At 70.7% G+C, this 56195-nt stretch carries 53 protein-coding genes, 5 tRNA genes and 1 pseudogene (2 of these 59 running past the window's edge); 19 read left to right on the top strand and 40 right to left on the bottom strand.

The window, feature by feature from the left end; all coding sequences use genetic code 11:
- The 8 genes from rnc to OG490_RS26540 all read right to left on the bottom strand — a co-directional run.
- Window positions 1-190 carry the 5' end (the start) of a ribonuclease III gene (gene rnc / locus OG490_RS26575; protein WP_330298779.1) on the bottom strand. The gene continues 653 nt to the left of window position 1, outside the view, so the window shows 190 of its 843 coding nt (coding positions 1-190); its start codon is at window positions 188-190; the stop codon falls past the left edge of the window.
- A gap of 19 nt (window positions 191-209) precedes the next feature.
- Window positions 210-383, bottom strand: a complete 174-nt coding sequence (gene rpmF / locus OG490_RS26570; protein WP_003965982.1) for a 50S ribosomal protein L32 — start codon at window positions 381-383, stop codon at window positions 210-212.
- A 2-nt stretch (window positions 384-385) separates the two neighbouring features.
- Complete coding sequence (locus tag OG490_RS26565) at window positions 386-1033, bottom strand: YceD family protein (protein WP_330301079.1); 648 nt, start codon at window positions 1031-1033, stop codon at window positions 386-388.
- 152 nt (window positions 1034-1185) lie between these two features.
- On the bottom strand, window positions 1186-2226 hold the full coding sequence (locus OG490_RS26560; protein ID WP_330298778.1) for a cell division initiation protein: 1041 nt from the start codon (window positions 2224-2226) through the stop codon (window positions 1186-1188).
- Between the two features lie 118 nt (window positions 2227-2344).
- Complete coding sequence (gene coaD, locus OG490_RS26555; RefSeq protein ID WP_330301078.1) at window positions 2345-2824, bottom strand: pantetheine-phosphate adenylyltransferase; 480 nt, start codon at window positions 2822-2824, stop codon at window positions 2345-2347.
- A 29-nt stretch (window positions 2825-2853) separates the two neighbouring features.
- Entirely contained in the window at window positions 2854-3432 is a 579-nt protein-coding gene (gene rsmD / locus OG490_RS26550) for a 16S rRNA (guanine(966)-N(2))-methyltransferase RsmD (RefSeq protein WP_330298777.1), read from the bottom strand.
- A 62-nt stretch (window positions 3433-3494) separates the two neighbouring features.
- Window positions 3495-5711, bottom strand: a complete 2217-nt coding sequence (gene recG / locus OG490_RS26545) for an ATP-dependent DNA helicase RecG (RefSeq protein ID WP_330298776.1) — start codon at window positions 5709-5711, stop codon at window positions 3495-3497.
- Between the two features lie 26 nt (window positions 5712-5737).
- Entirely contained in the window at window positions 5738-7417 is a 1680-nt protein-coding gene (locus OG490_RS26540; RefSeq protein ID WP_443065880.1) for a DAK2 domain-containing protein, read from the bottom strand.
- A 243-nt stretch (window positions 7418-7660) separates the two neighbouring features.
- Here OG490_RS26540 and rpmB point away from each other — a divergent pair, with 243 nt between their 5' ends.
- On the top strand, window positions 7661-7846 hold the full coding sequence (gene rpmB, locus OG490_RS26535; RefSeq protein WP_073911113.1) for a 50S ribosomal protein L28: 186 nt from the start codon (window positions 7661-7663) through the stop codon (window positions 7844-7846).
- A 133-nt stretch (window positions 7847-7979) separates the two neighbouring features.
- Here the strand turns inward: rpmB and thiD are convergent, their stop codons facing one another.
- Together thiD and OG490_RS26525 are read right to left on the bottom strand one after the other, a co-directional pair.
- Window positions 7980-8780 carry a bifunctional hydroxymethylpyrimidine kinase/phosphomethylpyrimidine kinase gene (gene thiD / locus OG490_RS26530; RefSeq protein WP_330298775.1) on the bottom strand — a complete coding sequence of 267 codons (801 nt, stop codon included), beginning with the start codon at window positions 8778-8780 and terminating at the stop codon, window positions 7980-7982.
- Window positions 8777-9760 (bottom strand): thiamine-phosphate kinase, encoded by a 984-nt coding sequence (locus tag OG490_RS26525; RefSeq protein ID WP_330298774.1) that lies wholly within the window; start codon window positions 9758-9760, stop codon window positions 8777-8779. Before OG490_RS26525 ends, thiD begins: the two co-directional genes overlap by 4 nt.
- Before the next feature lie 245 nt (window positions 9761-10005).
- Between OG490_RS26525 and OG490_RS26520 the strand changes: the two genes are divergently transcribed.
- Window positions 10006-10239: an Lrp/AsnC ligand binding domain-containing protein gene (locus tag OG490_RS26520; RefSeq protein WP_112450218.1), complete on the top strand. Its 234-nt coding sequence runs from the start codon at window positions 10006-10008 to the stop codon at window positions 10237-10239.
- A gap of 20 nt (window positions 10240-10259) precedes the next feature.
- Window positions 10260-10763: a DUF3515 family protein gene (locus tag OG490_RS26515; RefSeq protein ID WP_330298773.1), complete on the top strand. Its 504-nt coding sequence runs from the start codon at window positions 10260-10262 to the stop codon at window positions 10761-10763.
- A gap of 130 nt (window positions 10764-10893) precedes the next feature.
- Here the strand turns inward: OG490_RS26515 and OG490_RS26510 are convergent, their stop codons facing one another.
- Genes OG490_RS26510 through OG490_RS26500 form a run of 3 tightly spaced genes read right to left on the bottom strand, consistent with a single transcriptional unit; the run spans window position 10894 to window position 13850 of the window.
- On the bottom strand, window positions 10894-12051 hold the full coding sequence (locus OG490_RS26510; RefSeq protein ID WP_330298772.1) for a D-alanine--D-alanine ligase family protein: 1158 nt from the start codon (window positions 12049-12051) through the stop codon (window positions 10894-10896).
- Window positions 12052-12090: 39 nt separating this feature from the next.
- Entirely contained in the window at window positions 12091-13101 is a 1011-nt protein-coding gene (locus tag OG490_RS26505; RefSeq protein ID WP_330298771.1) for an NAD(P)H-dependent glycerol-3-phosphate dehydrogenase, read from the bottom strand.
- On the bottom strand, window positions 13098-13850 hold the full coding sequence (locus OG490_RS26500) for a lysophospholipid acyltransferase family protein (RefSeq protein WP_330298770.1): 753 nt from the start codon (window positions 13848-13850) through the stop codon (window positions 13098-13100). Before OG490_RS26500 ends, OG490_RS26505 begins: the two co-directional genes overlap by 4 nt.
- Before the next feature lie 176 nt (window positions 13851-14026).
- Between OG490_RS26500 and cofC the strand changes: the two are divergent.
- Window positions 14027-14689, top strand: a pseudogene (gene cofC, locus OG490_RS26495) (2-phospho-L-lactate guanylyltransferase); the annotation flags it as partial.
- Window positions 14690-15007: 318 nt separating this feature from the next.
- Here the strand turns inward: cofC and OG490_RS26490 are convergent.
- From OG490_RS26490 to leuC, 4 genes are all read right to left on the bottom strand, one after another.
- Window positions 15008-15688, bottom strand: coding sequence for an HU family DNA-binding protein (locus OG490_RS26490; RefSeq protein WP_330298769.1), 681 nt, complete (start codon window positions 15686-15688; stop codon window positions 15008-15010).
- Between the two features lie 145 nt (window positions 15689-15833).
- Complete coding sequence (locus OG490_RS26485) at window positions 15834-16061, bottom strand: hypothetical protein (protein ID WP_330298768.1); 228 nt, start codon at window positions 16059-16061, stop codon at window positions 15834-15836.
- Between the two features lie 137 nt (window positions 16062-16198).
- Entirely contained in the window at window positions 16199-16792 is a 594-nt protein-coding gene (gene leuD, locus OG490_RS26480; RefSeq protein WP_330298767.1) for a 3-isopropylmalate dehydratase small subunit, read from the bottom strand.
- Between the two features lie 5 nt (window positions 16793-16797).
- Window positions 16798-18222, bottom strand: coding sequence for a 3-isopropylmalate dehydratase large subunit (gene leuC, locus OG490_RS26475; RefSeq protein WP_330298766.1), 1425 nt, complete (start codon window positions 18220-18222; stop codon window positions 16798-16800).
- Window positions 18223-18406: 184 nt separating this feature from the next.
- Here leuC and ndgR point away from each other — a divergent pair, with 184 nt between their 5' ends.
- Window positions 18407-19123, top strand: coding sequence for an IclR family transcriptional regulator NdgR (gene ndgR / locus OG490_RS26470; protein ID WP_112450208.1), 717 nt, complete (start codon window positions 18407-18409; stop codon window positions 19121-19123).
- Between the two features lie 172 nt (window positions 19124-19295).
- Here ndgR and OG490_RS26465 read toward each other — a convergent pair.
- From OG490_RS26465 to OG490_RS26425, 9 genes are all read right to left on the bottom strand, one after another.
- A tRNA-Glu gene (locus OG490_RS26465) sits at window positions 19296-19368 on the bottom strand.
- A gap of 22 nt (window positions 19369-19390) precedes the next feature.
- Window positions 19391-19462 (bottom strand) — tRNA-Gln (locus OG490_RS26460).
- Between the two features lie 24 nt (window positions 19463-19486).
- Window positions 19487-19559 (bottom strand) — tRNA-Glu (locus OG490_RS26455).
- 61 nt (window positions 19560-19620) lie between these two features.
- Window positions 19621-19693: transfer RNA gene (locus tag OG490_RS26450), tRNA-Glu, on the bottom strand.
- Window positions 19694-19719: 26 nt separating this feature from the next.
- A tRNA-Gln gene (locus OG490_RS26445) sits at window positions 19720-19791 on the bottom strand.
- Window positions 19792-19877: 86 nt separating this feature from the next.
- Window positions 19878-20606 carry an HAD family hydrolase gene (locus OG490_RS26440; protein WP_330298765.1) on the bottom strand — a complete coding sequence of 243 codons (729 nt, stop codon included), beginning with the start codon at window positions 20604-20606 and terminating at the stop codon, window positions 19878-19880.
- 76 nt (window positions 20607-20682) lie between these two features.
- Complete coding sequence (gene gltX, locus OG490_RS26435; RefSeq protein ID WP_330298764.1) at window positions 20683-22158, bottom strand: glutamate--tRNA ligase; 1476 nt, start codon at window positions 22156-22158, stop codon at window positions 20683-20685.
- Window positions 22151-22957 (bottom strand): fumarylacetoacetate hydrolase family protein, encoded by an 807-nt coding sequence (locus OG490_RS26430; RefSeq protein WP_330298763.1) that lies wholly within the window; start codon window positions 22955-22957, stop codon window positions 22151-22153. The genes gltX and OG490_RS26430 overlap by 8 nt, the downstream gene beginning before the upstream one ends.
- Before the next feature lie 98 nt (window positions 22958-23055).
- Window positions 23056-23241 (bottom strand): hypothetical protein, encoded by a 186-nt coding sequence (locus OG490_RS26425; RefSeq protein WP_330298762.1) that lies wholly within the window; start codon window positions 23239-23241, stop codon window positions 23056-23058.
- A gap of 606 nt (window positions 23242-23847) precedes the next feature.
- On the opposite strand from OG490_RS26425, the gene OG490_RS26420 reads away from it, so the two are divergent.
- The 8 genes from OG490_RS26420 to OG490_RS26385 all read left to right on the top strand — a co-directional run bounded on the left by OG490_RS26420 (window position 23848) and on the right by OG490_RS26385 (window position 34478).
- Complete coding sequence (locus tag OG490_RS26420; protein ID WP_330298761.1) at window positions 23848-27753, top strand: sensor histidine kinase; 3906 nt, start codon at window positions 23848-23850, stop codon at window positions 27751-27753.
- 9 nt (window positions 27754-27762) lie between these two features.
- Window positions 27763-28176 (top strand): roadblock/LC7 domain-containing protein, encoded by a 414-nt coding sequence (locus tag OG490_RS26415; RefSeq protein ID WP_069922098.1) that lies wholly within the window; start codon window positions 27763-27765, stop codon window positions 28174-28176.
- Window positions 28177-28327: 151 nt separating this feature from the next.
- A complete protein-coding gene (locus OG490_RS26410) occupies window positions 28328-28723 on the top strand; it encodes a DUF742 domain-containing protein (protein ID WP_330298760.1) in 396 nt (131 codons plus the stop codon).
- Window positions 28704-29288 carry a GTP-binding protein gene (locus OG490_RS26405; RefSeq protein ID WP_073776607.1) on the top strand — a complete coding sequence of 195 codons (585 nt, stop codon included), beginning with the start codon at window positions 28704-28706 and terminating at the stop codon, window positions 29286-29288. The genes OG490_RS26410 and OG490_RS26405 overlap by 20 nt, the downstream gene beginning before the upstream one ends.
- A 307-nt stretch (window positions 29289-29595) precedes the next feature.
- Window positions 29596-32808: a nitrate- and nitrite sensing domain-containing protein gene (locus OG490_RS26400; RefSeq protein WP_330298759.1), complete on the top strand. Its 3213-nt coding sequence runs from the start codon at window positions 29596-29598 to the stop codon at window positions 32806-32808.
- A gap of 10 nt (window positions 32809-32818) precedes the next feature.
- Entirely contained in the window at window positions 32819-33232 is a 414-nt protein-coding gene (locus OG490_RS26395; protein WP_030037347.1) for a roadblock/LC7 domain-containing protein, read from the top strand.
- 93 nt (window positions 33233-33325) lie between these two features.
- On the top strand, window positions 33326-33913 hold the full coding sequence (locus OG490_RS26390) for a DUF742 domain-containing protein (RefSeq protein WP_330298758.1): 588 nt from the start codon (window positions 33326-33328) through the stop codon (window positions 33911-33913).
- Window positions 33894-34478 carry a GTP-binding protein gene (locus tag OG490_RS26385; protein ID WP_136214583.1) on the top strand — a complete coding sequence of 195 codons (585 nt, stop codon included), beginning with the start codon at window positions 33894-33896 and terminating at the stop codon, window positions 34476-34478. The genes OG490_RS26390 and OG490_RS26385 overlap by 20 nt, the downstream gene beginning before the upstream one ends.
- Window positions 34479-34569: 91 nt before the next feature.
- Here OG490_RS26385 and OG490_RS26380 read toward each other — a convergent pair whose 3' ends face one another.
- Window positions 34570-34767, bottom strand: a complete 198-nt coding sequence (locus OG490_RS26380) for an acyl-CoA carboxylase subunit epsilon (protein ID WP_330298757.1) — start codon at window positions 34765-34767, stop codon at window positions 34570-34572.
- A gap of 16 nt (window positions 34768-34783) precedes the next feature.
- Entirely contained in the window at window positions 34784-36367 is a 1584-nt protein-coding gene (locus OG490_RS26375) for an acyl-CoA carboxylase subunit beta (protein ID WP_330298756.1), read from the bottom strand.
- A gap of 270 nt (window positions 36368-36637) precedes the next feature.
- Between OG490_RS26375 and OG490_RS26370 the strand changes: the two genes are divergently transcribed.
- On the top strand, window positions 36638-37243 hold the full coding sequence (locus OG490_RS26370; protein WP_330298755.1) for a YceI family protein: 606 nt from the start codon (window positions 36638-36640) through the stop codon (window positions 37241-37243).
- Between the two features lie 33 nt (window positions 37244-37276).
- On the opposite strand, the gene OG490_RS26365 is transcribed toward OG490_RS26370, so the two are convergent.
- The 6 genes from OG490_RS26365 to ureA all read right to left on the bottom strand — a co-directional run bounded on the left by OG490_RS26365 (window position 37277) and on the right by ureA (window position 44875).
- On the bottom strand, window positions 37277-38629 hold the full coding sequence (locus OG490_RS26365) for a hypothetical protein (protein WP_330298754.1): 1353 nt from the start codon (window positions 38627-38629) through the stop codon (window positions 37277-37279).
- A 103-nt stretch (window positions 38630-38732) separates the two neighbouring features.
- Window positions 38733-40370, bottom strand: coding sequence for a citramalate synthase (cimA, locus tag OG490_RS26360; RefSeq protein ID WP_330298753.1), 1638 nt, complete (start codon window positions 40368-40370; stop codon window positions 38733-38735).
- A gap of 280 nt (window positions 40371-40650) precedes the next feature.
- Complete coding sequence (locus OG490_RS26355; protein ID WP_330298752.1) at window positions 40651-41259, bottom strand: TetR/AcrR family transcriptional regulator; 609 nt, start codon at window positions 41257-41259, stop codon at window positions 40651-40653.
- Window positions 41260-41315: 56 nt separating this feature from the next.
- The gene (locus OG490_RS26350) at window positions 41316-42362 is read right to left on the bottom strand and encodes an agmatine deiminase family protein (RefSeq protein WP_330298751.1); all 1047 of its coding nucleotides are present in this window, start codon (window positions 42360-42362) and stop codon (window positions 41316-41318) included.
- A gap of 33 nt (window positions 42363-42395) precedes the next feature.
- Complete coding sequence (locus tag OG490_RS26345; RefSeq protein ID WP_330301076.1) at window positions 42396-44078, bottom strand: urease subunit alpha; 1683 nt, start codon at window positions 44076-44078, stop codon at window positions 42396-42398.
- Between the two features lie 47 nt (window positions 44079-44125).
- The gene (gene ureA / locus OG490_RS26340) at window positions 44126-44875 is read right to left on the bottom strand and encodes an urease subunit gamma (RefSeq protein ID WP_330298750.1); all 750 of its coding nucleotides are present in this window, start codon (window positions 44873-44875) and stop codon (window positions 44126-44128) included.
- Window positions 44876-45031: 156 nt separating this feature from the next.
- Between ureA and OG490_RS26335 the strand changes: the two genes are divergently transcribed.
- Window positions 45032-46462, top strand: a complete 1431-nt coding sequence (locus OG490_RS26335; protein ID WP_330298749.1) for a cytosine permease — start codon at window positions 45032-45034, stop codon at window positions 46460-46462.
- A gap of 119 nt (window positions 46463-46581) precedes the next feature.
- Here OG490_RS26335 and OG490_RS26330 read toward each other — a convergent pair whose 3' ends face one another.
- From OG490_RS26330 to OG490_RS26315, 4 genes are all read right to left on the bottom strand, one after another.
- The gene (locus OG490_RS26330; protein WP_330298748.1) at window positions 46582-47682 is read right to left on the bottom strand and encodes a branched-chain amino acid aminotransferase; all 1101 of its coding nucleotides are present in this window, start codon (window positions 47680-47682) and stop codon (window positions 46582-46584) included.
- Between the two features lie 231 nt (window positions 47683-47913).
- Window positions 47914-48954, bottom strand: coding sequence for a 3-isopropylmalate dehydrogenase (locus tag OG490_RS26325; RefSeq protein ID WP_330298747.1), 1041 nt, complete (start codon window positions 48952-48954; stop codon window positions 47914-47916).
- Between the two features lie 104 nt (window positions 48955-49058).
- A complete protein-coding gene (locus OG490_RS26320) occupies window positions 49059-49193 on the bottom strand; it encodes a hypothetical protein (protein WP_330298746.1) in 135 nt (44 codons plus the stop codon).
- Window positions 49194-49454: 261 nt separating this feature from the next.
- Window positions 49455-50339, bottom strand: a complete 885-nt coding sequence (locus tag OG490_RS26315) for a LysR family transcriptional regulator (protein ID WP_330298745.1) — start codon at window positions 50337-50339, stop codon at window positions 49455-49457.
- A gap of 100 nt (window positions 50340-50439) precedes the next feature.
- Between OG490_RS26315 and OG490_RS26310 the strand changes: the two genes are divergently transcribed.
- A complete protein-coding gene (locus OG490_RS26310; RefSeq protein ID WP_330298744.1) occupies window positions 50440-51453 on the top strand; it encodes an NADP-dependent oxidoreductase in 1014 nt (337 codons plus the stop codon).
- A gap of 119 nt (window positions 51454-51572) precedes the next feature.
- Window positions 51573-53603, top strand: coding sequence for a phosphocholine-specific phospholipase C (locus OG490_RS26305; RefSeq protein WP_330298743.1), 2031 nt, complete (start codon window positions 51573-51575; stop codon window positions 53601-53603).
- Here OG490_RS26305 and OG490_RS26300 read toward each other — a convergent pair.
- Together OG490_RS26300 and OG490_RS26295 are read right to left on the bottom strand one after the other, a co-directional pair.
- Window positions 53600-54154: a GNAT family N-acetyltransferase gene (locus OG490_RS26300; protein WP_330298742.1), complete on the bottom strand. Its 555-nt coding sequence runs from the start codon at window positions 54152-54154 to the stop codon at window positions 53600-53602. The genes OG490_RS26305 and OG490_RS26300 overlap by 4 nt on opposite strands.
- Window positions 54151-54714 carry an SMI1/KNR4 family protein gene (locus tag OG490_RS26295; RefSeq protein ID WP_330298741.1) on the bottom strand — a complete coding sequence of 188 codons (564 nt, stop codon included), beginning with the start codon at window positions 54712-54714 and terminating at the stop codon, window positions 54151-54153. Before OG490_RS26295 ends, OG490_RS26300 begins: the two co-directional genes overlap by 4 nt.
- 129 nt (window positions 54715-54843) lie before the next feature.
- Here OG490_RS26295 and OG490_RS26290 point away from each other — a divergent pair, with 129 nt between their 5' ends.
- Both OG490_RS26290 and OG490_RS26285 read left to right on the top strand, forming a co-directional pair.
- The gene (locus tag OG490_RS26290; protein WP_330298740.1) at window positions 54844-55545 is read left to right on the top strand and encodes a nitroreductase family protein; all 702 of its coding nucleotides are present in this window, start codon (window positions 54844-54846) and stop codon (window positions 55543-55545) included.
- A 73-nt stretch (window positions 55546-55618) separates the two neighbouring features.
- Window positions 55619-56195 carry the 5' portion of a quinone oxidoreductase family protein gene (locus OG490_RS26285; RefSeq protein ID WP_330298739.1) on the top strand. The gene runs 347 nt beyond the window's last position, so the window shows 577 of its 924 coding nt (coding positions 1-577); its start codon is at window positions 55619-55621; the stop codon falls past the right edge of the window.

Here is a 56195-nt window from a genome sequence, read left to right as displayed (position 1 = left end):
AGTCCCCAAGGAACTCCAGCCGCTCGTTGGTGGGCAGACCGCCGTTCTCGTACGCGTACGAACGGTGGGTCAGTGCACGCACCAGAAGGGCGGACTCGAGGTGGTACCCGAGCCGCCCTTCCAGAAGCGTGTGGGACGAGGCCGCGTTCTTACTGTCTGCCTGCTTCTCAGCGTTGGACAGCTCAGACATTGCGCCTCTCACCAGCCGCTCAGACCTCGAGGACCTGGCGCTTGTTGTAGGTGCCGCAGCTCGGGCACGCAATGTGCTGGAGCTTCGGCTCCTGGCAACGCTCACACGAAACCAGGGTGGGGACCGCAGCCTTCCACTGCGACCGGCGGTGGCGCGTGTTGCTGCGCGACATCTTCCGCTTCGGAACAGCCACGGCTACTTCTCCTGCTTCTCGGCGGCGCGCTGAACTCCGTCGGAGGCAGTGCCGCTCATATTGTCCTTCTCGACGCCCTGATCGGTGACGAGTCCCTGCAGTGCCGCCCAACGGATGTCGACGGCGTCATGGTGGTGGTCCGGGTCGTCGTTCAGGCTGAGCCCGCAATCGGGGCACAGTCCGAGACAGTCCTCCCGGCACACCGGCTGCAGCGGCAGTGCGAGCACTACCACGTCGCGCAGCACGGGTTCGAGGTCGAACAAGCCGTCCTCGATAAAGAGCGTGTCCTCGTCGTCCTCGGCGTCGTCGGCCGGCTCCGCCTTCGAGCGGTTCCGGTCGTCGGCGTCAGGGTACGAGAACATCTCCTGGAAGTCCGCCTTGAGCTCGCGCTCGACGGCCTCCAGACACCTTACGCATTCTCCCACGGCCGATCCACGGGCGGTGCCTGTGACAAGCACCCCTTCCATGACCGACTCGAGGCGGAGCTTGAGGTTCAGCCGGCTGCCTTCCGGCACTCCGATGACTCCGGCGAGACCGAGGTCCCCCGGCGCCGCGATTTCGCGGGACAGCCTGAGCATGGCACCAGGACGCCGACCCAGCTCGTGCGTGTCGAACACGAGGGGGTTGTGGTGGTCGAGGCGGGTATTCAGGGCTGTTCCTGCTTTCACAAAATCACTGGAGACTGCTGAAGATCAATACTTCCGCCACTCATGGGCAGCATGGATCGCGGTGCATACGCGCGACCGAAGAGCCAGGATACCCGCCGCTTCGCTCTGAGCCCAATCCGCGTGCGGAGCGGAGGTCAGCGGCCCTGCTCGTACTGGCGCAGCTGGTCGAGGTTGATCATGCTGGTGTCGAAGAAGCTGGTCTCGTCGAGCGCCGCCTGCTGGTCCTGGGCGCCCTGGTGCTGCTGCTGGTAGCCCGCATACGGGTCCGGCTGCTGCTGCTCGTAGGAGACGGCATACGGATCCGGCTGCTGCTGGACCTGCTGGTAGCCGGAGTAGGGGTCCTGGTAGCCGTAGGCGGCGTCCTGCTGGACCGGCTGCTGGTAGGCGTACGTGTCGTACGCGGGCTCCGGCTGCGCCTGCATCTGCGCGGGGATCAGCGGGGCCTCCGGCTCGGCGAGCCCGGCCAGGAAGTCGGCGTTGCTCTCCGAGCGGGACTGCTGGAGCCCCGCCGCGTCCTGGGCGGCCATGTGCGCGCCGAGGTCGTCCGTGCCCACCCGGCCGAGGAGCTTCTGGCGGCCCCGGCCGACGGCCTCCAGGGTCTTGGAGAGCACCGCCTCGAAGGTGGCCAGCTTGGTGTCCACGTACGCGTCCGCCTGCTGCCGCTGCGTCTCGGGGTCGTGGCTGCGCTCGGGCGCCTCGGCGTCGGGGTAGCCCTGCTCGTCGAGCCCGGCCCCCCGGCCCAGGAGCTTCTCGCGGCCCCGGTCCACCGAGCCGATGGTCTTGGTCAGGACGACCTCGAAGTTGGCGAGCTTGCTGTCGACGTAGTCGTCGGCCTCGGCCCGGACCTCCTCGGCCTCCCGGCGGGCATCCGCCAGGATCCGGTCGGCCTCGTCCTGGGAGCGCCGGGCGACCTCGGTGTCGGAGATCAGCGAACCGCGCTGGGCGTGCGCCGACTCGATGATCCGGTCCGCCTCCCGGCGGGCCTCCTCGACCATCTGCTCCCGGCCGCCGATGAGCTCCTGCGCCTGGGCGAGCGAGCCCGGCAGGGCTCCCCGTACCTCTTCGAGGAGGGCGAGCAGCTCGGCACGGTTGATCACGCACGAGGCCGACATGGGCATGGACCGGGCGCTGCCGACGGCCGCGACGATCTCGTCGAGCTTCTTCTGCACGTCCATGGGGGCTCGCACTCTCTCGGCCTCGGGCGGTTCCCGAGACGGACGGGAAGACTTTAAGGCCACCGGACCGGGAGCCGACACCGGCTGATGCGGCGTCAGGGATTCCGGCGGCCGGACCTCAGCGGTTGGCCAGCCGCTCCATCAGGGCGGCGTGCACGTGGGCGGGCAGCAGGTGGGCCACGTCTCCGCCCCAGGTCGCCACTTCCTTGACCAGTGAGGAGGACAGGAAGCTGTAGGTGGGGTTGGTCGGGACGAAGAGCGTCTCGACGCCCGAGAGCCCCATGTTCATCTGGGCCATCTGGAGCTCGTAGTCGAAGTCGCTCACCGCGCGCAGGCCCTTGACGATGGCCGGGATCTCGCGCTGCTTGCAGAAGTCGACGAGGAGCCCGTGGAAGGCCTCGACCTCGATGTTGCCGTAGCCGGCGGTCGCTTCGCGGATCAGCTCGATCCGCTCCTCGACGGTGAAGAGTCCCTGCTTGGACTGGTTGATCATCACGGCGACGTGGACCACGTCGTAGAGCCGGGAGGCCCGGCCGATGATGTCGAGGTGTCCGTTGGTGATGGGGTCGAACGACCCGGGACAGACGGCGCGGCGCAACTTGATTCCCTCGCTCCCCGGTACGGGATTCATGACTCTTCGCTGATGGTGGCGGCTCGGCCGTACCAAAGGGTGCCTTCGCCGTACTTCCTGGACCGCAGCGACTCGAAGCCCTCGGGCCACGGAAACGCGCCACTCCTCGTCCTGCGCTCCACGGTGACGAGCGCATCGCCCGTGAGCCAGCCATTGGACCGGAGTGTGAGCAGGATCTCGCGAAGATCGTCGTGCGCCACCTCGTAGGGCGGGTCCAGGAAGACCACGTCGTACGGGTCCCCGTGCGCGGGAACGGCCGCGATCTGCTCGGCCCTGCCCGACCGGAACTCGGCGCCGGACAGGCCGACCGAGGTGATGTTGGCCTTGATGGCCTTGGCCGCCTTGGCGTCGGGCTCGACCAGCAGTGCGTGCCCCGCACCGCGGGAGAGCGCCTCCAGGCCGACGGCGCCGGAGCCCGCGTAGAGGTCGAGCACCCGGGCCCCCTCGATGCCGTGCAGCGACTCCCACGTGGAGAAGAGGCCTTCGCGCATCCGGTCCGAGGTCGGGCGGGTGCCGGTGCCGGGCGGTACGACGAGGCGTCGCCCGCCTGCGCTTCCGGCGATCACGCGGGTCATCTGGGGTCCTTCGGTGGGGGCGAGCAGAGGAGGTACAGGGCTTCAACGATAGGTCGTGCCGCTCACCCCTTCTCCAGGTACTGCTCCCGTTCGGTGTCCAGGAGGGCGTCCAGGGCGGTCTTGAGGCCCGGCAGTCCCGCGAGCTCCGGATCGGCGGCGACCACGCGGGTGGCCTCCTCGCGGGCCTGGGTGATGACCTCCTCGTCCTCGATGACCGCGAGCATCCGCAGGGAGGAGCGGACCCCGGACTGGGCCTGGCCCAGTACGTCGCCCTCGCGGCGCTGCTCCAGGTCGATGCGGGAGAGCTCGAAGCCGTCGAGGGTGGCGGCGACGGCGGCGAGCCGGGCCCGGGCGGGGCTGGCCTCGTGCATCTCGCTGACCAGCAGGCACAGTCCGGGTGCGGAGCCGCGGCCGACGCGGCCGCGCAGCTGGTGGAGCTGGGAGACGCCGAAGCGGTCCGCGTCCATGATCACCATGACGGTGGAGTTGGGGACGTTGACCCCGACCTCGATGACGGTGGTGGCGACGAGGACCTTGACCTCGCCCGCGGTGAAGCGGCGCATGACGGCGTCCTTGTCGCCGGGATCCATCCGCCCGTGCAGCACCTCGACGGACAGTCCGGCGAGGGGGCCGCGGGTGAGCTGTTCGGCGATCTCCAGCACCGCGAGCGGGGGGCGCTTGTCGCCGTCCTCCTCGGCAGCCTTCTTCTTGGCGGCCTTGCCGTTCTTCGGATCGTCCTCGTCGTCCCCGATGCGCGGGCAGACCACGTACGCCTGGTGCCCGTTCTCGACTTCCTCGCGGACCCGCTCCCAGGCGCGGGCCAGGAAGTGCGGCTTGTCCTTGGCGGGCACCACGTGGGTGGCGATCGGGGAGCGTCCGGCCGGCAGCTGGTCCAGGACGGAGGTCTCCAGATCGCCGAAGACGGTCATGGCCACCGTGCGCGGGATCGGGGTCGCGGTCATGACGAGCAGGTGCGGGGGCTGCTTGCCCTTGGAGCGCAGTGCGTCGCGCTGCTCCACGCCGAAGCGGTGCTGCTCGTCGACGACGACCAGGCCGAGGTCGTGGAACTTGACCTTGTCCTCGATGAGGGCGTGGGTGCCGATGACGATCCCGGCCTCACCGGTGACCAGGTCGAGCAGGGCCCGGCGCCGCGCGGGCACTCCCATCGACCCGGTGAGCAGCACCACCTTGGTGCCCTGGTCGAACCCGCCGAGCATGCCGCCTTCGGCGAGTTCGCCCATCATCTCGGTGATGGACCGGTGGTGCTGCTGGGCGAGCACTTCGGTGGGCGCGAGCATCGCGGCCTGCCCGCCGCTGTCCACGACGGCGAGCATGGCCCGCAGGGCGACCATGGTCTTTCCGCTTCCGACCTCTCCCTGGAGGAGGCGGTGCATGGGGTGGTCGGTGGCGAGGTCGTCGAAGATCTCCTTCGAGACGGTCTCCTGGCCTTCGGTGAGGGTGAAGGGGAGCTTGGCGTCGAAGGAGTCGAGGAGGCCGCCGGGGGTGGGGCGGCGCGGGACGGCGGGGAGTTGGGAGTCGGCGTGCCGGCGGCGGGCGAGGGCCACCTGGAGGACGAAGGCCTCGTCCCACTTGAGGCGCGCGCGGGCGTCCTCGATGTCGGCCTTGGTGGCCGGGCGGTGGATCTTGAGCAGGGCTTCGGTGAGCGGTACCAGTCCGCGGCCCTCGCGCAGGGCGGGCGGCAGCGGGTCCACGGCCTCCTGGACGCTCGGCAGGACCGCGTCCACGCATTTGGCGATCTTCCAGGACTCCATCTGCTTGCAGGCGGGGTAGATGGGGATCAGCTGGTTGGCGAAGGCGGCCGCCGCATCGGTCTCTCCGGCTTCCGCGCCGAGGGGTTCGTACGCGGGGTGGGAGAGCTGGAGCTTGCGGTTGAACATCCCGACCTTGCCCGCGAACATCGCGCGGCTGCCGGGCAGCAGTTCCTTGTGCGGTTTGTGGACGCCCGAGCCGAAGAAGACGAGCTGGAGCCGGCCGCTGCCGTCGGTGATGGTGACTTCGAGGCGTTTGCCGCCGCCGCGGCTGCCCTGGTAGGTCAGCAGGCGGGCGTCGGCGACCTGCGCGACCACGGTGACGTGCTCGTCGATCTGGTCGGCGAGCTCGGCCAGCGAGGTCAGCTCGCCGCGCTCGGCGTAGCGCCGTGGGTAGTGGTGGAGCAGGTCCAGGGCCGTGTGCAGGCCGAGCTGCTCGGCGAGCACCTTCGCGGTGGCGGGGCCGAGGGTCTTCTTGAGGTCTTCGTCGAGCGCGGGCACGTGTTCCATTGCACACCATGGCTCCGACAACCCGGCTATTCCACCCCGATGAGCAGCGGCGCCGACCCGCGGCCGCCCCGGTAGGTCACGGTGTCGACGGCCAGGTGGGACTGCTGGACGTACGCCTCCAGGCGCGCGGCCAGCGTGTCCGGCACCTCGGGTCCCAGGACCAGGGTGACGAGTTCGCCGCCGGAGCCGAGCATCCGGGCCAGGACGGCCTCGGCGGTCCCGGGCAGGTCCGGGCCGATGACGGCGACGTCCCCGTCGATGAGGCCGAGCACGTCGCCGGCCTGGCAGATGCCGGCGGAGGTGAAGGACTGCCGTTCGGCCACGGCGAGTTCGCCGTAGCGGGTGGCGCCGGCGGCCGCGGTCATGGCGACCACGTCCTCGTCGAAGGTGCCCTCGGGGTCGTGGACGGCGAGCGCGGCCAGGCCCTGGACCTCGGAGCGGGTGGGGATGACGGCGACCCGTACGCCGTCGGCGCGGGCCTGTTCGGCGGCGGCGGCGGCGACCGCCCGCAGTTCGGCGGAGTTGGGCAGGAGCACGATCTCGCGGGCGTGCGCCCGGCGGACGGCCGCCAGCAGTTCGGCGACGGCCGGGGGTCCGTCGGGCCGTGCGAGCAGGGTGGTGGCCCCGGCCTCCCCGCACAGTCCGGCCAGTCCCTCGCCCTGGACCACGGCGACGACGGCCCGTTGGGCGCGCTCGCCGCGGGTCCGGCGCCGCTCGTCGCCGAAGTGCGTGATGCGGATCCGGTAGGGCCGTCCGGCGACCACTCCGGCCTCCACGGCCGCGCCGGGGTCGTCGACGTGGACGTGGACGTTCCACAGCCCGTCGCCGCCGACGACGACGAGGGAGTCGCCGAGTCCGTCGAGCCGGGTGCGCAGCTCCGCGACCCGCGCCTCGGCGGCCTCCAGCAGGTAGACCACCTCGTACGCGGGTCCACCCAGGTCCTCCGCGCAGGGCTCCGGCGGCCGCGGTACGGGCACGGCCCGGCCGCGTACCGGCTCGTCGGCGGGCTCCTGTCCGGACAGGGCCTGCCACAGGGCTCCGAGTACGGCGACCAGTCCGCAGCCCCCGGCGTCGACCACCCCGGCCCGGCCCAGCGCGGCCAGCTGTCCCGGGGTCTCGGCGAGGGCGGCGCGGGCCGCGTCGTAGGCGGCCGCGGCCACGTCGGCGACGGAACCGGCGGCTGCCTCGGCGACCGCGGCGGCCCGCGCGGCGGTGGTGGCGACGGTGAGCATGGTGCCCTCCACCGGGTGCGCGACGGCCTGGTACGCCTCCTCGGCGGCCCGGGTCAGCGCCTGGGCCAGCAGCCGGGCGGGCCCGCGCCCTGCGGGTTCGTCCGCGAGCACGTCGGCCACTCCGCGCAGCAGCTGCGCGAGGATCGTCCCGGAGTTGCCCCGGGCGCCTATCAGGGCTCCGTGCGCGAAGGCCCGTACGGCTTCGGGGAGGGAGGTTCCCGCTGTGCCGTCCGTCACGCCCGCGAAGACGTCCGCGAGCTCCCGGTCGGCGGATTCGGCGGTCAGGTAGAGGTTGGTCCCGGTGTCCGCGTCGGCGACGGGGTAGACGTTGATCGCGTCGATGTCCTCGCGCGCCCGGCCCAGTGCGGCCAGGGCCAGCGTGCTCCAGGTGCGCACCGCTTCGGCGTCGAGGGCGTCGCGCTCGACGGGCTCGTCAGCCTCGTTGAGGGGTTGCGGTTGCGGCTCGTGCGCCACCGGGCGTTCCTCCTTGTGCGGGCCAGGGTTCACCGCAGGGTAACGAAGGACTGCCGGGAGGGCGGGACCCCGGGGCGGGGGCAGCGGCGGACATGGTAGTTTTCTTGGACCGAGGCAGTCGTTGTATGCTGCTCCGGTTGCCCGATGAGAGTCGGGCCATCCCCCCGGCAAACCACCTTCAGATCCCTGATACCGGTGCGCCGGGATTCACTGTAAGTGCATCTGAAGTCTTTGGAGTGACCTGTGGCTGCCAACTGCGACGTTTGCGCCAAGGGGCCGAGCTTCGGCAACAGCATTTCCCACTCGCACCGCCGCACCTCGCGTCGCTGGAACCCGAACATCCAGCGTGTCCGTGCCGTGGTCAATGGGACGCCGAAGCGCCTCAACGCCTGCACCTCGTGCATCAAGGCCGGCAAGGTCTCGCGCTGACGCCTTCCGTCGTAGCGCAGCCCTTTCCGGTTGCCCGAGAGGCCGGTCCACCTTGGTGGACCGGCCTCTTGCATTGCCTGAAACGCCTGTAGGGGTGGGTCACCGACTTCGGTGACCCACCCCTACAGGCGTTTCAGCGCCACCGCCACGCGTGGTCCACCGGTCCGATGCCCGCGCCGAGCGCGAAGCCGGCCGCGATGGCTCCCGTGACGTACTCCTTGGCCGCCGTGACGGCCTCCGGGACCGGCAGGCCCTTGGCCAGGCCCGCCGCGATGGCGCTGGCGAGGGTGCAGCCGGTGCCGTGCGTGTGCCGGTTGTCGTGGCGGGGGGCCCGCAGCCAGCGCTCCTCGGTGCCGTCCGTCAGCAGGTCCACGGCTTCGTTCCCGTGGGCCGCGAGGTGGCCGCCCTTGATCAGCGCCCAGGCGGGCCCGTACCCGAGGACCGCGTCGGCGGCCCGGCGCATGTCGTCCTCGCTCTCCACGACGACTCCGGTGAGCTGGGTCACCTCGTCCAGGTTCGGGGTGGCGACGGTGGCCCGGGGCAGGAGTTCCTTGCGTACGGCGTCCAGCGCCGTGGCGGCGAGCAGCGCGTCCCCGTGCTTGGAGACGCCGACCGGGTCCACGACGGCCGGGGCGCCGGTTCCCGCGAGCAGTTCGGCCACCGTCTCCACGAGCCCGGCCGAGGACAGCATCCCGGTCTTGACGGCCTGGACCCCGATGTCGTCCACCACGGCCCTGTACTGGCCCCTGACGGCCTCCGGGGGCAGTTCCCAGACCCCTTTGACGCCGAGCGAGTTCTGCGCGGTCACAGCGGTCACCACGCTCATGCCGTGGACCCCGAGCGCCAGCATCGTCTTGAGGTCGGCCTGGATGCCCGCGCCGCCGCCGGAGTCGGATCCGGCCACGGTCAGGCACAGGGGCGGCTGGGCACTCACAGCGAGTGGTCCTCGACGGCCGGGTCGGCGCCGAAGTGGTCCCAGCCGCCGGTGCTGGTCCAGGGGGCGCCGTCGACCGTCACCTGGGGCAGCGCGGAGCGGTTCTGGACCTCTCCGATGACCTTCCAGCGGGCCGGGAGCTTCACGTCGGGCGGGAAGGTGGCCACGATGGCGTGGTCCTCTCCCCCGGTGAGGACCCACTGGAGCGGGTCCACGCCGACGGCCTGGCCGATGTCGTGCATCTGCGAGGGGATGTCGACGGCCGCCGAGCGCAGGTCGATCCGTACCTTGCTGGCCTCGGCGATGTGCCCGAGGTCGGCGATCAGGCCGTCGCTGACGTCGGTCATGGCGGTGGCGCCGAGTCCGGCGGCCGCGGGGCCCGCGTGGTACGGCGGCTCCGGCCGCCGGTGGGCCTCCACGAAGGCCCGCGGGGAGCGGAAGCCGCGCGAGAGGACCGCGAATCCGGCCGCGGACCAGCCGAGCCAGCCCGTGACGGCCACGACGTCGCCGGGCTGGGCGCCGGAGCGCAGCACGGGTTCGTGGTTGCGCAGGTCGCCGAGTGCGGTGATGGCCACGGTGATCACGTCGCCGCGGACCACGTCGCCGCCGACCACGGCCGCCCCGGCGACCTGGCATTCGTCGCGGATGCCGTCCATCAGCTCGGTGGGCCAGGTGACCGGCAGCTCCGCCGGGACGACGAGGCCGAGCAGCAGCGCGGTCGGCACCGCGCCCATGGCGGCGATGTCGGCGAGGTTCTGCGCGGCGGCCTTGCGGCCGACGTCGTAGGCGGTGGACCAGTCGCGCCTGAAGTGCCGGCCCTCCAGCAGGATGTCCGTGCTCGCCACGACCCGCCGGTCGGGGGCCGACACGACCGCGGCGTCGTCGCCCGGTCCGAGCCGGACCGCCGGGGTGGTGGTGAGCCGTGAGGTGAGCTCTCGAATGAGCCCGAACTCCCCCAGCTCGCCCACAGTGCCCTTCATCGCTGTGCCCCTTCTTGCCCAGTCCGCTTGCGGTCGCGAGCCGTCACAGCTCTGGGTACCGTCAACAGATACGTCAACTTCTGCTCTCCGTACGCCCCGCTCTGCGCGCTGCCGGGCCCCCGGGTCTCCCCGCGGCGCTCGGCGACGCGGTACCGTGGCGTCCCTTCTTCCCCGGGCCCACCCGTCATCCCCGGGCCCACCCGAAGGGTAGGGGAAATGATCCTCGCAGCCGCCCTGGAGGTTCCGTGGTACAGGCGTACATCCTCATTCAGACCGAGGTGGGCAAGGCGTCGTTCGTCGCCGAGTCCATCGCGCAGATCGCGGGGGTGATCCAGGCCGAGGACGTGACGGGCCCGTACGACGTGATCGTGCGCGCCCAGGCCGACACCGTGGACGATCTCGGCCGCATGGTCGTCGCCAAGGTCCAGCAGGTGGAGGGGATCACCCGCACCTTGACCTGCCCGGTGGTCCATCTGTAGCCCCCGTCTACTCTTGGCCGGTGAAGTCCCGACACAGCCGGCGTTCGTCTCTGCTCTGCGCTCTGCCCGCGCTGGCCGCCTCGGCGGCCCTCGCGGGCTGTTCCCCGTCCCCGGGTGGCGCGGAGGCCCGGGTGGATCCGCCGCCCGCACCGCCCGCCGATGTCGCGGGCTTCTGTGCGGCGCTCCACAAGGAACTCCCCGACACGGTGGCCGGTCTGGCCGGGACTCCGGCGGTGCCGGCTTCCGACCTGACCGCCGCGTGGGGCGGCTCGGCGATCGTACTGCGGTGCGGTATCGCCAAGCCCGCGAAGATGGCGGATCCGGAGCAGGACGGCGTCGAGGTCAACGGTGTCGGCTGGCTTCTGGAGAAGCTGGACGACGGCGGCTTCCGGTTCACCACCGGGCTGCGGCTGGCGTACACGGAGGTCCGGGTCGACAAGGAGCATGCCACGGATGCGGGGATGCTGGTGGGCCTGTCCGCGGCGATCGCCAAGACCGTCCCGGAGGGGATCGCCTCCTACTGAGCCCGCGCCGGGCCTCACGGCCCCGCACGAGGCCCCGTACCCGCTCACGAAGGACCGCCCGCCGACCATCCTTTTCAGGGGGCCGGCGGGCGGTCCTTGTGCGTGTGTACGGCGCTTCGTGCCCGAGCGGCTAGCGCAGCCCGGTGGAGCGGCGCAGGGCTGCCTGGATCAGGCGGTCCACCAGCTCCGGGTACTCGATGCCCGACTCCTGCCACATGCGCGGGTACATGGAGATCGGGGTGAAGCCCGGCATCGTGTTGATCTCGTTGATGACGAAGGTGCCGTCTTCGGTGAGGAAGAAGTCGGCGCGCACCAGGCCCTCGCAGGACGCGGCGTCGAAGGCCTCGATCGCGAGCTTCTGGACCTCGGCGGTCTGCTCCGGGGTGAGCGGGGCGGGCACGAGTCCGGAGGCCGAGTCGATGTACTTCGCCTCGAAGTCGTAGAAGTCGTGGCTGGAGACCGGCGGGATCTCGGCGGGCACGCTCGCGCGCGGACCGTCCTCGAACTCCAGGACTCCGCACTCGATCTCGCGGCCGCGCAGCAGCGCCTCCACGATGATCTTCGGGTCGTGGCGGCGGGCCTCGCGGATCGCCGCGTCCAGCCCGGAGGCGTCGTCGACCTTGGTGATGCCGATCGAGGACCCGGCGCGGGCGGGCTTGATGAACAGCGGCCAGCCGTGCTCGCCGGCGAACTCCGCGATGCGGCCCAGCGCACCCTCGCGGTCGTTCTCCCACTCGCGGGGGCGGATCGTCACGTACGGGCCGACGCGCAGCCCGAAGGACGTGAAGACCCGCTTCATGTAGTCCTTGTCCTGGCCGACGGCCGAGGCGAGGACGCCGGAGCCGACGTACGGGATGCCGGAGAGTTCCAGGAGGCCCTGGAGGGTGCCGTCCTCGCCGTACGGGCCGTGCAGGACGGGGAAGACCACGTCCACCTCGCCCAGGGCCTTGGGGACGGCGCCCGGCTCGGTGTAGACGACCTCGCGGCTGGCCGGATCGACGGAGAGCACGACGGTGCCCTCCTCGGATTCGGCGAGCTGCCCCACATCGGGGAGCTTGCCGCCGGAAATGGCCATCCGGGAGGGCTCGTCGGAGGTCAGCGCCCATCGGCCGTCCGTGGTGATGCCGATGGGCAGCACCTCGTACTTGGAACGGTCGATGGAGCGCAGCACGGCGCCCGCGGTGACCACGGAGATGGCGTGTTCCGAGCTGCGGCCGCCGAACACGACGGCCACGCGGGGCTTGCGGCCCTGCTGCTCAGGGGTCTGGGGGAGGTTCTCGCTGCTCATATCGCCACGAGGGTACCCGCTCACGCGTCCGGAAAGCAGTCAGCGCCGTTCCGGTTTGGCGCTGCGGCCCATGAGTTCCTTGAGCGCGACCAGGGTGGGCTTGCCGTGGTGGACGATGTCGACCACCGTGTCGGTGATCGGCATGTCCACTCCGTGGCGGCGGGCCAGATCGGCCACGGACAGGCAGGACTTGACGCCTTCGGCGGTCTGCTTGGTGACCGCGATGGTCTCCTCCAGGGTCATCCCGCGGCCCAGGTTGGTGCCGAAGGTGTGGTTCCGGGAGAGCGGCGAGGAGCAGGTGGCGACGAGGTCGCCGAGGCCAGCGAGGCCGGAGAAGGTCAGCGGGTCGGCGCCCATCGCCAGGCCCAGCCGGGTGGCTTCGGCCAGGCCGCGGGTGATGAGGGAGCCCTTGGTGTTGTCGCCCAGGCCCATGCCGTCCGCGATGCCGACGGCGAGGCCGATGACGTTCTTGACGGCGCCGCCGAGCTCGCAGCCGACGACGTCGGTGCTCGTGTACGGGCGGAAGTACGGGGTGTGGCAGGCGGCCTGGAGTCGCTGGGCGACGGCCTCGTCCACGCAGGCGACCACGGAGGCGGCGGGCTGCCTGGCGGCGATCTCGCGGGCCAGGTTGGGCCCGGTGACGACCGCGACGCGGGAGGCGGGGACCTTGGCCACCTCTTCGACGACCTCGCTCATCCGCTTGGCCGTGCCGAGTTCGACGCCCTTCATCAGGGAGACGAGCACGGTGTCGGGGGCGAGCAGCGGTGCCCAGTCGGCGAGGTTGCCGCGCAGGGTCTGCGAGGGGATGGCGAGGACCGTGAAGTCGGCGCCGCGCGCGGCTTCGGCCGGGTCGGTGGTGGCGCGGATGTTCGCGGGGAGTTCCACGTCGGGGAAGTAGTCCGGGTTGGTCCGGCCGCTGTTGATGGCGTCGACGAGCTCCTGGCGGCGGCCCCACAGGACCACCTCGCAGCCGGCGTCGGCGAGCACCATGGCGAAGGCCGTGCCCCAGGAGCCGGTTCCGAATACGGCTGCCTTCACGGGACGTGTCACTTGTTGCCCTCCCCCGCGGCCTTGCGCCGCTGTTCCAACCTGGCCTTGCGATGGTCGTACGGCTGCTCGGGCGCGGTCTCGCCGCGCAGTTCCTCCAGCAGCCCGGTGATGGCCGCCATGATGACCTCGGTGACCTCCTTGAGCACTTCCGGGGTGGGTTCCCGGTCGTAGTACGCGGAGAGGTCCACGGGCGGTCCCGCGAGCACCTGGAGGGTTTTGCGCGGGAACAGGCTGAGCTTGTTCTCCTTGGCGTAGGGCGGCATCGCGAGGTTCGCGCCCCACTGGGCCACCGGAATGACCGGGGCCTTCGTCAGCAGCGCCACCCGGGCGGCGCCGGTCTTGCCGGCCATCGGCCAGATGTCGGGATCGCGGGTGAGGGTGCCCTCCGGATAAAAGGCCACGCATTCACCGCGCTCGATCGCGTCCACGGCGGCCCGGAATGCGTCCAGGGCGTTGGTGGACTCCCGGTAGACGGGGATCTGGCCGGAGCCGCGCAGGATCGCACCGACAATCGGCACCTCGAAGAGGGCCGCCTTGCCGAGCAATCGGGGCACCCGGCCGGTGTTGTACTGGAAGTGCGCGTAGGAGAGCGGGTCCAGATACGAGTTGTGATTGACGGCGGTGATAAATCCGCCCTCGGCCGGAATGTGTTCCATTCCCCGCCAGTCCCGCTTGAAGAGCACTACCAGCGGCGGTTTCGCGATGGCCGCCGCAAGGCGGTACCAGAAGCCGATTCTGCGGCGGGACACTCGGACACCTTCCTCTAGGACCGGTGCGCGGCTTGGGCACCTCGGGGCCGGACAAGTGTCGCCCGGGGTCCGGTCTCTGTCGAGAACACCGTACGCCCCGCACACCCCGACCAGGCCCCGGGCCGTCCGGCATGAGGTGACAATGGGCCCACGCATGACCTGGCCATGACCCGTACATGGTCTACGCAGCTGCGCGAGCGCACCGGAGGAAGGGGTCGGTCACGAACGCCGTCTGGAGTCTGGTGGTCCCGCTGAAGCCTCTGGCCGTGGCCAAGAGCCGCCTGGCGCGGGCGGTGGGGGCGTCCCGGCCGGGGCTGGCCCTGGCGTTCGCGCTGGACACCGTCGCGGGGGCGCTGGCCTGCGCGGCGGTCGCGGATGTGGTGGTCGTCACGGACGATCCGGCGGCCGGGGCGGAACTGGCCCGGCTGGGGGCGCGGATCGTCCCGGACGCCCCGGGCGCGGGGCTCAACGCGGCGCTGGCCCACGGGGCGCGGGAGATACGCGCGGGCCGGCCGCGGGCGGCGGTGGCCGCGATGAACGCGGATCTGCCCGCGCTGCGGCCTCCCGAATTGCTACGCGTGCTCGATACCGCTTCGGCATTTCCCCGGGCATTTCTGGCGGATGCGGCGGGAATCGGGACGACCTTGCTTTCCGCTGCGCCGGACGTGGAATTGGCCCCCTCGTTCGGCGGTCCGTCGCGGGCCCGCCATTCGGCTTCGGGGGCGGTGGAAATGGCCCTCTCCGGCGTGGACAGCGTGCGCCGGGACGTGGACACGGCGGCGGACCTGCGCACGGCCCTCACCCTCGGCGTGGGCCGCCATACGGCCCGATACAGTGCCCGTATGCAGGCGACCGCGTACACGTACGACTCCCAGACCCGCAGCGGCAGTGTGCTGCTGGACGACGGCACCCCGGTGCCCTTCGAGGCCCCGGCCTTCGACGCGGGCGGCCTGCGGCTGCTGCGCCCCGGGCAGCGGGTCCGGATCGAGACGGACGGCGAGGGCGCGGGCCTGCGGATCACCCTGGTCACGCTGCAGACGTTCTGACCCCTGCCCGGCGGCCTCCCGGGGACGCGGGGCGGCCGACCGCGCCGGGACGCACCGCGGGCCGGCTTCCCCTGACGTGGGGAAGCCGGCCCGTCGTGTGTGACTCGTGCCCTACTTGGTCTTGCGGGCGGTGGTCTTCTTCGCGGTGGCCTTGCGCGTCGCCGTCTTCTTGGCGGGCGCCTTCGTCGCTGCGGTGACCTTCTTGGCCGCCGGCGCGGTCTTCTTCGCCGTGGCGGTGGCCTTCTTCGCCGTCGCGACAGCCTTCTTGACCGTGGCCTTCTTGGCCGCGGGGGCGGCCTTCTTCGCCACTGCGGTCTTCGCGACCGCCTTCTTGGCGGTGGCCGTGGTCTTCTTCGCGGCGGTCTTCTTCGCGACCGTGGTCTTGGCCGCGGCCGCCGCCTTCTTGGCGGGTGCGGCCTTCTTCGCGGCGGCCTTCTTGACCGTCGCCGAAGCGCCACCCGTGAGGCTGCCCTTGGGCGCCTTCTTCACGGACACCTCGCCACCCTTGGGGAGCTTCTTGGTACCGCTGACCAGGTCCTTGAAGCCCTGACCCGCGCGGAAGCGCGGCACCGAGGTCTTCTTGACCCGGACGCGCTCACCCGTCTGCGGGTTGCGGGCGTAGCGGGCCGGGCGGTCGACCTTCTCGAACGAGCCGAAGCCCGTGACCGAGACCCGGTCGCCCGCGACGGTCGCGCGGACGATGGCGTCCAGTACCGCGTCGACAGCGTCCGCGGCCTGCTGACGGCCGCCCAGCTTGTCGGCAATCGCTTCTACGAGCTGCGCCTTGTTCAACGTCTTCCCCTTCGGAGACTTCGCCAGAACGAATGTGTTCAAGCTTATTTCGCACGTTAGGCGGATATATACCGCAAATCAAACACGAAACGGGCTTATCACCCTAGTGCCGCAACGCTGTAGGCCGTTACGGAGTTCCTTCGCATCAGTCGCCTTCAGGGAATCGACCCTCGTCGAGGTCCTTCATCAACCTGTCCAGGCGCACTGCCGCATCGGCGAGATCGTGCTTCGCCGCGGCAGTGACGACCAACAGCTTCCGGGTCAGCGCCATCCTTACGCCCTCCGGGACTTGCAGTGAGCGCACCCGTGTGTGTGCTTCTTTCAATCGGTCCGCGACAAGTTCGTAGAGCTTAAGTTGACTGTCGCGTTCCATGCACAGATTGTGCCATCTGGGGCGAGTTGTCGCCTCACGGGGCCTCAACACACAGCTGTGCCCCCTGCCGGACGGCAGGGGGCACAGTGTTGCCTATGTGATCACCCGAAGGCGAATAAGCGCTGATCAGGCAGGAATCACGCCTGAATCGTGCGCGGCTTGTAGGCAGGCCGGGCGCTTTCATAGGTGGTGATGTCGGCTTCGTTCTGAAGGGTGAGCGAGATGTCGTCCAGCCCCTCCAGCAGCCTCCAGCGGGCGTTGTCGTCGAGTTCGAACTCGGCCACGACGCCTTCGGCTCGGACCTGGCGGTCGACCAGGTCGACCGTGATCTCGGCGGTGGGGTCGGCCTCGGTCAGCTTCCACAGCTGCTCGACGGTCTCCTGCGGCAGGACGACGGTCAGCAGACCGTTCTTCAGCGAGTTGCCGCGGAAGATGTCGGCGAAGCGGGAGGAGATGACCGTCTTGAAGCCGAAGTTCTGCAGGGCCCATACGGCGTGTTCGCGCGAGGAGCCGGTACCGAAGTCGGGGCCGGCGACCAGGACGGTCGCGCCCGCGCGCTCCGGGCGGTTCGTGACGAACTCCGGGTCCTTGCGCCAGGCCTCGAAGAGCCCGTCCTCGAACCCGTCGCGGGTGATCTTCTTCAGCCAGTGGGCGGGGATGATCTGGTCGGTGTCGACGTTGCTGCGGCGCAGCGGGACGGCCCGGCCGGTGTGGGTGGTGAAGGCTTCCATCGTTCTCAGACTCCGGCGGTCGCGGTGGCGTCGGACAGGTCGGCGGGCGAGGCCAGATGGCCCAGCACCGCGGTGGCGGCGGCCACCTGCGGGGAGACCAGGTGGGTGCGCCCGCCCTTGCCCTGCCGGCCCTCGAAGTTGCGGTTGGAGGTGGACGCGGAGCGCTCACCGGGCGCCAGTTGGTCGGGGTTCATGCCCAGACACATCGAGCAGCCCGCGTGCCGCCATTCGGCGCCGGCCTCCTTGAAGACCTTGTCCAGACCCTCGGCCACGGCCTGGAGGGCGACGCGGACCGAGCCGGGGACGACCAGCATCCGTACGCCGTCGGCGACTTTGCGGCCCTCGATGATGCCCGCGACGGCGCGCAGGTCCTCGATGCGGCCGTTGGTGCAGGAACCTACGAAGACGGTGTCGACCTTGATGTCGCGCAGCGGCTGTCCGGCGGTCAACCCCATGTACTCCAGGGCCTTTTCGGCGGCGTGGCGCTCCGAAGCGTCCTCGTACGAAGCCGGGTCGGGGACGTTGGCCGACAGGGGCGCGCCCTGGCCCGGGTTGGTGCCCCAGGTCACGAACGGCGAGAGCGTGGTGCCGTCGATGACGACCTCGGCGTCGAAGACCGCGTCCCCGTCGGTGTGCAGGGTCTTCCAGTACGCGACCGCCGCGTCCCAGTCCTCGCCCTTCGGGGCGTGGTCGCGGCCCTCCAGGTAGTCGAAGGTGGTCTGGTCGGGGGCGATCATGCCCGCGCGGGCGCCGGCCTCGATCGACATGTTGCAGATGGTCATGCGGGCTTCCATCGACAGGTTCTCGATGGCCTCGCCGCGGTACTCCAGGACGTAGCCCTGGCCGCCGCCGGTGCCGATCTTGGCGATGATCGCCAGGATCAGGTCCTTGGCGGTGACGCCGTCGGCCAGCGCGCCGGTGACGGTGATCGCCATCGTCTTGGGGCGGGCCAGCGGCAGCGTCTGCGTCGCCAGGACGTGCTCGACCTGGCTGGTGCCGATGCCGAAGGCCAGCGCGCCGAAGGCGCCGTGCGTGGAGGTGTGCGAGTCGCCGCAGACCACGGTGGTGCCCGGCTGGGTCAGGCCCAGCTGCGGGCCCACGACGTGGACGACACCCTGCTCGACATCGCCCAGCGAGTGCAGGCGTACGCCGAACTCGGCGCAGTTCTTGCGCAGCGTCTCCAGCTGGGCCCGGGAGACCGGGTCCGCGATCGGCTTGTCGATGTCGATCGTGGGGGTGTTGTGGTCCTCGGTCGCGATGGTGAGGTCGAGGCGTCGGACCTTGCGGCCTGCCTGGCGCAGCCCCTCGAAGGCCTGCGGGCTGGTCACCTCGTGCAGCAGGTGCAGATCGATGAAGAGGAGATCGGGCTCACCTTCGGCGCGCCTGACGACATGGTCGTCCCAGACCTTCTCCGCGAGTGTCCTACCCATCGCTTTCCCTCCGGCCGGCCGGTTGTGCCGGCGCTTGATAGAGATCTTGTGCGCCTGATCGCCCGTACCCCACGTCCCGGACGACGGCTCGGACCCAGTGGTTCGTGGACCCGCACATACAGACTCGCTGGTTCTTGGAAAAATTGAACTTGCGTTTCACAGTGTGAGACGCGAATATCGTTTCATGGACAACTCTAGCGGCGTCGGCGTTCTCGACAAGGCAGCTCTGGTATTGAGCGCACTGGAGTCCGGTCCGGCCACCCTCGCCGGGCTGGTCGCGGCGACAGGGCTCGCACGACCCACGGCACATCGCCTTGCCGTGGCACTGGAACACCACCGGATGGTGGCGAGGGACATGCAGGGCCGGTTCATCCTCGGACCGCGGCTGGCGGAGCTCGCCGCCGCGGCCGGCGAGGACCGCCTGCTGGCCACGGCCGGACCGGTGCTCACCCACCTCCGGGACGTCACGGGAGAGAGCGCGCAGCTCTACCGGCGTCAGGGCGACATGCGTATCTGTGTGGCGGCCGCCGAGCGGCTGTCCGGCCTGCGGGACACCGTCCCGGTGGGCTCGACACTGCCGATGAAGGCGGGCTCGGCCGCGCAGATCCTGATGGCCTGGGAGGAGCCCGAGCGGCTCCACCGCGGCCTGCAGGGCGCGCGCTTCACGGCGACGGCGCTCTCGGGCGTACGGCGTCGCGGCTGGGCGCAGTCGATCGGCGAGCGGGAGCCCGGTGTGGCCTCCGTCTCGGCGCCGGTGCGCGGCCCCTCCAACCGCGTGGTGGCCTCCGTATCGGTCTCCGGGCCGATCGAGCGGCTGACCCGGCACCCGGGGCGCATGCACGCCCAGGCCGTCATCGACGCGGCCGCACGCCTCACGGAGGCCCTGCGGCGCTCCAGCTGACCCGTCCCGTCTCCCACATCCACCCCCGGGCCCGGGGGCGCGTACGACGCCGCACACGTCCGAACGCGCGCCTCCGGGCCCGTACTTGTGCCCTGGTTGCGTCCGGGGACGGGCTGCGTCCGGGAACGCGAAGAGGCCCTCCGCGATGGACGCGGAGGGCCTCTTCGATGCGTACCCCCGACCGGATTCGAACCGGCGCTACCGCCTTGAGAGGGCGGCGTGCTAGGCCGCTACACAACGGGGGCTAGCTGTTACTGCGGTACTGCGCTGGGCTACCAGGACTCGAACCTAGAATAAGAGAACCAGAAACTCTCGTGTTGCCAATTACACTATAGCCCAATGGTCTAGACCAGCTAGACACCGTACCCCCGACCGGATTCGAACCGGCGCTACCGCCTTGAGAGGGCGGCGTGCTAGGCCGCTACACAACGGGGGCCCTAGCGATCCTGCATCAAAACATCCGGGTGCGACCCAAGAAATCTCACGGGAAGGATCTGTACCCCCGACCGGATTCGAACCGGCGCTACCGCCTTGAGAGGGCGGCGTGCTAGGCCGCTACACAACGGGGGCAAGCACTGCGTTACTGCTGAACTGCGCTGGGCTACCAGGACTCGAACCTAGAATAAGAGAACCAGAAACTCTCGTGTTGCCAATTACACTATAGCCCACCAAAACGCAAGCCCCTGAGGTACTTTCGTTCGGTTAGCGCCTCCGGTCCGGCCTTTCGGCCCGCTCGGGCGGCGCAGAAAGAACATTACCGGATGCCTGACCGTGCTCCAAAACGGGTATCCAAGGCCAGCAGCTCGGGGAGCCGTTCGAGTCCGGCGATCCGGTGCACGCCCTCGGGTCCCGGCCCTCGGAGGCCGTCGCGGTCGAGCCATACGGCGGTCAGCCCGGCGTCACGGGCGCCGCGCGCGTCGATCTCCGGCTGGTCCCCCACGTAGACCACCTCGTGCGGCTCCAGCGCGAGCTCCTCGCACGCCGCGAGGAAGGCCCCGGCCTCCGGCTTGCTGACGCCCAGCTCCACGGCGCACACGAGGACCTCGAAGCGGTCGCGCAGGCCGAGGTGGCGCAGCTTGGGGTCCTGGTTGACCACCGAGGAGTTCGAGAGCACCCCGTGCCGGTAGCCCTGCGCGAGGGCGTCCAGTGCGGGCACCACGTCGGGGAACAGCTCCCAGGCGGCCTGGTAGTGCCCCACGTACCGCCCGAACCAGTCGTCGGCGACGGCGTCGCTCATCCCGGGCTCCCCGAGGAACTCCCGCACCCGGTCGCGGCGCTGCCCCTGGAAGCTTCCCTCACCGGCGGCGAAGCGCTCCCAGTGCCGGTCGGTGATCCGCCGCCACAGGGCGAGCGCCTCGCGCGGGGCCCCGTACCGCTCGGCGACCCCCTCGGCGGCCAGGTGCGCGGCCAGCCCGGCCCGGTCGGCTCCGGTGTAGTCGAACAGGGTGTCGTCGATGTCCCACAGCACGGCGCGAATCGGCATACGGCCGACCCTACGCCGCAACGCCCCGGGGGCGGCAGCCTTTGCGGCTACCGCCCCCGGGGGATTGCTCGTACGGCTACGCGGCCAGCTTCGCCAGGGTCGCGTCGATGCGGGACAGGGAGCGGTCCTTGCCCAGGATCTCGAGGGACTCGAAGAGCGGCAGGCCGACCGTGCGGCCGGTGACGGCGACGCGGACCGGGGCCTGGGCCTTGCCGAGCTTGAGGCCGTGGGCCTCGCCGGCGGTGAGGACGGCCTGCTTGAGGGACTCCGGGTCGGACCAGTCGGCCGCGGCGAGGTTCTCACGGGCGGTGGTCAGCAGGGCCGCCGGCTCGCCCTTCATCGCCTTGTCCCACGAGGCCTGGTCCTCGACGGGCTCCTTGAGGAACAGGAAGTCCACGTTCGCGGTGATGTCCGAGAGGACCGTGACGCGGGTCTGGGCGTAGGGCGCGATGCGCTCCCAGGCGGCCGTGTCGAAGTCCTCGGGCGCCCAGTTGGCGTGCGGGGCCTGCAGCCACGGGGCGCAGGCGTCCGCGAAGGCCTTCGGGTCCAGCATCCGGATGTGGTCGCCGTTGATCGACTCGGCCTTCTTCAGGTCGAAGCGCGCCGGGTTCGCGTTGACGTCCGGGATGTCGAACTTCGCGACCATCTCCTCGATCGAGAAGATGTCCTGGTCCTTGGAGAAGGACCAGCCGAGGAGCGAGAGGTAGTTCAGCAGGCCCTCGGGGAGGAAGCCGCGCTCGCGGTACAGGTTGAGCGAGGCCTCGGGGTCGCGCTTGGAGAGCTTCTTGTTGCCCTCGCCCATCACGTACGGCAGGTGGCCGAAGGCCGGGACGGCCTTGGCGACGCCGAGCTCGATCAGGGCCCCGTAGAGCGCGATCTGGCGCGGGGTGGAGGACAGCAGGTCCTCGCCGCGCAGGACGTGGGTGATCTCCATGAGCGCGTCGTCGACCGGGTTGACGAGCGTGTACAGCGGGGCGCCGTTGGCCCGGACGATGCCGAAGTCCGGCACGTTCTCCGGGGTGAAGGTCAGCTCGCCGCGCACCAGGTCGGTGAAGGTGATCGGGGCGTCGGGCATCCGGAAGCGGACGATCGAGGTGCGGCCCTCGGCCTCGTACGCGGCCTTCTGCGCGTCCGAGAGGTCACGGCAGTGGCCGTCGTACCCGGAGGGCTTGCCGGCGGCGCGGGCGGCGTCGCGGCGGGCGTCGAGCTCCTCGGTGGTGCAGTAGCACCGGTAGGCGTAGCCGCCGTCCTGGAGCTTCTGCGCAACGTCCTTGTAGATGTCCATGCGCTCGGACTGGCGGTACGGGGCGTGCGGGCCGCCCACCTCGGGACCCTCGTCCCAGGTGAAGCCGAGCCAGCGCAGCGAGTCGAGCAGCTGTCCGTACGACTCCTCGGAGTCGCGGGCCGCGTCGGTGTCCTCGATGCGGAAGACGAACGTACCGCCGTGGTGGCGGGCGAACGCCCAGTTGAAGAGGGCGGTACGGACCAGGCCCACGTGGGGGTTGCCGGTCGGGGAGGGACAGAAACGTACGCGGGGGGTCGCGTTAGCCACGCTTGATCACCTTGTTGGTGAGAGTGCCGATGCCTTCGATGGTGACGGCGACCTCGTCGCCGACGTTGAGGGGGCCGACTCCGGCCGGGGTCCCCGTGAGGATGACGTCTCCGGGGAGCAGCGTCATGGCCTCGGTGATGTGGACGATCAGGTCTTCGATGGAGCGGACCATGTCGCTGGTGCGGCCGAGCTGGCGCTGTTCGCCGTTGACGGTGCACTGGATGGTCAGGTCGCTCGGGTCGAGTTCGGTCTCGATCCAGGGGCCGAGGGGGCAGGCGCTGTCGAATCCCTTGGCGCGGGCCCACTGCTTCTCGCGCTGCTGGACGTCGCGCGCGGTGACGTCGTTGGCGCAGGTGTAGCCGAGGATCACGTCCTTGACGCGCTCGCGCGGGACCTCGCGGCACATGCGGCCGATGACCACGGCGAGCTCCGCCTCGTGGTGGAGGTCCTGGGAGAAGGAGGGGTACGTGATCGGGTCGCCCGAGCCGACCACCGAGGTGGACGGCTTGAAGAAGGTGATGGGGGCGTCCGGACGGCCTTCACTGTCGAAGATGGCGTTCCCGAGCTCCGCCGCGTGCTCCGCGTAGTTGCGGCCGACGGCCACGATCTTGTTCGGGAGCACGGGCGGCAGCAGCCGGACCTTGCTCAGCGGGACCTTCGTGCCGGAGAGCTCGAAGTCCGCGAACGGGATGCCCTTGATGATGTCGAGGACGAGCTCACCTTCGGCGCCGAGGGCAGTACTGCCCTCGACCGCGCCGAACGCGACATTGCCGTCGATCGAGAACCTGGCGATGCGCACGTGTTGCGTCTGCCCCTCTGTATTTCCGCTGGCTGGAGTCTGCGGGCTCCAGGCTAACGCGGTGGGGGCCGACGCTTCGCGCGGCTTTCTCCATGGTCCTACTGGGCGGCGGTGGCGACCGGCGCGTCCATGAGGATCGTGCGGCGCGGGTTGGCGGTCTGGCCCGGCAGCTCGACGGTGTGCTCCGGGGCCACTACGGCCTGCAGCTCCTCGGCGTCCTTGAGGTGGGCGAGGGTGGTGCGGCGCGGGTTGGCTATGTTGCGGAACAGCATCGTCGTCTTCATCGGAGTCTGGGGCCCTCGGCTCGCTGGTCGGATGGGGACGGCGGCGGCGGATGCCGCCTGCCGTCTTCGGGGTGCCGCTCGTCGGACGCGCCAACCCTGTAAAGGTCAAGGCTAAACATCTGAATCCCCCGTCGAACCGGGAAGTAATGGCCACGGCTATGTGAGTTTGCTCACCCGTGACCAGTCATTACGGTCATAACGGACGGTCAATTTCACCTGAAAAAACGGACATTGCGCTACTGAATGCGCCATTCCGCTCCTGATCATCGCGACTGGGACAGCTTGCCAGGCAAGGGGTTTGGATGGTGTAAGTCCGATTCCAGATGAATTCGCCTCCACCCCGGGTAGCGCATGGGTCACAAGCCGTGACCGACTCTCCGGGCGGACACTCGCACCTTGTTGGAGATCCGCCTCTGTGCTGGAATTCGCGGGACCGCCGCGGGAATCAGCCGGCGCGCAGGTGGCGCGAGACAGCGCCGAGCGCGGCGGCAACGGAGAGGGAGACGCGCCGGTCACCGACGACCACCATGGGGCGCATTGCCCCACGACTCGACACCGTCCCACCGGTCGCCCGGCGGGACGCCTGGTCCAGAGGTTGCGACGCTAGTGCAGGGACGATTCAAGAGGGATGGCAAGGGGTCTCCCCAGGCCCGCCAGGGCCGAGGGGATGCTGCGGCAGAGCAGGAGCCGCGCACCGGGTCCGACCGTGGCTCCTCGCCCCAGCACGCCCAGAACCGCGGGCCGGCTGTCGAGGGCGCGAGCTCCGACGCCTCCACCGCGGTGAAGGCGAAGGGACGCGCCAAGCCCAAGGGCACGCCCAGGGGCAACGACGAGTCGGCCGAGCGCGACACGGCGATACCCAAGGCCCCCAGTGGGTCCGGTTCCCGTCTCGCCATGCAGAACTGGCGCATCAGCACGCGACTGGTGTCGCTGCTGACCCTGCCGGTCGTCGCGGCCACCACGCTCGGTGGCTTCCGCATCAACGACTCGCTCACCGACATCGCCCAGCTGGAGCACATGCAGCTGCTGACGACGATGACCCGTCAGGCCACCAACCTGGCCGCCATGCTCCAGACGGAGCGCGACCAGTCCGCCGGTCCGCTCTCCGTGGACAAGTCGGGCAAGGCCAACAGCCTCGTCAAGGGCGCCCGCGACCAGACCGACGCCGCGGCCAAGGCCTTCGCCGCCGCGACCGACAAGGTCGACAACGCGGGCGACAAGGACGAGACCCTCAAGTCCATCCGCAACAACGTCCTGCAGATCGGCCGCGGTCTCACCAAGATCGAGGACATCCGCTCCAAGGCGTACCAGAACGGCGCCCAGCAGACGGTCACCGAGTACAACGCGCTGATCGTCTCGCTGCTCTCGCTCTCCCAGGACATGGCGCAGGCCACCTCGAACCCCGAGATGATCAAGCGCACCCGCGCCCTGGCGGCGTTCTCCTCCGCCAAGGAGTACGCCTCGATCCAGCGCGCGATCATCGCGGCGGCCCTCCCCGCGGACCTCTCGCAGAGCGGCAACCTGCCCGAGAACGACCGGCTGTACGCCCTCGCCGCCCAGCGCGGCGAGGAGCAGGCGAAGACCACCTTCGAGCTCGTCTACCAGGGCAAGCCCGAGGAGCTCCTCGCGGCCCTCGGCGACGGCAACACGGAGATCGGCACCGCCGACCACTACGCCCGTCGCGTGCTCGGCAACAAGGACCAGTTCGCCAAGGAGAAGAACCGCTCCTGGCTGGACTGGTACGACGCCGACGACAACAAGATCACGGCCATGAAGTCCATCGAGCTCACCCTGCTCGAAGACATGGAGCAGAAGGCCCGCGAGCTCAAGAACACCGCCCAGCGCGACGCCATCATCAACGGTGCGCTGATCTTCCTGGTCCTCGGTGTCTCCCTCGTCGGCGCCTTCGTCATGGCCCGCTCGATGATCCGCTCGCTGCGCCGCCTCCAGGACACCGCGACCCGCGTCGCCCAGGACCGGCTGCCCGAGCTCGTCAAGCAGCTGTCCGAGTCCGACCCGCAGGACGTGGACACGACCGTGGAATCGGTCGGTCTGCACACCCGCGACGAGATCGGCCAGGTGGCCGCGGCATTCGACGACGTGCACCGCGAGGCCGTCCGCCTCGCCGCCGAGCAGGCCCTCCTGCGAGGCAACGTCAACGCGATGTTCACCAACCTCTCGCGCCGTTCGCAGGGCCTCATCCAGCGTCAGCTCTCGCTCATCTCCGAGCTGGAGTCCCGCGAGGCCGACCCGGACCAGCTCTCCTCGCTCTTCAAGCTCGACCACCTCGCGACCCGCATGCGCCGTAACGGCGAAAACCTCCTCGTCCTCGCGGGCGAGGAGCCGGGCCGCCGGTGGACCCGCCCCGTCCCGCTCGTCGACGTGCTCCGCGCCGCCGCGTCCGAGGTGGAGCAGTACGAGCGCATCGAACTCGCCTCGGTGCCCGGCACCGAGGTCGCCGGCCGCGTGGTCAACGACCTCGTGCACCTCCTCGCAGAGCTGCTGGAGAACGCCACCTCGTTCTCCTCCCCGCAGACCAAGGTCAAGGTCACCGGTCACGCGCTGCCCGACGGCCGCGTCCTCGTGGAGATCCACGACACCGGCATCGGCCTCTCCCCCGAGGACCTCGCCGCGATCAACGAGCGACTCGCGTCGCCGCCGACCGTGGACGTCTCCGTCTCCCGCCGCATGGGCCTCTTCGTGGTCGGCCGCCTGTCCCTGCGACACGGCATCCGCATCCAGCTGCGCCCCTCCGACTCGGGCGGTACGACGGCCCTCGTCATGCTTCCGGTGGACGTCGCCCAGGGCGGCAAGAAGCCGGCTCCGATGCCCGGCCAGGGCGGCCAGGGTCTCCCCGGCAACCCCGGTGGCTCCGGAGCCCCCGGTCAGGTCGGTCCCGGCGCGCAGGCGCCGGCCTCCCTGTCCGCCCAGGGTGCCCGTCCCCCCGTGGGCGGCGGTCCCCAGCGCGGCCAGGTCGGCGCCGGCAGCCAGCGCGCGGCCCTTCCCGGCCGCGACGGCGCCCCCGCCGGCCAGCGTCCCCAGGGTCCCGGCCAGCAGGGCGGTCCGCAGGGTCCCCTCGCGGGCCGTCCCCAGCAGCAGGGTGCGCCCGGCGGGCAGACCCAGAGCGCCTTCGGCTCGGGTGCTCCGATGCCGGGCCGCGGTCCGGTCTCCGGTCCCGGCGGCGCTCCCGCGGGCGGCTTCGGTGGCGGTGGCTTCGGCGGTCCGCAGGCCCGTCCGGCCGGCGCCCCCACCGCCTCCGGACCCGGCGCCTTCCCGCAGGGCAACGGCTTCGAGCGTCCGCAGCCTCCTCAGTCTCCGCAGCAGGGCCAGCAGGGCCAGGGCCAGCCGCAGGCCGGTGGGCCCGGGGCTCCGGTCCCCGACGCCCCGGCCCAGCGCGGCCCGCGGCCGCAGCTGCCGCCGCGCGGTGGCGCGCCCCGTGCGGAGCTCCCGGGTTCGGTCGGTGCTCCCACCGGGATGCCGCAGACCACCAGTTGGGGTGCCGGGCAGCGCGGGCAGGACGTGCCGCGCGGCCACGACGAGCTGTCGGGCCCCGGTTCCACCTCCGAGTTCGCCCGTCCCGACTTCAACGCCCCGGCCCCGCAGGCCGGCGGCAATGTCAACGGCGGCAACCTCGACCACGGCGGCTACAACGGCGCGGCTCCCGCGGCCGGCGGCTACGCCGACCACAGCGCGACGGGCCAGTTCCCGCGCCCGGACTTCGCCGACCCCTCCGCGACGGGCCAGTTCCCCCGTCCGGAGTTCGCGGACCCGGCCGCCACGGGCCAGTTCCAGCGCCCGGAGTTCCAGGCCCAGCGGCCCGGCGGCCCCGGTGTCGGCGGCTACCCGCAGCCCGGCCAGGCCCCGCAGCCCCAGGGCGGCCACTCCCCCGTACCGACCCCGCGCGCCGAGGCTCCGCAGCTGCCGCAGGCGCCGCGTCCGGAGGCTCTGCCCCCGGCCGGTCCGAGCGGCGGAGGCCGCAGCCCGATCTTCGACTCGATGGAGTCGAACTGGTTCCGCCAGGAGGGCGCCCAGCCCCCCGCGCAGGGACCGGCCGTACCCCAGCAGTCGCAGCAGTCGCAGCAGCCCGCCCCGGCGGCCCCTGCTCCGCTGCCGGCCGCCCCGCAGCGCCCGCTGCAGCACCAGCTGCCGCAGCGCGCCCAGGAGCAGGCTCCGGCCGAGCCGGCCCAGACCGGTGCCGTGCCGACCGTCAGCTGGCGTTCCTCGCCGAACGACGAACTGATGCGCCAGGCGGAGCGCGTGCGCCAGCCCGCGGCGGGCGGCATCACCACTTCGGGGCTGCCCCGCCGGGTCCCGCGGGCGAACCTCGTGGCCGGCACCGCGCAGCAGCAGGCCGAGGCGCAGGCCGGTCCTCAGGTCTCGCGTTCGCCGGACGACGTCCGCGGCCGTCTGACCAACCTCCGACGCGGTATCCAGCAGGGACGTCAGGCCGGCACCAGCGGCCCGGCCACCGGCAGTTACCAGATCGACCCCACTTACCAGCAGGAGCGATAGTTGAGTTCGATGAGCCAGGCGGCACAGAACCTGAACTGGTTGATCACCAACTTCGTGGACAACACCCCTGGGGTGTCCCACACCGTGGTGGTCTCCGCCGACGGCCTCCTTCTGGCGATGTCCGAAGGCTTCCCCCGCGACCGGGCCGACCAGCTCGCCGCGGTGGCCTCCGGGCTGACCTCCCTGACCGCAGGTGCTTCCCGCATCTTCGAGGGCGGCGCCGTCAACCAGACCGTGGTCGAGATGGACCGGGGGTTCCTCTTCCTCATGTCGGTCTCCGACGGCTCCTCGCTGGCCGTACTGGCGCACCCCGAGTGCGACATCGGCCTCGTGGGCTACGAGATGGCCCTCCTCGTGGACCGCGCCGGCAGCGTCCTCACCCCGGACCTGCGCGCGGAGCTGCAGGGAAGCCTGCTCACCTGACTGCCACTCTCCCGGCCGGACGGTACTTCCGGCCGGGAGACCGGGGCCCGAGCCCCGGAACCCAGTACCACCACCAGGCCGTCATACCGTCCCCCCACCGGCCGCCCCGTCAGACGGCACGCTGACCAATGCTGTCCAGCCCGGAGGATCAATGACCCCGCCCCCCGCCTACCCCGATGCGTACGGAGACTCGTCGTACTCGGACGGCGACCAGCCGCTGGTTCGTCCGTACGCGATGACCGGCGGCCGGACCCGACCGCGCTACCAGCTCGCCATCGAGGCACTGGTCAGCACCACGGCCGATCCGATGCACCTGTCCGGGCTGCTCCCGGAACACCAGCGCATCTGCACCCTCTGCCGTGAGGTCAAGTCGGTCGCGGAGGTCTCCGCACTGCTGAACATGCCGCTCGGCGTGGCCAGGATCCTCGTCGCCGACCTGGCGGAGGCCGGCATGGTGGCCATCCACCAGCCGGGCAATGGAGAGGCCGGCGGCACGCCGGATGTAACGCTGCTCGAGAGGGTTCTCAGTGGACTTCGCAAGCTCTAACGGCGGAGCGGCTCCTCGCTCCACCACCTCCGCGAAGATCGTGGTGGCGGGTGGCTTCGGCGTGGGCAAGACCACGTTCGTGGGCGCCGTCTCCGAGATCAACCCGCTGCGCACCGAGGCTGTGATGACGTCCGCGAGCGCGGGCATCGACGACCTCACCCACACCGGGGACAAGACGACCACCACGGTCGCCATGGACTTCGGCCGCATCACCCTGGACCAGGACCTGATCCTGTACCTCTTCGGTACTCCCGGTCAGGACCGCTTCTGGTTCATGTGGGACGACCTGGTGCGCGGCGCGATCGGGGCGATCGTCCTGGTCGACACGCGGCGCCTGGCCGACTGCTTCCCGGCCGTCGACTACTTCGAGAACAGCGGCCTGCCGTTCGTCGTGGCCCTCAACGGCTTCGAGGGATATCAGCCGTACACCCCGGAGGAAGTCCGCGAGGCCCTGCAGATCGGCCCGGACGCCCCCATCATCACCACCGACGCCCGCCACCGTGCGGACGCCAAGAGCGCGCTCATCACGCTCGTCGAGCACGCCCTGATGGCGCGGCTCAAGTAGGGGTCACGCGCAAGAAGTGTTCCGTCGGCTGTTTTTGGGGGGCGGGCTGTGTCATGGGACACGGCCCGCCCCCTTCGTTCATAACGTTTCGACAGAGAATTACCGGTAGTTGGCGACACGGTGCGTTCGTCCGGTCTCGCTGCGCTCACAACGGGCCCCGTTTTTGCCGCAGGACGCTCTTTATGTCCGATTTATGTGGGGCATAAGGCTCTATGAATGGCCGATTTCAACTGTTTGGAACACGGCCGTTAACCATGCTGGAATTCAACGAACTAGCTAGTAGCACCGCCGAGAGGTTGTTGGTCGAGTGAGGCGAAGCAACTCAAGCCCCGCGGATGAACCCGCGCGCGGCAACTTCACCCCGCCGCCACGCGCGGCCACGTCGTCCATCGGCGTACCCCTGGAGGCTCCCGCGAGCAGCGGCAGCACCAGCAGGTTCTCGCCCCGCAACTGGCGCGTGCCGACCCGCCTGAACGCCATCCTGCTCGTTCCCGTCCTCGTGGGACTGGTCATGGGCGGCTTCCAGGTGAAGGGCTCGATCGACACCTGGAACGAGGCCAAGGACGCCGAGAAGACGGCCCGCATCGTCCAGGCCGCGGCCGAATACGGCCAGGCCCTCCTCAACGAGCGCGACCTCACGGCCGAGCCGCTGCTGCGCAACCAGCGCGAATCCGACCCGGTCATGAAGGCGTACGCGGCCACCGACTCGGCCAAGGCCAAGTTCGCCCAGGCCGTGAAGGACATGCCCAAGGGCCAGGGCATGGAACGCCGTCTGGAGCTCTTCCGCCAGGAGGAGCCCAAGCTGGAGCTGGTCCGCAAGTCGGCCTACGTGGCGCAGCTGGAGACGGCGAAGAAGGACCTCCCCAAGTCGGCGGGCCCCATCCCGACCGAAGAGGGCTACGTGCTGGTCCAGCACTACCTCATGCAGTTCTCCAACGAGCTGGGCCTGGGCACCGGCAACGTGACCTCCTACGGCCGCATGGTCTACGCGATCGAGCTGTCGAAGGCCGCGAACTCGCTGCAGCGCTCCGTCGGCACCCACCTGCTGGTCCGGCCGAACGAGAACGAGGACGTCCGCAAGGCCCAGCTGGTCGCCTTCTCCTCGTACGCGTACCTCGAAGAGATCGCCATCAGCGAGTACGTGGCCGCCGGCACCGAGGCGGACACCACCCGCCTCAAGGAGGTCATGGGCAAGCAGTCGCAGCTCGGCGCCACCAAGCTCGCGAACGCGAAGACCGAGGCGGAACAGGCCGGTACGGTCTTCCGCGCCCCGCCCGTGGTCAACGGCTCCGCGCTCACCGGTATGACCGAGGCGATAGCCAGCGGCGCGAAGCCGGCCGCCCTCGCGGCCGGCGGCACCACCCCGCAGGCCTGGCAGGCCGCGGCGACCGCCAAGTTCGAGGGCTACGCCGAGGTCGAGAAGGACCTTCTGGCCAAGGCCGTCACGGACGCCGGCACCGTCTCGGACTCGGCCCGCAACGATGCCATCTGGACCGGCTCGATCGTGGTCGTGGCCCTGCTCGCCGCCTTCATCCTGGCCGGCATGATGGCCCGCCAGATGGGCCGCGCGATGCGCCGGCTGCGCGGAGCCGCCTTCGACATCGCCGAGCAGCGCCTGCCGATGCTCGTCGACCAGCTCTCGCGCACCGACCCGGGCAAGGTCGACACCCGCGTGGTGCCGATCCCGATCGACTCCCAGGACGAGATCGGCGAGGTCGCCCGCGCCTTCGACCAGGTCCACCGGGAAGCGGTCCGGCTCGCCGCCGAGCAGGCCCTCCTGCGGGGCAACGTCAACGCGATCTTCACCAACCTCTCCATGCGCAACCAGTCGCTGATCGAGGGCCAGCTGACCCTCATCACCGACCTGGAGAACAACGAGGGCGACCCGGACCAGCTGGAGAACCTCTTCCGCCTGGACCACCTGGCCACCCGTATGCGCCGCAACGGCGAAAACCTCCTCATCCTCGCGGGTGAGAATCCGGGCCGCCGCTGGGACCAGCCGGTCCCCCTCGTCGACGTCCTGCGCGCCGCCGCCTCCGAGGTGGAGCAGTACGAGCGCGTGGAACTCTCGGGCGTCTCCGAGGCCGAGATCCACGGCCAGGCCGTGACCGACCTCGTGCACCTGCTCGCCGAGCTGCTGGAGAACGCCACCACCTTCTCCTCCCCCCAGACCAAGGTCCGGGTCAACGCGACGCGTCTGCCCGACGGCCGCGTGATGGTCGAGATCCACGACAAGGGCATCGGCCTCACCGCCGAGGACTTCGCGGACATCAACCACAAGCTGGCCAACCCGCCGACCGTGGACGCCGCGATCTCGCAGCGCATGGGTCTCTTCGTGGTCGGCCGGCTGGCCGACCGGCACGGCATCCGCGTCCAGCTGCGCCCCTCGGGCGAAGCCGCCGGCACGACCTCGCTGGTCATGCTCCCCGACGTCATCACCCACGGTGGCGGCGGCGAGCTGCCCGGAGCGGATTCGGACGACTTCACCGTCTCCTCGATGATCCCGCAGCAGCAGTCGCAGCACGCGGTACCGCTGCGCACCGCGGCCGAGCTCGGGTTCGACGACTCCCGCTACGAGGTCCACCGGGCCGACCAGCCGGGCCCCGACGGCTTCGACGGCGCCGACCCGGTCGGCCGCTCCCTGGGCCGCGAGGAGCGCCGTGCCGCGCTGGAGGCCCAGGTGGGCTATCCGCAGGCGCAGCCCGAGTACGAAGAGTCCGCAGAGGCGTATGCGGAACCCCAGCCGGAACACGCGTACCAGCCGTACCAGGGCTACGAGCAGCAGCCCGCGCAGGACTACGCCGCCGGCTACGACGCCGGGGCGCCCCAGCAGGGATACGAGGCGTACCCGCAGCAGGAGTACGGCTATCCGGAAGCCCAGTACCAGGAGCAGCAGCAGGAGCTCCCGGCGTACGACGGCGGATACGATTCCCTTTCCCCGCAGGCCGAGTGGCCCGAGCAGAACACGTACTCGGGCTCCTACCAGCAGGATTACGGGACCGAATCGGAATCACCGGCCGCTCCCGAACACGCCCCGGAGCGCGTAGGCTTCGACCGTCCGGGCACCGCTGAGGACACCGGTCACCAAGTGACCGGGGCGGGCCTGCCGCGACGCGGCAGCCAGCAGCAGCGGCAGCCGGCGCAGCAGGAAGCGGAGTCCACCGGATCCCTCTTCGAGCAGCGGCCGCAGCGTCAGCCGCAGCCCGCTGAGCCGGAGCGGGCCCCGGAGAACACGGAGGGCGACGCTGCATGGCGCTCGCGCAACGACGAGCGCTGGCAGCAGGCCGGCAAGCTCCGTGAGCCGAAGGCGGGCGGGGTCACCCCGTCCGGTCTCCCTCGGCGAGTGCCCAAGGCCAACCTGGTCGAGGGCGCTGCGGAGACGACCCCGCAGGGAGGCCCCGAGGTCTCCCGGGCCCCGGAGGACATCCGTGGCAGGTTGAGCAACCTGCGACGCGGTGTCCAGCAAGGCCGCAACGCGGGATCCGAGCAGTCAAGTAACAGCTATGACCAGGAGCGTTAGTGTGAGCGCGATGAGCCAGGCGGCGCAGAACCTGAACTGGTTGATCACCAACTTCGTGGACAACACCCCAGGGGTGTCCCACACGGTGGTGGTGTCCGCCGACGGCCTCCTTCTGGCCATGTCGGACGGATTCCCGCGCGACCGCGCCGACCAGCTGGCGGCCGTGGCCTCCGGGCTGACGTCGCTGACCGCCGGGGCCTCCCGCATCTTCGAGGGCGGCGCCGTCAACCAGACCGTGGTCGAGATGGACCGGGGATTCCTCTTCCTCATGTCCGTGTCCGACGGATCCTCCCTCGCGGTGCTCGCGCACCCCGAGTGCGACATCGGCCTCGTGGGCTACGAGATGGCCCTTCTCGTGGACCGCGCGGGCAGTGTCCTCACTCCGGACCTGCGCGCCGAATTGCAGGGCAGCCTGCTCAACTAGCAGACAGGCAGTGCGTTTCGCGCCATCGCACCATAGGGTGCGGTGGCGCGGTTCCACAGGGAGTACTGCGTTCTTGGAGTCGGAGGAGGAAACGTGACAACACCCGGAGGACATCCCTATGGCGGCGCGCAGCAGCCGCAGGGTGGGCACGACCAGAACCGCTTCAATTTCCCTTCCGCTCCCAGCAACCGGCCCTCGCCGGAGCACAACCCCGCGGGACAGCCCTACCAGCGGCAGCCCTACCAGCAGCCGCAGTACGGTCAGCCCCAGCAGCCCCAACAGCCTTACCGGCCTTCGCAGCAGCCTCCGCGCGCTTCACGCCCGCAGGCTCCGCAGGCGCACAACCCGCTGGTCCGTCCGTACGCGATGACCGGCGGTCGTACCAGGCCGCGCTACCAGCTCGCCATCGAGGCACTGGTCAGCACCACGGCCGATCCCGCGCGTCTGCAAGGGCAGTTGCCCGAGCACCAGCGCATCTGCCGGCTCTGCATCGAGATCAAGTCGGTCGCCGAGATCTCGGCACTTCTCTCCATTCCTCTTGGTGTCGCCCGGATCCTCGTCGCCGACCTGGCGGAGGCGGGCCTCGTCGCCATCCACCAGCCCGGCGGCGACGAGTCCGCCGGCGGCCAGCCAGACGTGACACTGCTCGAAAGGGTGCTCAGTGGACTTCGCAAGCTCTAACGGCGGAGCGGCTCCTCGCTCCACCACCTCCGCGAAGATCGTGGTGGCGGGCGGCTTCGGCGTGGGCAAGACCACGTTCGTGGGCGCCGTCTCCGAGATCAACCCGCTGCGCACCGAGGCCGTCATGACCAGCGCCTCCGCCGGTATCGACGACCTCACCCACACCGGGGACAAGACGACCACCACGGTCGCCATGGACTTCGGCCGCATCACCCTGGACCAGGACCTGATCCTGTACCTCTTCGGTACCCCCGGTCAGGACCGCTTCTGGTTCATGTGGGACGACCTGGTGCGCGGCGCGATCGGCGCCGTGGTGCTCGTCGACACCCGTCGTCTCGCCGACTGCTTCCCCGCCGTCGACTACTTCGAGAACAGCGGCCTGCCGTTCGTCATCGCCCTCAACGGCTTCGACGGCCACCAGCCGTACACCCCGGAGGAAGTCCGCGAGGCCCTGCAGATCGGCCCGGACGCCCCCATCATCACCACCGACGCCCGCCACCGCGGGGACGCCAAGAGCGCGCTCATCACCCTGGTCGAGCACGCCCTCATGGCCCGCCTGCGGTAGCCACCGCTTTCTCCGGTCGTACGCGTGACGCGCGAAAGGCCCCCCGCACTCCTTCGAGTGCGGGGGGCCTTTTGCCTACTGCCTGCGGTGCCTAGCCCTGCCAGCTGTGCGGGGCGCGGAAGCCGGGGGTGCGCTCCAGGCGGCGCCAGCCGGCCTGGGAAGCGCCGGTGGCGGCGGTGGTGTCCTCGGGGGTGGCGGCGGCGCGGGCGAGGAGGATCGCGGTGATCGCGGCCAGTTCCTCGGGCTCGGCGTTGCCCTTTTCGACGCGAAGCAGCGTGTCGGTGCTCATCGGTGGCTTGTCTCCTTTACTGCGGCGGGTTGCCGTGCTTGCGGGACGGCAGGTCGGCGTGCTTGTTGCGGAGCATCGAGAGGGCGGCGACGAGTACTTCGCGGGTCTCGGCGGGGTCGATGACGTCGTCGACGAGGCCGCGCTCGGCCGCGTAGTACGGGTGCATCAGCTCGGCCTTGTACTCCTTGACCATCCGCGCGCGCATCGCCTCGGGGTCCTCGGCGTCCGCGATCTGCTTGCGGAAGATGACGTTCGCGGCGCCCTCGGCACCCATCACCGCGATCTCGTTGGTGGGCCAGGCGTAGGTGAGGTCCGCGCCGATGGACTGCGAGTCCATGACGATGTACGCACCGCCGTACGCCTTGCGCAGGATCAGCGAGATCCGCGGCACCGTCGCGTTGCAGTACGCGTACAGCAGCTTGGCGCCGTGCCGGATGATGCCGCCGTGCTCCTGGTCGACACCCGGCAGGAAACCGGGCACGTCCAGCAGGGTGATGATCGGAATGTTGAACGCGTCGCAGAGCTGGACGAAACGCGCCGCCTTCTCGGAGGCGTGGATGTCCAGGACACCGGCGAGGTGCCCGGGCTGGTTGGCGACGATGCCCACCACCTGCCCGTCCATGCGGGCCAGGGCGCAGATGATGTTGCGGGCCCAGCGCTCGTGGATCTCCAGGACGTCGCCTTCGTCGACGAGTTCCTCGATGACCTTGAGCATGTCGTAGGGGCGGTTGCCGTCGGCGGGGACCAGGTCCAGCAGGACGTCCGAGCGCCGGTCGGCGGGATCGTTGGTCTCGTGGACCGGGGGGTTCTCGCGGTTGTTGGAGGGGAGCATCGTGATGAGGTAGCGGACCTCGGAGATGCAGGTCTCCTCGTCGTCGTACGCGAAGTGCGCGACACCCGAGGTCTCGGCGTGCACGTCGGCGCCGCCCAGGCCGTTCTGGGTGATCTCCTCGCCCGTCACCGCACGGACCACGTCCGGGCCGGTGATGAACATCTGCGAGGTCTCACGGACCATGAACACGAAGTCCGTCAACGCCGGCGAGTACGCCGCGCCACCCGCGCACGGGCCGAGCATCACGCTGATCTGCGGGATGACACCCGAGGCCTTGGTGTTGCGCTGGAAGATCCCGCCGTAGCCGGCGAGCGCGGAGACGCCCTCCTGGATACGGGCACCCGCACCGTCGTTCAGGGAGACCAGCGGGGCACCGGCCGCGATGGCCATGTCCATGATCTTGTGGATCTTCGTGGCATGGGCCTCGCCCAGAGCGCCGCCGAAGATCCGGAAATCGTGTGCGTAGACGAAGACCGTCCGGCCCTCGACCGTTCCCCAGCCGGTGATCACACCGTCGGTGTAGGGCTTCTTGGCCTCCAGGCCGAACCCCGTCGCGCGGTGGCGGCGGAGCTGTTCGACCTCCTTGAAGGAACCTTCGTCGAGCAGCAGCGCAATGCGCTCGCGGGCGGTCAGCTTGCCCTTGGCATGCTGCGCTTCGGTTGCCCGCTCACTCGGGCCGCGCCGCGCCTGCTCACGCAGGGCGTGCAGCTCGGCCACTCGCCCACGGGCGTCGGTCGGCTCGCTCGGAATCTGGTCCACAACGGTCATGTACCGACCTTACGAAGGGGGACCCTCAAAACCCTCCGTCGAATCCGCACAGTGTCGGGTGTCTTCCGCTGTCCGGCCCGGACAGAACCCGGGAGCGATGAGCGGGGACCACTAGTCGGGACCATGGTCCTTTGTGGGCACCCCACAAAACCCTCCGACACGCGTCCCACTAGTTGAAATTTGAACGGAATGGGTCTAGCGTCATTCTCGTTGAAACTTCAACGAATACGGCCGCGTCGAACGACACGGCACGCTACCGAGGAGGAAGCCATGGGTCTCTTCACCCGCCGCCCCCAGACCACTGCCACCGCCGCCACGCTCGAGGTGGACCCGGCCCTCGCGAAGCTCACCGGCGACTACGTCATCGACCCCGCCCACACCAGCATCGGCTTCACCGTCCGGCACGCGATGGTCACCAACGTCCGCGGCACCTTCTCCGACCACGAGGGCACCCTGCACCTGGACGGCAGCGACCCGGCCCGCTCCACCGCCGTCATCGACGTGAAGATCGCCTCCGTGGACACCGGCATCGCCGACCGCGACGGCCACCTGCGCTCCGGCGACTTCTTCGACGCCGAGACCTTCCCGCTGATGACCTTCCGCTCCACCTCGGCGGCGCAGACCGGCGGCGACACCTACCGGATCGACGGCGAGCTGACGATCAAGGACGTCACCCGCCCGCTCTCCATCGACCTGGAGTTCAACGGCTCGGCCACCGACGTCTACGGCAACGAGCGCGTCGGCTTCGAGGGCTCCGCCGAGATCCTGCGCTCCGACTGGGGCCTGACCTGGAACGCGGCCCTGGAGACGGGCGGCGTCATGGTCAGCGACAAGGTGAAGCTGACCTTCGACATCTCGGCCATCAAGAAGGCCTGACCCTCAGGACACCGAGGCCGGAACCGGGGCGACTCAGAAGTCGCCCCCTCCGAAGCCGCCGCCCCCGTCGAAGCCCCCTCCGCCGCCGAAGTCCCCGCCGCCGAAGTCGGACGGGTTGAAGTCGGCCCCGGAGACGTCGCCGCCGCCGAAGCCGCCGCCGTCAAATCCGTTGCCGCCGCCGAAGTCGGAGGCGTAGGCCGGACTGGACATCATCGAACCGAGCATCGTGCCCATCAGCAGACCGGGCAGCATGCCGCCGCCGAAGTAGCCGCCGGCCCAGGGACCGTACGCCGGGCCGGCGTCGTAGTAGGGGCGCGGCCCGTGCTCGGTGTCGACGGTACGGACCGCCGGGTCCTGACCGTCGCGCAGCCGCACCGCGTCCGCCGTGCAGACCGGGACCGTGCGGGCGGCGCCGCCCGCCGGGGCCCACGTGGCGTCCTCGGCGCTCGGCCCGTGGCGCGGGTCGAAGAAGCAGGGGGCGCGGCGCTCGGGCAGCGGCTTGCCCTGCCGGCGCGCGTCGAGGCGGGCCAGGGCGTAGCGGCCGTCCTCCAGCGCCTGGGTGACCCCCTTGACCTCTTCGGGGTACTGCACCGAAGCCATGATCTGCTTGGCCTTCTCGTACGAGTCCAGGCCCTGCTCGTAGTCCCCGCGCATCGCGTCGTCGGCGCCGGGCTCGCCGGGGTGGAAGTCCAGGCGGTCGAGCTCCTCGCCGAAGGCCGTGATGTCCTCGTCCACGACCACACTGAGCCGGGCGATGGCCTCGCGGCGGATCTCTTCCTTCTTCTTGCGGTTGCGCTTGACCAGCAGGTACGCACCGCCGCCGCCGACCGCGGCCACCGCGCCGAGGCCGATCAGGGCGCCGGCCGGGGACCCTCCGTCGGCGCTCGCGCCGCCCCAGGAGGCCGGGGCCTTGCCCTTGGCCTGGCTCAGGGCCTGGTCGACGAAGTTGTTGAGCTCGGTGTTCGCGTCGACCGGTCCGCCCGCCTTCACGGCGTCGACCAGGTTGCGGACGGCGTTGTTCGGCATGACGGCCTTGTCCGCGCCCGCGTTGAACCCCTCGCCGAGCCGGATCGCGTAGAGCCCGGTGATCCCGGTCTCGGTACGGATCGTGCGCAGCACGCTGTCGGCGGGGAACTCCGCGCCGGCCGGCAGCACGGCCACGAAGACCGGCTTCCCGGCGTCCTTGATCTTCTTCGCGAGCGCGTCCGCCTGCGCGGGCGAAAGCTGCGCCTCGGCCCGGGGATCGACGTAGACCGGCCCCTTCTTGAGGGCCTCGGCCACGGTGGTGGTCCCGGTGTCCGCCGACGCCTGCGGGGCGACCACCAGCGCGGTCGCGGACAGGGCCAGCAGTAGACCGGAGAGTACGGAAATAAGCCTGGTCCTCATAGCCAAGACGCTACCGGAACGGGCGTAATCCTGTGTGAGCAGGACATAAGGGCCACCGACCTCCTGCCCCACCGGTCCGAAGTCCCGGTGGGGCAGGTCGGCACTACTCCGCCGGCTCGACGCCCGCGTGCAGGAGGCCGTAGGTGAAGGCGTCTTCCAGGGCCTGCCAGGAGGCTGCGATCACGTTCGGGGCCACCCCGACCGTGTTCCACTCGCGGGAGCCGTCCGTCGTGGTGACCAGCACGCGGGTCGTGGACTCCGTGCCGTGCTTGCCCTCCAGGATGCGGACCTTGTAGTCGATCAGCTCGAACTTCGCCAGCTGGGGGTAGAAGCGTTCGAGGGCGACCCGCAGCGCCCGGTCCAGGGCGTTGACGGGTCCGTTGCCCTCCGCCGTCGCGACGATCCGCTCGCCCTTGGCCCACAGCTTCACCGTGGCCTCGTTGGCGTGCGTGCCGTCGGGGCGGTCCTCGACGATGGCCCGCCAGGACTCGATCCGGAAGTACTTGCGCGCCCGGCCCTCCGCCTCGGCGCGCAGCAGCAGCTCGAAGGAGGCGTCGGCGGCCTCGTAGGTGTAGCCCTGGAGCTCACGCTCCTTGACCCGCTCCACGACCCGGGAGATCAGCGCGCGGTCCCCGCCGAGGTCGACGCCGAGCTCCTTGCCCTTGAGCTCGATGGAGGCCCGGCCGGCCATGTCGGAGACCAGCATCCGCATGGTGTTGCCGACCCGCTCGGGGTCGATGTGCTGGTACAGGTCCGGGTCGACCTTGATCGCCGAGGCGTGCAGGCCCGCCTTGTGCGCGAAGGCGGAGACGCCGACGTAGGGCTGGTGGGTGGAGGGGGTGAGGTTGACGACCTCCGCGATGGCGTGCGAGATGCGGGTCATCTCCGCCAGCGCGCCGGCCGGGAGGACGGTGCGGCCGTACTTGATCTCCAGCGCGGCGACCACCGGGAAGAGGTTGGCGTTGCCGACCCGCTCGCCGTAGCCGTTCGCGGTGCACTGGACGTGGGTGGCGCCCGCGTCCACGGCGGCCAGGGTGTTGGCGACGGCGCAGCCGGTGTCGTCCTGGGCGTGGATGCCCAGGCGGGCGCCGGTGTCGGCGAGCACGGTGGCGACGGTCGCGGTGATCTGCGCGGGCAGCATGCCGCCGTTGGTGTCGCACAGGACGACGACGTCGGCCCCGGCCTCGTGCGCGGTGCGCACGACGGACTTGGCGTACTCGGCGTTGGCCCGGTAGCCGTCGAAGAAGTGCTCGCAGTCGACGAAGACCCGGCGGCCCTGGGCGACCAGGTGCGAGACGGTGTCGCGGACCATCTCCAGGTTCTCGTCGAGGGTGGTGCGCAGGGCCAGCTCGACGTGCCGGTCGTGGGACTTGGCCACCAGCACGATCACCGGGGCGCCGGACTCCAGCAGGGCGCGGACCTGCGGGTCGGTGGCGGCCGAGCCGCCCGCCCTGCGGGTCGCGCCGAAGGCCACCAGCTGCGCGTGCTTGAAGTCGATCTCCGCGCGGGCACGGGAGAAGAACTCGGTGTCCCGCGGGTTGGCACCGGGCCAGCCGCCCTCGATGAAGCCCACCCCGAAGTCGTCCAGGTGCCGGGCGATCGTCAGCTTGTCCGCGACCGTGAGGTTGATGCCCTCGCGCTGGGCGCCGTCGCGCAGGGTCGTGTCGAAGACGTGGAAGCCGTCATCGGGGCCGGGGCCCGAGCTCGGGGCAGTCGGCTCAGTCGCCTCTGTCGTCGTCATGCTGATCTGACTCCTGTCGGATGAGTGGTTCCGGATGCCCTGGCTCCACTGCCCCCATCATCGCGCGCTGCCCGCTCCCGGCGTGTTGGGGCCGGAAAACGAAAAAACCTCTCGCGGGTGCGAGAGGTCTGCGCGCGGGTCTGGGGCACGATGGCCGCTTCCGCGAAGTTCTTCCACGGTTCAGCGGTCACTGCGGACCGGCGCGCTGCTGTCCATAATCATGAGCTGAGCAGGCACGTTCGCAGTGTGGCACATGCGTCCACGCGAATGGCCGAACGTCTCACGATACGAGCGTCTCGTCGAGGAATTCCGATACGTGGGCCAGGATGTCGCCCCGCCCTATCCCCGGCAGGCCGACGGCGACCTGGATGCTGAACCCGTCGAGCAGGGCCCGCAGCCGGGCCCCGAAGCGGTCCGGGTCCACCGGGCGGAACTCCCCGCGCGAGATGCCCTCGGCGAGCAGCGCCACCAGGTCGCGGTGCCAGGCGCCCTCGATGGCCGCCTGGCGGCCCCGCTCCCCCGGTCCGGCGTTCTGGGAGCGGTTCCAGACCTCCAGCCACAGGGTCCAGTGCGGATCCCGGGCCTCCCGGGGCACGTACAGGTCCACGTACGCCTGGAGGCGCTCGCGGACCGGGCCGAGGCGGGAGAGCAGGGCGCGCCGCTCGGCGCCGAGGGCCGCCTCGCTCCACTCCAGGGTCTGGAGCAGGAGCTCGTCCTTGGTGCGGAAGTAGTAGAGGAGGTGGCCGCTGCTCATGCCGACCTCGCGGCCCAGGCCGGCCATGGTCAGGCCGTCCAGACCGCGTTCGGCGATGGTGGCCATGGCGGCGACCAGTACGTCTTCGCGCGGCGGCGCGTTCTTGCGCGCGGCACGTACTTCACCCGCCACCATGGCCCACTCCTCGTTCGGGTCCGCCGTCCGGTCCGCCGTCCCGTCGCCGGGACGGGTCAGACCTTGGGCTGCTGCTGGGTGATGCAGTGGATACCGCCACCCCCGGCGAAAATCGTACGTGCGTCGACGAGCGTCACGGTCCGCTCGGGGAAGAGGCCGCGGAAGATCTCGGCCGCTTCCTCGTCCCGCGGGTCGTCGAAGGCGCACAGGACCACGCCGCCGTTGCAGAGGTAGTGGTTGATGTAGGAGTAGTCGACCCACTCCCCGTCCTCCTCCAGCACGGTCGGCGCCGGGATCTCCACGACCTCCAGCTGCCGCCCCTGGGCGTCGGTGGACGCGCGCAGGATGGTGGCGATGGTCTTGCCGCGCTCGTGGTCCGGGTGGGCCGGGTCGGGCTGGGAGTGGACCATGACCACGCCGGGGCGGGCGAAGGCCGCGACGATGTCCACGTGGCCCTGGGTGCCGTAGGTGCCGTAGTCGCCCGCCAGGCCGTACGGGAGCCAGATCGCCTTGGTGGTGCCCAGGTGGGCGTGGATCTCGGCCTCGACCTGCTCGCGGGTCCAGTCGGCGTTGCGGCCCTTGCCCAGCTGCACGGTGTCGGTGAGCAGGACGGTGCCCTCGCCGTCCACGTGGATGGCGCCGCCCTCGTTGACCAGGGCGGTGCTGTAGGTGCGGGTCCCGACGATCTCCGACACGTGCCGGGCGATCTTCGAGTCGTGGTCCCAGCGGGCCCACTCCTGTGCGCCCCAGCCGTTGAAGGTCCAGTCGACGGCGGCGAGCTCCCCGGCGTCGTTGGTGACGAAGGTGGGGCCGATGTCGCGCATCCAGGCGTCGTCGAGCTCGCGCTCGACCAGCTCCACATCGTCTCCGACGATCGCGCGGGCGCTGTCGGCGTCGCCGGGGGACACGACGAGGGTCACGGGCTCGTAGGTGCGCACCGCGCGGGCGACGGCTCCCCAGGCCTGGCGGGCCTCGGCGAGCTCGGTCTCGTTGGTGAAGGTCGGGTTGGGGCTGGGCCAGGCCATCCAGGTGCGCTCGTGGGGCATCCACTCGGCGGGCATCCGGAAGCCGTCGTTCGCGGGCTGTGCGGGCTGTGCAGTCATGGCAGGGGTCCTAACGGCTTACAGGCTGGACTCTTACAAGAAGTACAGGCGGTTGAGGGAGACCGAATCGGCCGCTTCGGAGCGCAGCGGTTCCCCGTCGAGGGAGACGAGGCCGCTGCGCGCGTCCACATCGACCGCGCCCACCCGGGAGTTCAGGAGGAGGTCCCCCGGGCCGATGCCGCGGGTGCCGCGGACGGCTACGCGGCGGCGGCGGGTCGGCATCTCGTCGCTGCCCAGGGCCGCCGCGGCGGCCGAGACGAAGGCGACGGAGATGTCGGCGGCGGTGGCCCCGTACGAGCCGAACTGCGGGCCGAGGACCAGCGGTTCACAGGTGTCGGTGGCGGCGTTGGGGTCGCCGGTGACCCCGTAGGCCGGGAAGCCGGACTTGAGGACCAGCTGCGGCTTGGCGCCGAAGAACTGCGGGCGCCACAGCACGATGTCGGCGAGCTTGCCGACCTCGATGGAGCCGATCTCGTGGGCCAGGCCGTGGGCGATGGCCGGGTTGATGGTCAGCTTCGCCATGTAGCGCAGCACGCGGGCGTTGTCGTCGCCCTCGCCGTCGCCGGCCAGCGGGCCCAGCTCGCCCTTCATCTTGGCGGCCATCGCGAAGGTGCGCCGGATGGTTTCTCCGGCGCGGCCCATGCCCTGGGCGTCGGAGGAGGTGATGCCGATGGCGCCCAGGTCGTGGAGGACGTCTTCGGCGCCCATGGTTCCGGCGCGGATCCGGTCGCGGGCCATGGCGGCGTCGCCGGGCAGGTCCGGCTTCAGGTCGTGGACCGAGACGATCATCCCGTAGTGCTCGGCGACCGCGTCCCGGCCGAAGGGCAGGGTCGGGTTGGTGGAGGAGCCGATGACGTTGGGGACGCCGGCCATCTTCAGGACGTTGGGGACGTGTCCGCCGCCGCAGCCCTCGATGTGGAAGGCGTGGATGGTGCGGCCGTCCAGGACGCGCAGGGTGTCCTCGACGGAGAGGCACTCGTTGAGGCCGTCGCTGTGCAGGGCGACCTGTACGTCGTACTCCTCGGCGACGCGCAGGGCGGTGTCCAGGGCGCGGGTGTGGGCGCCCATGTCCTCGTGGACCTTGAAGCCGGAGGCTCCGCCCTCGGCCAGGGCCTCGATCAGCGGGGCCGGGTCGGAGGAGGAACCGCGGGCCAGGAAGCCGATGTTGACGGGCCAGGCGTCGAAGGCGTTGAAGGCGTGCTTGAGCGCCCACGGGGAGTTGACGCCCACGCCCCAGACCGGGCCGAACTCCTGGCCGATGATCGTGGTGACGCCCGCGGCGAGCGAGGCCTCCATGATGCGCGGGGAGAGCAGGTGCACGTGGGTGTCGACGGCGCCGGCGGTGGCGATCATGCCCTCGCCGGAGACGATCGACGTGCCCGTGCCGACGACCACGTCCACCCCGTCGAGGGTGTCGGGGTTTCCGGCCCGGCCGATCGCGTGGATTCGGCCCTCCCGGATGCCGATGGAGACCTTGCGGATGCCGAGGACGGCGTCGATGACCAGGACGTTGCTGATCACGACGTCGCAGGTGTCGCGGACGGCGGCGGCCTTGAGGTGCAGGCCGTCTCGGGCGGTCTTGCCGAAGCCGGCCAGGAACTCGTCCCCGGGCTTCTGGGAATCGGACTCCACGCGCACGGTCAGACCGGAGTCGCCGAGCCGGACCCGGTCCCCGGCGCGGGGGCCGAAGACGGAGGCGTACTCGTGCGGGTCGATGTGCCGGCTGCCGGGGGCGCAGTGGTCGCTGTGCCGGGTCTGCTTGCTCACGCCTGGTCTCCGTCCGCGACGTCCGCGACGTCGGCGACGTCGGCGATCTCGGTGATCTCAGTGATCTCGGTTCCGAGGTAGCCGCAGGCCGCCGCGCGGCGCAGGGCTTCGGCCTTCGCGCCGGGCGCGTCCAGCGGTCCGTCGACCAGCCCGGCGAAGCCGATGGCGATGCGGTCCCCGCCGATGGGGACGAGGCCGACGTCGCCCTCGCCGTGCGGGTCGAACCGTACGGACGAGCCCGCCGGTACGCACAGGCGCATGCCGTACGCCGCCGCGCGGTCGAAGTCGAGGCGCGGGTTGGCCTCGAAGAAGTGGAAGTGGGAGGTGACGCTCACCGGCACGGAGGCGGTGTTGCGCACGTGGAGGTGGACGGTGGGCTCCGGCTGGGGGGCGCCGGGGCCGGGCACGACCGCGCCGGGGGCGTTCTCGCCCAGTCCGAGGGCGCCCCGGATCGGGGAGGAGACCACGGCGAGGCGGGATCCGTCGTCGAAGACGGCCTCCACGTGCACCTCGGTGACCACGTCGCTGACGCCGGGCAGGACGTCGTCCGGGCCCAGCACGGAGCGGGCCTCCTCGATGGCCTCCGCCAGCCGCTTGCCGTCGCGCGCGGCCTCGCAGACGGTGTCCGCGATGAGCGCGGTCGCCTCCGGGACGTTGAGTTTGAGTCCGCGGGCCCGTCGGGCCCTGGCCAGTTCCGCAGCGCTGCGGAGCAGCAGCCGGTCGCGCTCCGTAGGGGTCAGCCGCACGCCGATCCACCACCCTTTGAGTCGATGGGTTAGAGCATCACTCTAACTCTTCATTTCTCCGCAATGAAGCATTGACCTGGGACCAGGCCTTAGGTCACATTGAGTGTCGCTCAAACAATGCTTTGCCACCCCCCGCCCTGCCAAGGGAGTCCCCCCATGCCCATCGAACAGCGCGGAGTCGACACCATCCCGGAAGAGGAGCGAACGAGCGGTCCCCGTGACCTGATCTCGATCCTCCTCGGCTCCAATCTCTGCCTCGGTGTGATCGTCTTCGGCTGGCTGCCCCCGTCCTTCGGACTGGGTCTGTGGCCGTCGCTCACCGCCATCGTGACCGGCACCGTCGTCGGAATCGCCGTCACCGCGCCGCTGGCCCTCGTGTCCCTGCGCACCGCGACCAACCTCTCCACCTCCAGCGGAGCCCAGTTCGGCGTACGCGGCCGGCTCGTCGGCTCCGTGGTCGGTCTGCTGCTCTCGCTCGGCTACACCGCCCTGACCCTGTGGATCGGCGGCGACGTCATGGTCGGCGCGCTGTCCCGGCTCACCGGGCTGCCGGACACCGGCGTCTCCCGGGCCGCGATGTACGGCGTGCTCGCCGCGTGTACCGTCGTCGGAGCCGTCTTCGGCTACCGGCTGCTGCTGCGCATGAGCAAGGTGCTGTCCATCGGCATGGTGATCCTGCTGGCCATCGGCATCTACGCCTACGCCCCGGACTTCACCGCCGCCGCGCCCGTGGACACCTACCTGCTGGGCTCCTTCTGGCCGACCTGGCTGCTCGCCGCCGTCGCCGCCGGACTCAGCGGGCCCGTCGCCTTCATCACCCTGCTCGGCGACTACACCCGCTACATCTCGCCCGCGAAGCACAGCTCCCGCAAGGTGCTCTGGGCCACCGGCTTCGGCCTGCTGATCGGCCTGCTGATCCCGCAGCTCTTCGGCACCTACACCGCGCTGGCCGCCCGCGCCGGCGCCGAGGACTACGCCGGTCCGCTCGTGGCCGCCTCGCCGCTCTGGTACCTGGTCCCGCTGCTCGTCGCCGCCGCGGCCGGCTCGGTGGGCAACGCCGGGCTGATGCTGTACTCCATGGGCCTCGACCTCGACGCGATCGTCCCCAAGGCCACCCGCACCAAGGCCACCGTGATCGCCGCCGCCGTCGCCACCGCCTTCGTGTTCATCGGTTCCTTCGAGTGGAACGTCCAGTCCGCGATGACCTCCTTCGTGCTGGTGCTGACCGCGATCGGCACCCCGTGGGCCGTGATCACCCTCACCGGCTACGTCCGCTGCCGCGGGCAGTACGACGCCGACGCCCTCCAGGTCTTCAACCGCCGCTCGGTGGGCGGGATCTACTGGTACCGCAACGGCTGGAACCTCAAGGCCACCCTCTCGTGGGCCATCGGCGCGGGCGTCGGCCTGCTCGCCGTGACCACCCCGTTCTACGAGGGCCCGCTGCTGGCCCTGACCGGCGGAGTGGACTGCTCCTTCGTCCTCTCCGGCCTGGCCGGCGGCCTGGTCTACGCGGCCCTGACCGCCGGCGAGAAGGCCCCCGTCACCGCCGGGGCCCCCACCGCCTCGGAGGAGCCGGTGGCCGCGTAGCGGCCGGTCCCACCCCAGCACACCTCGCGGGATCCCCGGCAGGGCTCCCCGTACGCACGAAGGCCCGTACCCCTCGATCCAGGGGGTACGGGCCTTCGTGCGTACGGGGAGGGCGGCTGCTAGCCGAGCGGGTGCATCCAGCCGTGGGTGTCGGCGGCGTGGCCGGTCTGGAGGTCCAGGAGCGCCTTGCGGAGCTTCATGGTGACCTCGCCGGGCTCGCCGTTGCCCTGGGTCCAGTTGGCGCGCTCGGACTTGACCGAGCCGACCGGGGTGATAACGGCGGCGGTACCGCAGGCGAAGACCTCGGTCAGGGTGCCGTTCTCGTTGTCGCGCTTCCAGTCCTCGGTGGTGATCCGGCCCTCTTCGGCGGTGTAGCCCAGGTCGCGGGCGATGGTGAGGAGGGAGTCGCGGGTGATGCCCGGAAGGAGCGAGCCGGTGAGCTCGGGGGTGACGATGCGCCGGGTCCCGTCCTCGTCCGCGTAGACGAAGTACAGGTTCATCCCGCCCATCTCCTCGATCCAGCGGTGCTCGACGGCGTCGAGCCAGACCACCTGGTCGCAGCCGTGCGCGGCGGCCTGGGCCTGCGCGACGAGGGAGGCCGCGTAGTTGCCGCCGGTCTTGGCCGCGCCGGTGCCGCCCTTGGCGGCGCGGACGTACTCCTCGGAGAGCCAGACGGAGACGGGCTTGACCCCGCCGGGGAAGTACGCGCCCGCGGGCGAGGCGATGACGATGAACAGGAACTCGTTGGCCGGGCGCACGCCCAGGCCGACCTCGCTGGCGAACATGAAGGGCCGCAGGTACAGGGAGGCCTCGCCGGAGTCCGGCACCCAGTCGCGGTCCTGCTTGATGAGCGCGTCGCAGGCGGCGATGAACAGGTCGGCCGGCAGCTCCGGCATCGCCATGCGGCGGGCGGAGGACTGGAAGCGCTCGGCGTTCGCCCGCGGACGGAAGGTGGCGACGGTGCCGTCGGGCTGCTTGTACGCCTTGAGGCCCTCGAAGATGGTCTGCGCGTAGTGCAGGGTCATGTTCGCCGGGTCCATCGACAGCGGCGCGTACGGGACCAGCTCGGCGTCGTGCCAGCCGCGGCCCTCGGTCCACTTGACCGTGACCATGTGGTCCGTGAAGTGGCGGCCGAATCCGGGGTTCGCCAGGATCGCTTCGCGCTCCGCGGCGGACAGGGGGTTCGAGGAGGGCTTCAGCTCGATCGTGGGCGTCGTCATGAGTGCTTGTCCTTCACCGGTTGTGTATGGCGGACCGCGCTCACGGCGTACTAGGACGTCCGAGCTTCCCCGTATTCCGCGGCCTCGCGTTCGATTATCGCGCGGGAGGAGGCTTCGGTGAAACGGGGTGATTGCGGCCCAGGGGAGATGGTGGCACCCGGGGCCGCACAGGAAAAGCCGCCGGGTGCGGTGGTCGCGACCCGGCGGCTTCCTTGAGGTGGGGCTACCGGGTCAGCCGGCTACTCGCGCGGCGAGGGCGTCGCCGATCGCGTCGGTGGAGCGGAAGGTGCCGTCGCGCTCGGCGAGGTCGGCGGAGACCGCGTCCTCGATGCGGACGGCCTGGGCCTCGTAGCCCAGGTGGCGCAGGAGGAGGGCGACCGAGAGGATCGTCGCGGTCGGGTCCGCCTTGCCGGTGCCGGCGATGTCCGGGGCCGAGCCGTGGACGGGCTCGAACATGGACGGGAAGGCGCCGGTCGGGTTGATGTTCCCGGAGGCGGCCAGGCCGATTCCGCCGGTCACGGCGGCGGCCAGGTCGGTGAGGATGTCACCGAAGAGGTTGTCCGTGACGATGACGTCGAAGCGCTCGGGCTGCGTGACGAAGAAGATCGTCGCGGCGTCGACGTGCAGGTAGTCGGTGGTGACCTCGGGGTACTCCTGGCCGACCTTGTCGAAGATGTTCTTCCACATGTGGCCCGCGTACACGAGGACGTTGTTCTTGTGGACCAGCGTCAGCTTCTTGCGCGGCCGGTCGTTGGCCCGCTCGTACGCGTCACGGACGACGCGCTCGACACCGTAGGCCGTGTTGATGCTGACCTCGGTGGCCACCTCGGCCGGGGTGCCGGTGCGCAGGCTGCCGCCGTTGCCGGTGTACGGGCCTTCGGTGCCCTCGCGGACCACGACGAAGTCGATCTCCGGACGGCCGGCGAGCGGGGTGGCCGTGTTGGGGAAGAGCTTCGACGGGCGCAGGTTGATGAAGTGGTCGAAGGCGAAGCGGAGCTTCAGCAGCAGACCGCGCTCGAGGACCCCGGACGGGACCGAGGGGTCGCCGATGGCGCCCAGCAGGATCGCGTCGTGGTGCTTGAGGGCTTCGAGCTCCGCTTCCGGGAGGGTCTCACCGGTGCGGTGCCAGCGCTGGGCGCCGAGGTCGTATTCCTTGGTCTCCAGCTTCACATCCTGGGGCAGGACCGCGGTAAGGACCTTGAGGCCCTGAGCCACGACTTCCTGGCCGATGCCATCACCGGGGATCACTGCGAGATTGATGCTGGTCGACATGGTGGAACCGTACTCCTTGTCCCATCCCTCAGACATATCGCGTCCACTATGTGGACGCGATATGTCCGGGGCCGGGCATGGCCGCGCCTGCCCGGGGGGTGTGCTCAGTGGCCGGTCGAGCCGCCGTTGTCGCGCCGGTCCAGCGCCCGCTGCAGGGCGGCGGCGGCGTTCTTGCGGTCGGCGTCCGCAGCTGCGGAGCGGCGGACACGGCGGGCAGTGGTGGTGGAGGTGTGCGTCATGGTGATCGACTCCTTGAGATCACGGCGTGGCGGGGCCACGGATGAGGGGTTCCTTCAAGGCGCCGGATGAGGCGGGGAGCGGTGCGCGACAGGGGTTGCCTGCCATGGGGCGCGCGCTCTCGACCGCCATTCGCCTGATCGGCGAGACGTTCGGCTTCTACAAAGCTAGGGCAGCTCCCGCTGTATGTCCCCGCAATTACTCGGACTTCCTAGTATCTGAGACGACGAACCGCCCGGAAGGCCGCTTCCAGGGCCTCCATTTCAGCCGTTCACGGCACGGAGTTCCCTGATCAGAGCCCTTACGGCGAGGGTGGCGGCAGATTCCGGCGTGGTGACGTACCCCACGCGTCTCACCGGCCCCTCCGGGCCCAAACCGGTGACATCGACGGCTCCGGTCGCCTCCCGGAGGGACAGCTCGGGCATGATCGCCATGCCGAGCCCCCGGCCGACCATGGTCAGCACCATCGCGTCGTCCTCCGCCTTGACCGTCGCCCGCGGGATCCAGTCCTGCGCCAGCCACCAGGCACGCGTGTAGGACCCGCAGTTCTCGTCCCAGTCCATCAGCGGCAGCGCCCTCGGGTCGGGATGCCCGGCCGGATGCACCAGGGCGTACGCCTCCTCCAGGAGCACCCCGCTCAGCAGGCCGGGCGGTAGGCCCTGCGCCACGCCCAGGGTGGCGATGCCGAGGTCCGCGCGGCCCGCGGCGACCTCCCCGGCCGCCCCTGCGCCGATCTCGCGGACCACCCGTACCTCCGGGCGGATGCCGGGGTGCAGGGCGGTGAGCCGCCCCAGGACGGGCGGCAGCAGGTGCAGGGCCGCGCTGCGGAACGCGGCGATCCGCAGCACGCCCTCCACGGCGTCCCGGTCCGGCGCGGCCCGGCCCGCGCCGCGCGCCTCCGCGCCCATGACCTCGTAGAGCCGCAGGATCCGGCGGGCGTGGCCGACGGCCCGCTGGCCCGCCGGGGTGGGCGAGGCTCCGGTCCGGCCGCGCTCGAAGAGCACCGCGCCGAGCTTGGCCTCGCTGCCGCGCACCGAGTGCGAGACGGCCGACTGGGTGAGTCCGAGCGAGGCGGCCGCGGTGGAGAAGCCGCCGCTCTCGGCGACGGCGACCAGGACCCGCAGTTCCTGCGGGAGGAGCTCGGCCACGCGGCCCTCACCTCGTTCTATGAGCGTCATTCATGTGTGTGCGGCTTCCATGAGCCAAACCCCCTGCCCGGCCCGGTGATTCCCTCCTAGCGTCGGCGCCATGACCACGAACACCGCTCACGCCGTCCACCAGATCGCCCGTCCGTCCGGCTTCCCCGCCGCCTCGGACTTCGCCTACGTCCGGACCCCCGTCCCCGAGCCGCGGCCCGGTACCGCCCTGGTGGAGAACCTGCTGCTCTCCGTGGACCCGTACCACCGCGGGCTGATGGACGGCGGCGAGGGCGGCTTCGAGCTCGGCACCCCGCTGGAGGGCCGCTCGGTGGGCCGGGTCCTGGCCTCCCGCGACCCCGGACTCGCCGAGGGCGACCTGGTCTTCCACCGCGAGGGCTGGCGCACCCACGCCCTCGTCACCCTGGGCACCGGCGGCACCCGCAAGCTGCGCGGCCACGAGGGCGTCCCGCTGGAGGCGTACCTCTCCATCCTCGGCGGCACCGGCCTGACCGCCTACGCCGCCCTGACCCGCACCGCGGCCCTGCGCGAGGGCGAGGACCTCTTCGTCTCGGCCGCGGCCGGCGGGGTCGGAACGGCCACCGGCCACATCGCCCGGCTCCTCGGCGCCCGCCGGATCATCGGCAGCGCGGGCTCGGCGGCGAAGGTCCGCCACCTCACCGGGACCCTCGGCTTCGACGCCGCCTTCGACTACCACGACGGGCCGGTCGGCGAGCAGCTCGCGAAGGCGGCACCCGGCGGCATCGACGTCTACGTGGACAACGTGGGCGGCGACCACCTGGAGGGCGCGATCGACGTGCTGCGCGAGTTCGGCCGGATCGCCTGGGCCGGCGGGATCTCGATGTACAACGGCGACCGCTCCCCCGCCGCGCCCCGAAACCTCTTCGAGGTCGTACACAAGTCGCTTCGCCTGGAAGGGGTATTGGTTCGAAATCACACCAATCTGCAGGACGAGCTGGAGGACCTCCTCGTCCCGCACCTGCGCAGTGGCCGGATCGGTACCGACACCACCGTTGTACAGGGATTCGATCACACGGTGGACGCCTTCCTGGGCATGTTCCGCGGGGACAATCTGGGCAAGATGCTCGTACGCATCAAAGCCTGATTCCAGCCACCCGGATGTTCACCGAGTTCTTACCGCACGGCTGTAGACCTTTGAGCCGGGTGCCGCCACGCTTGCCGTCAATGTGCCAGCGGGGCACTTGAGTTGGAGGCGAGTAGCCAGTGACACCGATCAGCCGCAGAGGATTCGTGGGAATCGGCGCCGGGCTGATGGCAGGGGCCGCCCTGCCCGCGATCGCGCCGACGTCGGCGGCCGCTGCCGCCGCGTCCGGCACGATCACCGATGTGAAGCACGTGGTGATCCTGATGCAGGAGAACCGCAGCTTCGACCACTACTTCGGCAAGCTGAAGGGTGTCCGCGGCTTCAGTGACCGCGCCGCCGGCAACATCCCGGGCGGCTGGGGCACGTTCAACCAGCCCAACTGGGGCGGCCGCCAGTACCCGTGGAAGCTCAGCGACACCCCTGCGGTGGGCGGGGTGGACGGCGAGACCCTCGCCCAGTGCAACGGCGACCTCCCGCACAGCTGGACCTCGCAGCACGCGGCCTGGAACAAGGGCCGCATGGACAACTTCGTCACCGGCGTCGGCAACACCCGCACCCTGGGCTACCTCGACCGCGGCGACATACCGTTCCACTACGGCCTCGCCGACAACTACACCATCTGCGACGCCTACTTCTGCTCCACCCTGAGCGCGACCGGCCCCAACCGCACCTTCCTGTGGAGCGGCAAGGTCGACTCCGGCAGCAAGGACGGCGGCGACGAGTCCGGGCTGACCTGGGAGACGTACGCCGAGGCCCTCCAGCGTGCCGGGATGAGCTGGAAGGTCTACCAGAACGCCCAGGACAACTACGGGGACAACGCGCTCGCCTACTTCAAGAAGTTCACGGACGCCAAGCCCGGCAACCCCCTGTGGGACCGCGGCATGGGCTCCGTCCCCAAGGTCACCGGCTCCACCCCCGACGACATCGCCGCCGCCATCCGCGCGGACGTGGTCGCCGGCACCCTCCCCCAGGTCTCCTGGGTCGTGGCGAACGAGGCCTTCTCCGAACACCCGTACGCCCCGCCCGGCGACGGCGCGCACTTCGTGGACCTGGTCTACCGCGCCCTGTCGGCGAACCCCGAGGTCTTCGACTCCACCGTCCTCTTCCTCAACTACGACGAGAACGACGGCTTCTTCGACCACGTCCCGCCGCCGGTCGCCCCGCCCGGCACCGTCGGCGAGTACATCGACGGCGTCCCGATCGGGCTCGGCTTCCGCGTCCCGATGATCGTGATGTCCCCGTGGACCCGCGGCGGCTGGGTGAGCTCCGAGGTCTTCGACCACACCTCGGTACTGCGCTTCATGGAGACGTGGACGACCGCCCTGGGCACCCAGGCGCTGTGCCCCAACATCAGCGCCTGGCGCCGCAAGGTCACCGGCGACCTGACGGGCGTCTTCGACTTCGCGCACCCGGTCTACGGGGTCCCCGCGGGCCTCCCGTCCACGGCCAAGGTCATCGGCCAGGCGACCTGCGGCCCGCTCACCAACCCGGCGCCGCAGGACAACGCACAGCCGGCGCAGGAGGCCGGGACGCGGCCCGCGCGCGCCCTTCCGTACCAGGTGAACGGAAACCTGGACCGCTTCGAGTTCGGGGCCTCCGGCAAGATCCTGGCCTGGTTCTCGATGACGAACGCGGGCGCGGAAGCCAAGTCGGCGGCGCACTTCTCGATCCACCCGCACCAGTACCGGGACACGGCCGCCTGGCAGTACACGGTCGACGTCGGCGCCACGTCCACGGACTACTTCAACATCGGCTCCGGCAGCGGCTCCGGCAAGTACGACATCTCGATGTACGGGCCGAACCGCTTCCTGCGCCGCTTCATCGGCGACGCCTCCAAGGCCGGCAAGTCGATCGAGGTCGCGTCCCGCTTCGCGGTGGAGCCGAGCACGGGCAAGACGGCGATCTACTTCAAGATGACCAACACCTCGGCCTCGCCGGTCACCTTCACCATCCGCCCGAACGCCTACCGCACGGACGGCCCGTGGACGTACACCGTCCCGGCGAACTCCTTCCGCGAGGACTACTTCAACGCGGTCGCCTACAGCAACGGCTGGTACGACTTCACGATCCTGGCCGACTCCGACGGCACCTGGTCGCGCCGCTACACGGGCCACATCGAATCGGGCGCACCGAGCATCAGCGGCAGCTAAAGAACGTCGCCGTCGCGCCAGTCGAACCACAGCGGCCCGGTGGTGGGATCGAGCAGCACCCCACCGCCGGGCGGCGTCCACACGTACGTCGACCCCTCCTCCTCGGGCAGCCGCTCGGGCCCACCGGGCCCGAGCACCCCGATCTCCCCGCCCCACACCCGCCAGCCGCGGCCCGCGTACAGCCGGGCCCCGTCGGCGGAAGCGCTGAGCGCCCCGAGCACGTAGGCCCGCCCGACGACCCCCTCGGCCGCCTCCATCACCACCCCGCCGAGCCCGCACCGCCGCCGGTCGCCCCGCACCGCCACGGCCTCGACGTACCCGGTGCGCAGCGCCCGCCCGGCATGCAGCACCCGCCGCTGCACGACGCTCCCGTGCGCGACGAGCTCGCCGCCCTCGTGCACCAGCACGTGCATCCCGCCCAGCGCGTGCTCGAAGTCCTCGTCCCCGAACTCCCCCGCGAAGGCCCCGCCGAGCAACTCCCGCACCCGCCGCAGCTCCCCCTCGGAAAGCTGCGCGGTGTGCCGCAGGAACACGTCCCGCCCGCCGTTCATCGCGCCTCCTCCAGCCAGGCGGTGTACCACGCGCGGAAGTCGGGGCTCTCCGGCACGCAACTGCCGAAGTCCTGGTCCAGGTGCCAGACCTGGCCGGCCAGAGGTCCGTTGAGGACGAGCCGCGAGTACATCCCGCAGCCGTGGTCGGCGAGTACGAGCGTGCCGAGCGTCAGTCCCTCGTCCGGGTCGAAGGTCCGGCCCTCGTCGAAGGGCCGCGGCTCCAGCAGAGGGCAGGGGGCCGCCATTCGGCCCGGCCGGCGGTCGTCCTCCCACTCCCCCTGCGCGGCCCCGTCCGCATCGGCCCCCGGGTGCGGGGTGGTCAGCGGCATCAGCCCGTACGCGGGACCGGCCGGACCGTCACCCACGGTCGCGAGGAACGAGCGGTACTCCGCAGGCAGCCTGCACCGGTGCTCCGCCTCGAAGGCTCGGATCTCCGCCTCGGAGAGCGGCGCGGCCAGCTCGTAGCGGTGGCTCGCGGCCCCGTGGCGGGCGGCACCCGGATCCTCCGAAGCCATCTGCCGCAGCCTCGCCCGTACGGCCCGTGCGTCCCAGTCACCCATCCCGGGACCGTACCAAGCGGGCTCCCCCGCCACCCGGCTCCGCTATGCGGACAGCAAATATCGACCACCGGCCGGATTCGGCCGACGCGGGTATGGCGGTCTGGACCATTGCCTCGGCAGACTCGCCCCATGTCTCCCGATACCCAGCAGTGGACCCCGATCCACGGCCAGCCGTACCGTTCCGCCCCCTACCGGCCCGAGCGGATGCCGGCGCAGGAATCCCTCGCGCGCGCCGCCGAGTTGCGGGCGCGGATGGACGAGCGCAGGACCGTACGGCACTTCTCCCCCGACCCGGTGCCCGAGCAGGTGGTCCGGGACGCCATCGCGTGCGCCGCGACGGCGCCCTCGGGGGCGCACCAGCAGCCGTGGACCTTCGTCCTGGTCAAGGACCCGGCCGTACGGGAGCAGATCCGGGCGGCCGCCGAGCAGGAGGAGCAGCTGTCCTACGACGGCCGCCTCGGCGACGAGTGGCTCGCGGCCCTGCGCCCGATCGGCACGGACGCGGTGAAGACCCACCTCACGGACGCCCCGGCCCTGATCGTGGTCTTCCAGCAGCGCTACTGGCTCGGCGAGGACGGTACGAAGCACAAGCACTACTACGTGGACGAGTCGGTCGGCATCGCGGTCGGCATGCTCCTGTCCGCGCTCCACCTGGCGGGCCTGGCCGCCCTGATCCACACGCCGAGCCCGATGCGCTTCCTCTCCCACGTCCTGAACCGCCCCGAGAACGAGAAGGCCTTCGCGGTCATCCCGGTCGGCTACCCGTCGGACGACTGCGAGGTCCCGGACCTGGTCCGCAAGTCCCTGAACCAGGTCCTGGTGGAGGTCTAGGGCGCCGCGTCGCGGGGTTGCCGCGCGAAGTTACCGTGGGACGTCGTACAAGATCGACAACGGGAGGTCCCGCGTGCTCCGCATCCGCTACGAGGTCAACGGCGGCCCGGAAGTCCTCTTCGCCGAGGACGCCGCCGTACCCGAGCCGGGACCCGGTGAGGTGCTCCTGCGGACCGAGGCGATCGGGGTGACCCTGCCCACCGTCCGCAAGGTCCGGGAGGGCAGCGAGCCGATGCCGTTCGGCGGCGAGGTCGCCGGGCGCGTGGCCGCCACCGGCGAGGGGGTCACCGCCTTCGCCGTGGGCGACCGCGTCACGGGACTGTGCTTCGCCGACGCCTACGCCGAGTTCGCCGTCCTGAACACCGCGATGGCCTCCCCGATCCCGGACGGCGCGAGCGCCGTGGAGGCGGTCGCCCTGGTCCGCAGCGGGCTGGTGGCGCGCGGCGTCCACGAGGCCGCGGGCGTGCGGCCCGGGGAGTCGGTCCTGGTCACGGCGGCCGCCAGCGCCGTGGGGACGCTCGCCCTGCAGTTCGCCAGGGCCGGCGGGGCGGGTCGCGTCGCCGCCGCCGTCAGCAGCGCCGACAAGGCGGAGTTCGTACGGGGCCTGGGCGCCGACGAGGTCGTCCTGTACGGGGACGCCGACTGGGGAG

This window comes from Streptomyces sp. NBC_00503, from assembly GCF_036346895.1.
Taxonomy (GTDB): Bacteria; Actinomycetota; Actinomycetes; order Streptomycetales; family Streptomycetaceae; genus Streptomyces.
This window is presented reverse-complemented; position numbering and strand designations above follow the sequence as displayed.

What these genes read in the sequence shown, in the direction of transcription:
- OG490_RS26320 (WP_330298746.1), bottom strand. Translation starts at nt 49,193, where the DNA reads ATGACGCACACCTCCACCACCACTGCCCGCCGTGTCCGCCGCTCCGCA.
- OG490_RS26290 (WP_330298740.1), top strand. Translation starts at nt 54,844, where the DNA reads ATGTCTCCCGATACCCAGCAGTGGACCCCGATCCACGGCCAGCCGTAC.
- OG490_RS26380 (WP_330298757.1), bottom strand. Translation starts at nt 34,767, where the DNA reads ATGAGCACCGACACGCTGCTTCGCGTCGAAAAGGGCAACGCCGAGCCC.
- OG490_RS26335 (WP_330298749.1), top strand. Translation starts at nt 45,032, where the DNA reads ATGCCCATCGAACAGCGCGGAGTCGACACCATCCCGGAAGAGGAGCGA.
- OG490_RS26330 (WP_330298748.1), bottom strand. Translation starts at nt 47,682, where the DNA reads ATGACGACGCCCACGATCGAGCTGAAGCCCTCCTCGAACCCCCTGTCC.
- OG490_RS26560 (WP_330298778.1), bottom strand. Translation starts at nt 2,226, where the DNA reads ATGGACGTGCAGAAGAAGCTCGACGAGATCGTCGCGGCCGTCGGCAGC.
- OG490_RS26525 (WP_330298774.1), bottom strand. Translation starts at nt 9,760, where the DNA reads ATGAAGGGCACTGTGGGCGAGCTGGGGGAGTTCGGGCTCATTCGAGAG.
- OG490_RS26440 (WP_330298765.1), bottom strand. Translation starts at nt 20,606, where the DNA reads ATGCCGATTCGCGCCGTGCTGTGGGACATCGACGACACCCTGTTCGAC.
- recG (WP_330298776.1), bottom strand. Translation starts at nt 5,711, where the DNA reads ATGGAACACGTGCCCGCGCTCGACGAAGACCTCAAGAAGACCCTCGGC.
- OG490_RS26510 (WP_330298772.1), bottom strand. Translation starts at nt 12,051, where the DNA reads ATGAGCAGCGAGAACCTCCCCCAGACCCCTGAGCAGCAGGGCCGCAAG.
- OG490_RS26485 (WP_330298768.1), bottom strand. Translation starts at nt 16,061, where the DNA reads ATGGAACGCGACAGTCAACTTAAGCTCTACGAACTTGTCGCGGACCGA.
- rsmD (WP_330298777.1), bottom strand. Translation starts at nt 3,432, where the DNA reads ATGACCCGCGTGATCGCCGGAAGCGCAGGCGGGCGACGCCTCGTCGTA.
- cimA (WP_330298753.1), bottom strand. Translation starts at nt 40,370, where the DNA reads ATGACGACGACAGAGGCGACTGAGCCGACTGCCCCGAGCTCGGGCCCC.
- OG490_RS26310 (WP_330298744.1), top strand. Translation starts at nt 50,440, where the DNA reads ATGACCACGAACACCGCTCACGCCGTCCACCAGATCGCCCGTCCGTCC.
- OG490_RS26425 (WP_330298762.1), bottom strand. Translation starts at nt 23,241, where the DNA reads ATGAAGACGACGATGCTGTTCCGCAACATAGCCAACCCGCGCCGCACC.
- OG490_RS26375 (WP_330298756.1), bottom strand. Translation starts at nt 36,367, where the DNA reads ATGACCGTTGTGGACCAGATTCCGAGCGAGCCGACCGACGCCCGTGGG.
- ndgR (WP_112450208.1), top strand. Translation starts at nt 18,407, where the DNA reads ATGGACAACTCTAGCGGCGTCGGCGTTCTCGACAAGGCAGCTCTGGTA.
- OG490_RS26355 (WP_330298752.1), bottom strand. Translation starts at nt 41,259, where the DNA reads ATGGTGGCGGGTGAAGTACGTGCCGCGCGCAAGAACGCGCCGCCGCGC.
- leuC (WP_330298766.1), bottom strand. Translation starts at nt 18,222, where the DNA reads ATGGGTAGGACACTCGCGGAGAAGGTCTGGGACGACCATGTCGTCAGG.
- leuD (WP_330298767.1), bottom strand. Translation starts at nt 16,792, where the DNA reads ATGGAAGCCTTCACCACCCACACCGGCCGGGCCGTCCCGCTGCGCCGC.
- OG490_RS26370 (WP_330298755.1), top strand. Translation starts at nt 36,638, where the DNA reads ATGGGTCTCTTCACCCGCCGCCCCCAGACCACTGCCACCGCCGCCACG.
- OG490_RS26325 (WP_330298747.1), bottom strand. Translation starts at nt 48,954, where the DNA reads ATGTCGACCAGCATCAATCTCGCAGTGATCCCCGGTGATGGCATCGGC.
- OG490_RS26300 (WP_330298742.1), bottom strand. Translation starts at nt 54,154, where the DNA reads ATGAACGGCGGGCGGGACGTGTTCCTGCGGCACACCGCGCAGCTTTCC.
- OG490_RS26365 (WP_330298754.1), bottom strand. Translation starts at nt 38,629, where the DNA reads ATGAGGACCAGGCTTATTTCCGTACTCTCCGGTCTACTGCTGGCCCTG.
- OG490_RS26350 (WP_330298751.1), bottom strand. Translation starts at nt 42,362, where the DNA reads ATGACTGCACAGCCCGCACAGCCCGCGAACGACGGCTTCCGGATGCCC.
- OG490_RS26410 (WP_330298760.1), top strand. Translation starts at nt 28,328, where the DNA reads ATGACCCCGCCCCCCGCCTACCCCGATGCGTACGGAGACTCGTCGTAC.
- OG490_RS26415 (WP_069922098.1), top strand. Translation starts at nt 27,763, where the DNA reads ATGAGCCAGGCGGCACAGAACCTGAACTGGTTGATCACCAACTTCGTG.
- OG490_RS26295 (WP_330298741.1), bottom strand. Translation starts at nt 54,714, where the DNA reads ATGGGTGACTGGGACGCACGGGCCGTACGGGCGAGGCTGCGGCAGATG.
- OG490_RS26395 (WP_030037347.1), top strand. Translation starts at nt 32,819, where the DNA reads ATGAGCCAGGCGGCGCAGAACCTGAACTGGTTGATCACCAACTTCGTG.